Here is a 56,588-nt window from a genome sequence, read left to right as displayed (position 1 = left end):
ACCAGCATCGACATCGCGTCCATGAACATGCCGAGCACGACGTAGAACGCCACCAGCAGAAGCAGCAGCGTGGTCTGCGACAGGCCGAGGCCCGTCACCCAGCGGGTCACCGCCTGTGTGCCGCCAGTCATCGACAGGGTCACGTTCAAGAGCAGCGCGCAGACGATTACAAGGATCACCATTCCGGACGTGCGCGCCGACTGGATGAAGCAGTTCTCAAGAAGGTCCCAGGTCAGCCGTCCGCCCTTCCAGACAAAGTAGAAGGCGGCGATGACGCCGAGGGCCGCGCTTTCGGTGGGCGTCGCCAGCCCGCCGTAGATCGAGCCCATGACGATGCCGAAGATCACCGCCGGCGGGATCAGGTGACGCAAGAGCCGGCGCTTTTCGGTCTTCGAGACCTCCGGCACGTTGGAATTGCGTCCCGCGTCCGGATAGCTGAAGGCGACATAGGCCGAAAACAGAAGCGTCAGCATGACCCCTGGGAGGATGCCGGCGATGAACAGTTGCCCGACCGAGACATTGGCCAGCGAGCCGTAGACCAGCAGGTTGACCGAGGGCGGGATCAGGATGCCCAGCGTGCCGCCCGCGGCAAGCGTGCCGAGCGCCGGGCGCACCGGGTAGTCACGTTCGCCAAGCGCGGGCAGCGCGATGGTGCCCACAGTAGCTGCGGTTGCGACGGAAGAGCCGGAGGTGGCCGAGAACAGCGCACAGGTGCCGATATTAGTGTGGAGCAGCCCCCCGGGCAGACGCCCGAGCCAGACTGCCAGAGTGTCGAACATGCGGTCGGCGATGCCGCCGCGCAGGAGAAGCTCGCCCAGTAACATGAATAGTGGGATCGCGGTCATGACCGGGTTGTTCAGTGTCCCCCAGATGACGCCGCCCATGGTTTCCACCAGCGGCATGCCATAGGCCATGTAGCCGCCAACGCCGCCGACCGTGAGGATCGATACCGCGACCGGCATCGAAAGGAACATCAGCAGCAGCATGAACATGAAGCCGGTGAAAATGACTGTGATGCTCATGCCCGTGCCTCCAGATCGGAAAGTTCCGCTTCCAACTCGTCCTCGACCGTTTCCGGCGCGAAGTCGCGGGTCAGGGCCGACATGTTGCGGCGGATTGCCAGCCTCAGGGCCTGGACCGCCAGCAGCACGCAGGCGATGGTGAAGATGCCCATGCCGACCATCCACGCCAGCTGCGGCCAGATCAGCGGCGTCATCCACGGTGTCTGCGCGACCGATCCGAACATCTGCGTTTCCTTCACCGTGCGCACGGTAAAGACCGCGAGGAAAATCGCCAGCGCGGCGAGGCTGACGGCGGAAACGAGGTTGAGTGCCGCCTGAAACCGTTCCGGCATCCGCATGTGCAGCAGGTTGATCCGGATGTGGCTGCGCTCGACCGCGGTGACGGCAAAGCAGAGGGGCGCACCGATGGCAATGGCATAGCCGGACAGCTCGTCCACCCCCGCGAGCGAGTGGTTGAGCAGCTTGCGCAACACGGTCTCGACCGCGATGACGACGCAGAGCGCCGTCATCATCAGGCCGAAGACGATCGCGCATATTCGCGAATATGTCTTCATCGGTGCATCCCTCCCTTTTGCCTCAGAGGCCCAGCTTCGTGCCGACCGAGGCCATCCAGTCGGCCTCGCAGCTTTCGTTCACCGCGTTGCACTGCTTGGTCCAGGCCGGCAGCGACGATCCGACCAGTGCGTCGGAAACCGCCTTGAGGTCGGCGTCGGAGACCGGGACGCTCTTCAAGGAATACTCGGAGCCGTGTTCGCAGGGCTGCTGGCCGGTGTTGCAGTTCATGGCGTCTTGATAGAGTTCCTCGGAATAGGCCCAGACATCGTCCACCAGCGTCTCGATCGAGGTTTGCAGGGTTTCCTGCTGGCCGGCATCCAGCTTGTTCCAGCTGTCGAGGTTGATGGCATAGCCGTTCACCGCCAGTTGCAGGGCAATCGGCAGCACGGTGGTGGTCACCTCCGGCCAGCCTGCGGAATTGGCCGAGGACGGCCCGGTGATCGCGCAGTCAACCACGCCGCGCGCCAGCGACTGCTGCACTTCGCCAAAGGGCAGCGGGATGCCGGTGGCACCGAACTGGCCGACGAAGGCGGCGGCGGACTGGTCGCCGACGCGGACCTTGAGGCCTTCGAGGTCGGACAGACCACCAATTTCGGGCTTGCAAAAGATCACCTGCGGGCCGGCAGGCCAGACGCCCAGCACCTTGGAATTGAACCGATCCTGCACGGCAGCGTCGACGGTGGGCAGGAAAGCTTCCGTATGGGTCTTGCCGCTCTCGTAGGTCGGGTTCAGACCGACAAGGTCGAGGCCCAGCATGGTGGGCTCGTCCCGGCTGACCTGCGGGCCGCGGAACGAGACGATGTCGAACAGGCCGGTACGAATGACACGCATGCCGTCGTTGTCGGGGATGCCTGCGACGTCGACCGGCAGATATTCGATCCGCGCGTCGAGGCCGGAGCTTTCCGCAAGGTTTTCGAAGAACGGCTGTTCCTTCTGCTGCTGGATCAGGCCGGAACCGACTGGCTGGCCGAGAACCCGCAGCGAAACGGTGTCGGCGGTTGCGGCCTGGGCCAGGCAGATAAGGGCAGTGGTGGCAAAGAGCGAACGCATGGCGGGGGTCCTTTTCGCGTAAGACGGTGACTGCCATATATGAAAACAGATTTTCATGAAGTGGAATAGACATTTTCGCAAGCGAAACGCAACTTTCGTCGCCGCGCTGCGGCAACGCCCGGTTTTTACGCATGGTTTTAAAGGATGTGAGTGGCCCGCGCGGCCGCGTAAGGTCAGAGTTCGCGCAACATGTCGTTGTAGCCCTCGATCCGCTGCAACCTCTGTCGGCCCGAATCATAGGCCAGTTCGATCGTCCGGTTGGCAACCAGGTTGACCAGCCCCATGACCCCGACGTGGCTGAACAGCGGCCCCGAAGAACGGGTGGCACATCGGAAATGCCATTGTACCTCGCGATTGACGGCCAGGCCTTCGTCGCTGATCAGGCAGACCCGCGCGCCGGTCTCTCCTATGGTTTGCAGCAAATCGGAAAAGCCCGCGATACGACGGCGCAGGCCGAACAGCACCACCACATCCGAGGCGGCCATGCGGGCCACGTGTTCGCCCATGGTCTGGCCTCCGCCGGGTACGGGAACCGCGTCCTCGATGGCCTGAAGAAGCTGCCATTGCAGATAGTTGGCCAGCGGATTGGCAGCGCGGTAGCCGACGCACCAGGCTTTACGCGCCCCGAGCAGGGCTTCGGCCAGCCGGTCGATCTCCTCCTGCGAGACATCGTCGAGCGTTTCGCGAAGATTGCGGATGTCGGTGTCCCGGAAGCTTTCGGGCGCAGCGCCCTCGGCCTGTCCGGCGTGCTGGAGATAGAGCCGCGAACCACTGCTGGCCTCGTCCCGCGCATCGCGTCGCGCGTCTTCGTAGGAATCGTAACCCAAGCGCCGCACGAAGCGTGTCACCGTCGCGTTCGAGACGCCAGCCAGGGCGGCCAGTTCCGAGGCCGAGTAGCTGGCCAATTCGCCAGGGAAGTCGCAGACCAGTTCGCCCAGCCGACGCTCGGCCGGGTGCAACTCCGGAAGCTTGCGCCGCACACGGGCGAGAAAGGGCTGGTCCGACATGGCGGCCTCCATGAAAATGCATTTTCATGTTTAGGCTTCGCGACGCCGCTTGCCAAGCATCCCGTTTCCGGAAAGCGATCGACGATCCTGCGACCGCAGAACCTATTGCGCGGCTTCCTGTCCGGTCGTCTCGGCCCAAAGACCGACCAGACGGCAGGCTTCCTGACCGGCACGTTCCAGATGTGTCTGCCAGACCTCGCGCGCGGTGGCAGCGTCGCGGTCGCGGAGGGCCTGCATCAGGCAGTCGTGATCGTTCACCGAAAGGTCACGGTGGTCCGGTGTGGCGACAGAAAGGAACCGCGCACGTTCGACGTGCAGCGCCAGACTGGTCCGCACGCGGGTGAGATCAGGATTCTTCGCCGCCGCGACCACCAGATTATGAATCCGACGATTGAGTTCGAAATAGCTCTGAAGATCGCCGGCCGCGTTGCTTTCGTGCATCTGGGTGTGAAGCGTTTCCAGCTCTTGCAGTTCGTGGTCGGTGATACGCAGGGCGGCCAATTCAGCGGCAAGAGCTTCGAGACGCGAGATCACTTCGAACAAATTGCGCGTGCCGTCGACGGTGATGTCGGAAACCCGCGCCCCGCGGTTGGCCATCAGTTCGACAAGGTTCTCATTGCCGAGGATCTTGAGCGCCTCGCGCATCGGGGTCAGCGAGACATCAAGAACCTCTGCCAATTCGTTCACCTTGATCTTTTCGCCCGGCGCAAGCTCTCCGGTGACGATCATGTGACGGATTTCCTCCGCCACCTGTTCGTGCAGAGGCGTCCGGCTGATCACGACCTTGCCTCGTGTGTCGACCCGTCGGCGCGGATGATCTGATCTGCGTGTCTTCACGTTCACTCTACCTCTGCTCAGGCGCCTTGACCTTACAGCCATGGAAACCGGTCCATCCCCGGCAATCACGCTTGCGACCCATGGCATGCCAATTTAAAATTAAGATGAGTGTATCAAATTGAAAGCCGGAAAAAAATGGAAAGTGTCCTCAGTGGCTCGCAGACCTCCCTTCTTGCAGGAGCATTGATCCAAGCGCGTCAAACCGGTCGTCCGGTGGCCGCTGCCGACCTGACGCATGGCGACCTGTCGATCGCAGATGCCTTTCGTGTCCAGCAGGAGGTCGTCCGCGCGACTGGCTCGGTCGGCGGTTTCAAGGTCGCCAACAAGCCGGGCGCCGACAGGATCATGGCACCGATCCTTGCCGGTGACATCCTGCGATCGCCGGCCACCTTGACCGTCCCTGCGGCCGAGGACATCGGTATCGAGCTCGAGATTGGCTTTCGCGTCGACGAAAACCTGCCCGGGCCGGACGTCGCGGACCGGCGGCAGGCTGTCGCCGACTGTCTGTCGGCGGTTGCGGTGATCGAAATCGTGCGCACGCGGCTGCCGGCAGATGCGTCGGCGATGCTGAAGCTGGCCGACAACCAGATCAATGGCGGTCTGGTGATCGGGTCGCCGGTCAAGGACTGGCAGGCCCTGCCGATGGGGCAGGCACAGGCATCGCTGACTGCCGGAGAGGATGTGCTGCTGTTCGGTGAGGCGCAGGTTCCGGGCGGAAACGCCTTCGAGAACTTCCTGGTTCTGGAGGCGATGGTCGGCGATCATTGCGGCGGGCTTCAGCCGGGGCAGATCGTGATCACCGGATCGCTCAACGGTTTGCCCTATGTACGGGCCGAAACCGCAATCCGGGGTCGGATCGACGGTCTCGGCGAGGTATCACTGGACCTGAAGGCCAAGGTCTGAGACTTCGGCAAGGGCTGGCCAGCGCCAGCCCTCCGCCAACTGCACGGCAAGGCCGATCAGCCGGTCCTCGGCGCCCATGTCTCCGATCAACTGGCAACCGATGGGCAGACCGGCGCGGTCGAAGCCAGCAGGTATCGCCAGTGCGGGGTGTCCGGCAGCATTGACCCATCCGGTATAGACCGCGTGGCCGCGCGGGCCGACAGCTTGGCCATCGATGATCCCGGGGTGGCTCTGGTTGGCGGGCCAAGGCTGGGCGGCGGCGGTGGGCATCAGGATGACGTCGATTTCTGAAAACAGCCGCGCGGTGTCGGCGCGCAGCCGATGCACCGCGGCAATGGCCGCAAATAGATCGCGGGCCAAGACGCCGTCGCCTGCGTCGGCCATCCCATGATAAAGGGGCGAAGACCTGTGCCGCATGTCGGGCACCTCGCTGCGTATATGGCTGAGCCCGATTTGCGCGAAGCGTCCCCAGAATGCGTCGATGGTGTCGAGATCCAGCGGAAGGTGGCCTTCACGGACGTCGTGTCCATGGTCCGCCAGTCGTTCGGCCAGAGAGCGGGTGGCCGTCAGGATCTCCGGATCGCAGGGATTGCTGCCGAGGGTCGGGACGGAAAGGATGCGCAGTTGCGCATCCTTTGGCGGTGCGGCGGGCAAGGCCCGTGATACGGGATCACTGCGGTCGGGGCCGGCGAGCGTGCGGTGCAGCAGGTCCAAATCGCGGATGTCCCTGGCGAAGCTGCCAATAACTTCGAAATCCATCAGGATCTGCGGCAGTCCGCCACCGCGCGGGATGCGCCCGATCGAGGGTTTCAAACCGTAGAGCCCGGTATGCCCGGCCGGGCGGCGGGTCGAGCCGCCGCCGTCGGTGCCGATGGCCAGCGTGGCAAGGCCGGCGGCCACGGCCGCGACCGAGCCGCCGGACGAGCCTCCCGGTGTCAGCGCAGGATCCCACGGGTTGCGGGTCACGCCGAAGCGGGCATTGGCGGTATAGCCCTCGACCGCGAACTCGGGCGTGTTGGTCTTGCCGACGAGGATCGCCCCTGCGGCCCGAAGGCGCGCCACCGGCAGTTCGTCGGCTTCGGCCACCGTGTCGAAGGTGTGTCCGCCCCACGTGGTGCGCAGACCGGCGACATGCAGGTTGTCCTTCACTGCCACCGGCACGCCGTCCAGCGGCGACAGCGGCTGACCGGATTGCCAGCGTTTGCGAGACGCCTCGGCTTGTTTCGGCAGATCCTCCGCCAGGGTGACATAGGCGTTGAGCTGCGGATTGAGTGCGGCGATGCGCGCTTGCAACTCCGCAATCACGGCGCTCGGCTGGGCCCTGCCATCGGCATAGGCGGCCGAAAGCTCGGCCGCCGAAAGTTTCCAGTAATCGCCCATCGCTCAGCGCCCGCTCATGGTTTCGGGCAGCCAGGTCACGATTTGCGGCACGAAGATCAGCAGAATGGTGAAGGCCACCATCATCAGCGCATAGGGGATCGCGCCCAGTACCACGTCGCGGAACGGCCCTCCGTCGGTGCGCACGCCCTGCACCACATAGAGGTTCATGCCCACCGGCGGGGTGATCATGCCCAATTCGCACATCAGCACGATGAAGATGCCGAACCAGATCGGGTCGATGCCGACTGCGGTGACGATGGGCAGTGCGACCGGAATGGTCAGCACCTGCATCGACAGCACGTCCATGAACATGCCAAGGAACAGGTAGAACACGATTAACGCCATCAGCAGCGCCGCCGGCGACAGCCCGAAGCTGGCGACCCACTGGGTCATCGTCTGCGCGATGCCGCCCAGCGCCAGCGTGACGTTCAGCATGAAGGCGGCGGTGATGATCAGCAGGATCATTCCCGTGGTTTTGGCGGTCTGGCGGAAACAGTTGTCGAAGAACTCGAGGCTCAACTTGCCTTCGCGGGCGGCGAAGGCAAGCGCCACCACGACGCCCAGCGCGGCGGATTCTGTGGGCGTTGCGATACCGAAGTAAATCGACCCCATGACCACGGCAAAGATGATAGCCGGGGGGATCAGGTGCTTCAGCGCGGCGATCTTGTCGGCCAGCGGCACGCGGATCTCTTCGCCGCCGCTGGACGCGGGGATGAAATAGGATTCCGCCGCGATGTAGACCATGAACAGCAGCGTCAGCGCGATGCCGGGAATGATGCCGGCGATGAACAGCTGGCCGATCGATTCATTGGCCAGCGAGCCATAGATCAGCAGGTTGACCGAGGGCGGGATCAGAATGCCCAGCGTGCCGCCCGCCGCCAGCGATCCCAGCGCCTGCCGGGAACCGTAGCCGCGCGCCTTGAGGTTGGGCAGCGCCACCGTGCCCACCGTCGCCGCGGTGGCGACCGAGGATCCCGAGGTCGCGGCAAACAGCGAACAGCAGCCGATGTTGGTGTGCAAAAGCCCGCCCGGCAGCCGGTTCAGCCAGATCGCCAGCGCACCATACATCCGGTCGGCGATACCACTGCGCAGCAGCAGTTCGCCCAAGAGGATGAACAGCGGCACGGCGGTGAGGATGTTCTCGTTCTGCACCCCCCAGATCACCGGCCCCATGGAATTGAGCAGCGGCCAGCCGTACAGCATCACCCCGCCGATCACCCCCAGAACCACCATGATGACGGCAATCGGAAGCGACATGAGCAAAAGCCCCATCATTCCGAAAAAGCCCGTGAATACGGCACCAACGCCCATGCTTCCTACTCCCTGTGTCGGGGCCGATGGCCCCTGTTCGATTGCCGGTCCGGGGTGGCCTAGCGCCGCCCCAGATCCTCCATTTCTTCCTGCAGTTCCTCGATCGCGCCTTTCGGTTGAAATTCGGCCGCGACCTGGTCGAGCCGTCCGTTCACCACCTGCACCGTGGCGCGCACCGCCATGTAGATCGCCGCCAGCGCGAACAGGCAGAGCGCGGCGTACCAAGCCCCTTGCGGCCAGATCAGCGGCGTCGCCCAGGGCGTCGGCGCGGTCGAGCCATAGGCCAGCGTGTCGGCGATGACGATGCGGCCGACATAAAGGATGAAAAGCCCCAGCCCGGCGATCGAGACGATGGACAGCCAATCCATGATGGCTTGCAGCCGTTTCGGGAACCGCGCGTGAAGCACATCGATGCGGATATGCGCCCGATCGACCAGCGCCACCACGAAGGCGAGCGACGATCCTACCGCAAGCACGTAACCGCCCAGCTCGTCCGCGCCCTCGAACGAGAAGTTGAAGAGCTTGCGGGCCAAAGTCTCGACCGAGACGAACAGCGACAGCGCGACCAGCGCGATGCCGAAAAGCCGGGCGGCGAAGGCGGCGAAATGCTCCATGGCGCGACCTCCTGACAGGTGTCCGGGCGCGGCGGAGGACGGGGCCGCAGGGGCCCCGTTGGTTGTCTGATCGGTCATTGTCCGACCGCCGCCTTCCAGTCTTCCGAACAGGTCGCGTTCTGCTTGTCACAGACCTCGGCCCAAGTCGGGAAGGAGATCTCGGTCACGGCGTTGCCGATGATGTCCTTGTCCGCGTCGGAGATCGCCACCGGCTTCAGGTCGTACATCTTGCCGGTTTCGCAGGGGGCTTCGCCGATGTTGCAGCGCACCGCGTCGTCGAAAAGCTCTTCGGAGTAGGTCCAGATTTCCTCAACCAGATCGTCAAAGCCGGCTTCGAGCTTGGCCTGATCCTCTTCCGACAGCTTGTTCCACGCGTCGAGGTTGATGCCGTAGCCGTTCAGCGCCAGTTGGAAGGCCACCGGCAGCATGTAACTGGTGACTTCCGGCCAGCCGGCAGAGTTGGCCGAGGACGGTCCGGTAATGGCGCAATCCACCACGCCGCGCGCCAGTGATTGGTGCACGTCGGGAAAGCCGATGGGCACCGGCGTGCCGCCGACGGACGACACGAAATTGGCGAGGTTCTGGTCGTAGACGCGGACCTTCTTGCCTTTCAGGTCGGCAAGCTGGGCGATCTCGGGTTCGCAGAACAGCACTTGGGGCCCGAACGGCCAGACGCCCAGCAGCTTGGTGTTGAACTTCTCCTGCAACTGCGCGTCGACCTTGTCGGAAAACGCTGCCACGGTCTTGCGTCCGGTGTCGTAGTCGGGATTCAGGCCCACCAGGTCCAGGCCGAGGATGGTCGGCTCATCACGCGAGATCTGGCTCATGCGCAGCGACACGATGTCGAACAGCCCGGCCTTGAGGATGCGCAGCTGCTCGGTGTCCTTGATGCCCGTCACATCGAGCGGCTTGTAGTCCACGGTGGCGTCGATGCCGGTTTTCTCAGCAAAGTTCTCGAAGAACGGCTGCTCGACATTCTTCTGGATCAGCCCGGTTGCGACCGGCTGGCCCAGCGCTTTCAGCTGATAGGTCTCCGCCTGCGCCGTCGCCGTGGCGGCAATCAGCGCCGAGGCGGCGAGGGTCATGATTGATCTCATGGATGGTCTCCTTGTTGGGGTGGCTCAAAGGCCGGAGTTACGCCGTGACCGGCGCGGTGCCGCTGTGCTCGGGTAGGGCGCAACGGAATATCTGGCCCCACTCCGCCAGCGCGGCGGTGTCGCGGCCGGCAAGGCGAAGGGCATGCCAAAGGGTGACGGCGATGCTGTCGAGCACCGGGATGCCGGTGTCACGCTCGATGCCGGGCGCGACACGCGGGCCGTCGAAGTTGGTGCAATAGACGGCGATGGCGCCGGGCTTGGCGCTGGCAACCTCGCGGATCAGGCCGGCGATCTCCTCCTCACTGTACTGCGCGAAGCTGAAGTTGCCGGGATCGCCCAAGTGGCGTTCGGCAGCGCAGGTGAAGCCGAGTTCGGCGAAGTTGCGGGTAATCGCCTCCTGCACCTCGTCGAGATAGGGGGTGGCCAGCGCATAGCTGTCGGCACCCAGGGCGCGAAACGCATCAAGAGTGGCCAGCGTCGAGGTGGTCGCAGGAATGCCTGTGCGTTCGGTGATGGCGCGGCACAGTGCCTCGTCATTGGCCGCCCCCAGCCAGCCGCCGGAGGTTCCGCCCCAGGCGATGACATCGCACTTGGCGTCGGCAAGCAGCTCGGCGGCGTCCAGTTGCGGCGTGAAGCTGAACTGGCCCAACGCCTCGTCGCTCATCGCGATCCTGACGACCCGGAAACGGGCGAAATGCGCGGATACGCCGCTCTGGCCGGCAAGGATCTCGCAGGTGCGCGGTTCCATGACGGTGTTGGACGATGGTGTGAGCATGCCGATGCGGCAGGTCGAACTCATGCGGGTCTCTCCCTGAATTTGGTAGCCAGATGGTGTGAGGTGGAGGAGAAAATATCAAATAAAAAATTAAAAACTGTACAACAAACTGATAATACTCATATATTTACATGGTAAACGTTGACAGCCTACGGACTAAGATGCTCGAATCGCCACTGCGGTCAACGCTGCTCGCACGTGTCGGCAGAAGCCGCCCGTCTTGGGTGCAGAGGAACCACTAAGACGGCGCAATGGCCTGAAAGATCACTGTAGTTGGATATAAAAATAAAATAGAACCAATATATTACAGGAAATATGATTATTTATAAAAAATATACTTGTGTTTCGGCCCGCCTCCATGGACCTTTTAAGGCGTCGCAGCCGGACGGGTGTACTGCCTGCCCCCTGTCGATCCGAAACATCGTTCATCCACACGGGAGACACTCCGAATGAAACCGATCCTTGCCTTGGCCACCGCCCTGTCGCTGACAGCCGCGATGCCGGTCTTTGCCGATACCTTGCGCGTGGCCGGGAATTTCCCGGTCGATCACTCCAGTTCTCTCGCCATGGAGCGCTTTGCCGAGGCGGTTGCCCAGAAGACCGACGGCGCGCTGGAGATCGCGAACTTCCCCGCCATGCAATTGGGCGGCGCCAAGGAAAACGTCGATCAGGTGCGCTCGGGCGTTGTCTTCGCGACGTGGATCGGATCGGCCTACCTGTCGCGCACCGTGCCCGAACTGGAGGCCGTATCGCTGCCCTTCGCCTATCCCGACCGCGAGACCGCCTTTCGGGTGATCGACGGTCCCGCCGGCCAACAGATCGAGGCGAAACTGGCCGAGCGCGGCTTCGAGCCGCTGGGCTGGATGGAACTGGGATCGCGCAACGTCACCAACGGCGTGCGTCCGATCACCAAGGTCGAGGATTTCGAAGGCCTGAAGATCCGCCTGCAACCGAACGAGACCCATCTCGCCACCTTCCGCGCGATCGGCGCAAACCCGGTGTCGATGGGCATCTCCGAGGTCTACTCGGCCCTGCAGCAGGGCGTGCTGGACGGTCAGGAAAATCCGTTCTCCATCATTGCCTCGCGCAACTTCAACGAGGTGCAGGGCCACCTGTCCGATAGCGGCCACTTCTTCGACTACATCGTGCTGGTCGCCAACAAGAAGAAGTTCGACCGTCTGCCCGAAGACCAGCAGCAGGCGCTGCGCGATGCCGCGGCCGAAGCAGTGGCCTGGCAACGTGAGACCGCGGCCGCCGAGGACGAAGCCGCCCGCGCGGCGCTGGTCGAGGCCGGCATGACCTTCACCGCGATCGACACCGAGACCCGTGCCAAGCTGCGCGAGATGAGCCAGCCGGTGATCGGCGAACTCAAGGCCCGCATCGGTGACGACCTGATCGACCTCGTGCTGCAAGAAGCCGGCGCAAAATGATGGCTGCGGCGCAGATTGCCGGATCTCTGAAAGGAGGCCCGGCGCTGGTCCGTGCGCGCGACATGCTCGCGCGGCTGGACCGGGTGACGGGCTGGGCGGTGATCGGCGCCATGGCGGTGATGGCGGGGCTGGTGGTGACCCAGGTGGTGTTCCGCTACGCCTTCGCCAGCGCCATCGACTGGTCGGAAGAGGTGGCGCGGCTTGCCTTTGTCTGGGCGATGTTCCTGGCGATCCCGCATGGCGTGCGCCGCGGCGTGCACGTCGGCATCGACGCGCTGGTGGTGAAGCTGCCGGAGCAGGTGCAGGAGCTCCTGTTCCGGGTTTCGGCGGCCCTGGCCGCGGTCCTGATGGTGGTGATCTTCGCCTACGCCTGGCAGGTCGCGGCCTATACCTGGCCCGAGATGATGCCGACCCTGCCGGTCACGGCGGCGGTCTATTACATCGCCGTCCTGCTGGCTGCGGTGCACACGGTGCTGCACCTGCTGCTGCTGGCCTGGGGCGGGCGAGACACCTGGCCGCAGGAGGCGCAGCAATGACCCTTGTTGCCATCCTTGTTTTCTTCACGTTGGCGCTGCTGGGCATGCCGCTGGCCTTCGCCCTCGGCCTTGCCTCGCTGGGCGGTCTTCTGGCGGGGGGGATCGAGCTGAGCGTGATGCCGCAGCGCATGATGCACGCCGTCGACAGCTTTCCGTTGATGGCCATCCCGCTGTTCATGCTGGCGGGCGAATTGATGGTCCGGGCCGGCATCATGGCGCGCATGATCCACTTCGCCAACGCATTGGTCGGCCGGGTGCATGGCGGGCTGGCGCACGTGGCCATTGTGGCCGGTATGATGCTGGCGGCGGTCTCGGGCGCGGCGGTGGCCTCGGCCTCGGCACTGGGCTCGACGCTGGTTCCGGCGATGCGCAAGACCTACGACGACGGCTATTCCAGCGCCGTGGTGGCCTCGGCCGCCAACCTGGGCGCGATCATCCCGCCGTCGAACGCGATGATTGTCTATGCCCTGATGGCGGGGTCCGCCGTGTCGGTGGGCGGGCTGTTCATGGCCGGCGTGGTGCCGGGCATCCTTCTGACCCTGGGCTTCATGGCGGTGGCTTCGCTGCTGTCTGTGCGGCGCGGCTTCAAGCTGACCGGCGACAGGTTCTCGGCGCGCAACGCGGCTGTCGAAGCATGGCGAGCGCTGCCGGTCCTCGCGATGCCGGTGGTGGTGGTCGGCGGCATCGTCGGCGGCGTGTTCACCCCGACCGAAGGCGCCGGGATCGCCGTGGCCTATGCCGTGATCGTGGGCTTTCTCGTGACCCGCGAACTCAAGGTCTCGGACCTCGCGCCTGCGCTGTTTCAGGCGGCAGTGGGGGCCGCCATGGTCGGCGCGCTGATCGCCTTTGCCGCCGGGGTGACCTTCCTGTTCACCATCGACATGGTGCCGGCGGCGATGGCCGATTTCCTGCAGGGGCTGAGCGAGAACCCGAAGGTGTTCCTGCTGCTGGTGATGTCGCTGCTGATCGTGGTGGGCATGTTCATAGAATCGAATGCCGCCTACATCATGCTGGTGCCGCTCTTCGCGCCGGTGGCGGGCAGCTTCGGGATCGACCCGCTGCTCTTCGGCTTCCTCTTCGTGTTCAATCTGGTGATCGGGATGATGACCCCGCCGGTCGGCGTGGTGCTCTTTGTCATGAGCGGTATCACACGGGTGAAGATGGCGGAGCTCATCCGTAACGTCTGGCCCTACGTCGCGGTGCAATACGCCGTTCTGATCCTGTGCCTGATCTTCCCCGACATCGTGACCTGGCTGCCCCGGGCGCTGGGATATTGATCGAAAGACGAGTGACAACAATGAAAATACTGCTGATCAACCCCAACACGACCGAGGCGCTGACCGACCTGCTGACCGGGGCGGCGCGCTCGGTCCTGCCGCCGGACGCCACGCTCGACAGCGTCACCGCGGCCTCCGGCGTGCCCTATATCTCGACCCGGACCGAGGCGATGGTGGGCGGCATGTCGGTGCTGGAGATCCTTGCCGAACGCCATGCTGATTACGATGCCGCCATCGTCGCTGCCTTCGGCGATCCCGGTATCGGCGCTGCGCGCGAACTGTTCGACATCCCCGTCGTCGGACTGGCCGAGGCCGGGATGCTGACAGCCTGCATGCTGGGCGGGCGGTTCTCGATCGTGACCTTCGCACAGGCGCTGGGGCCGTGGTATCGCGAATGCGTCGACTGGCACGGGCTGGGCGGGCGCTGCGCCAGCATCCGGATGCTGAACGGTGCCTTCAAATCGATCTCGGAGGTGCAGAGCGAGAAGGCCGACCTGCTGGTCGATCTTGCCCTCAGCGCCGTTGAGGACGACGGCGCGGACGTCATCGTGCTGGCCGGAGCGCCGCTGTCGGGACTGGCGCCGCTGGTGCGCGACCGTATCCCGGTGCCGGTGGTGGATTGCGCGCAGGCCGCGGTACGGCAGGCGGCTACGCTGGCGGCACTGCGGCCGGTGGGCGCACGTGAGGGCAGCTTCGCGCGTCCCGCCGCCAAGCCTTCGGTCGGACTGTCGCAGGCACTGGCGTCGCGCATCGCACATGAAGACCATGCCTGAAAGGGACGGCGCCATGAACATCGCTGCCAGACCTGCGCTGCGCGGCAAGACCCGGCTCATCCGCGCCCATCTGCACGAGCGCGTGGCCGAGAACCTGCGCGACCGGATCATAACCGGGGCGCTGGCGCCGGGCGAAAAGCTGGCCGTAAACGCGCTGGCCGAGGAAATCGGGGTGTCGCTGACCCCGATCCGCGAAGCGCTCAAGCTCTTGGCGACCGAGGGTCTTGTCGATCTCACGCCCAACCGCGGTGCCACGACAAGCCAGGTGACGGTGCGCCAGACCCGCGCGCTCTTCGAGGTCATTGCCGGAACCGAGGCGCTGGCCGCGGAACTGGCCTGCAAGCGCATGAGCGCCGAGGAACTGTCCGAGCTTCACGCCCTGCACGCCGACATGCAGCGTTTCGCGGATTGCTCGGATCGGGCGCGGTATTTCGACATCAATCGCCGCATCCACGACCGCATCGTCGAATTCGCGCGCAACCCGATCCTGAGCGAGCAGCGCAGCCGGCTGGCGCAGCAGGCCGAGAGGGTGCGCTTCATCGCTCTGCGCAAGGACGCCCGGCGCGATGCGGCGGTACAGGAACATCTCGACCTGATGGCGGCCTTCGATGCCCGCGACGCCGACCATGCGCGGCGCATCTGGCGCGGGCACCTGATCGCCTCTGGCGAACAGACTATCGACTATCTCGAGTGCCGGAAGGCGCCCGACCAACAGACGGAACCGACATGACCACAGAGTACGACCTCGTCATTCGCGGCGGCCGGATCGCCACCGCGTCCGACATCTTCAACTCCGACATCGGCATACGGGACGGCCGCATCGTCACCCTCGGTCAGGCGCTGGCCAAGGGCGCCGAGGAGATAGACGCCAGCGGCAAGCTCGTGCTGCCCGGAGGCGTTGACGCCCATTGCCACTTCGACCAGCCAAGCACCGACGGTTCGGTCATGGCCGACGATTTCGACAGCGGACCGCGCTCGGCGGCCTTTGGCGGCACCACCACGGTGATCCCCTTCGCCTGCCAGCAGAAGGGCCAGAGCCTGCGCGCGGCGGTCGACGACTACCACGCCCGCGCGGACGGCAAATCGGTGATCGACTACGCCTTTCACCTGATCGTCACCGACCCGACACCGCAGGTGGTCGGGCAGGAACTGCCGGCGCTGATCCGCGAGGGCTATACCTCGTTCAAGATCTACACCACCTACGACGACCTCAAGCTGAACGACCGGCAGATCATCGAGGTGCTAGCACTGGCCCGGCGCGAAGGCGCGCTGACCATGATCCATGCCGAGAACGCAGATGCCATCGCCTGGCTGACCGAGGCGCTGGAGCAGGCCGGCCAGACCGCGCCGCGCTTTCACGCCGACGCGCGCCCGGCGATTGCCGAGCGCGAGGCGACGCACCGGGCGATTTCGCTGGCCGAAATCGTCGACGTGCCGATGCTGGTGGTGCATGTCTCGGGCGGCGAGGCGATGGAACAGATCGCCGCTGCCCGCGCCAAGGGGCTGAAGGTTTTCGGCGAAACCTGCCCGCAGTACATCTTGCTGACGGCCGCCGACCTCGATCTCGACGGTTTCGAGGGCGCCAAGCATATCTGCTCGCCCCCGCCGCGCGACATGGCCAGCCAGGACAGCGTCTGGCGCGGGCTGGCCAATGGCACCTTCCAGGTGTTTTCCTCCGACCACGCGCCGTTCAAGTTCGACAGCGCCACCGGCAAGAAGCTGCGGGGCGAGGGCGCGAGCTTCGTGCATGTCCCGAACGGCATCCCCGGCGTCGAGACCCGGCTGCCGCTGCTGTTTTCCGAAGGCGTGGGCAAGGGCCGGATCTCGCTCAACCAGTTCGTTGCGCTGACGGCGACCAACCCGGCGCGGCTCTATGGGCTCTACCCCCGCAAGGGTACCATCGCCGTCGGCGCCGATGCGGATATCGCCATCTGGGATCCGGAGCGCGAAGTCACGATCAGCAACGACCTGCTGCATCACAACGTGGATTACACGCCCTACGAGGGGCGGCAGGTCAAGGGCTGGCCATACATCGTCCTGTCCCGCGGCGATATCGTGGTGAGGAACGGAGCGCTCGCTGTTGCGAAGGGCAGGGGGGCATTCCTGGAATGCGGCGTGCCGGACACGTCGATCTAGAAGCCGGTTCTCATCGGGGCGAAGGGCGAACTCTTGCGGCGGTTGATCTTTCGCTCCGGTTCCGGGAAGGATGCCGGACAGACACCCGAACACTATCGAGAGAAGGAACACCGATGGGCGCACTCTGGATCGCACATGTCACTGTCACCGACGCGGAATCCTATGCGAAATACGCTGAAGGCGCGACCAAGGCGATCGCCGACCACGGCGGTCGCTTCATCGCGCGGGGCGGACGGTTCGTGCAGTTGGAAGGCAAGGAGCGGCCCCGCAATGTCGTGGCGCGCTTTCCCGACGTCGAGACGGCGGAGCGGTGCTATCATTCGGAGGCCTATCAGGAGGCGCTGAGCCATGCCCGCGGCGCGTCGGAGCGGGAGCTCATGATTATCGAAACCGACGAGTAGCGCTGACCCGGCGGTCGGTCAGGCCGGTTCGGCCATCCAGTCGGTGCGGCACTGAAGGTGGCCCCGATCGCCGCCGAGGATCCCCATCGAGACCCGCAGCCAGGCGGTCATCACCGCGCCGAACATCAGGCCTCCGCCCGCGATCACGCCCTCGACGCTGGAGTGCATGACACCCTGGGCGAGCTGCCAGCTTGCGGCGGTGAACAGGGTGAAAATGGCCGTGAGGAGAAGCCAGGATGCTGCAGTTCTTGCTTTGTTGAGGGTCATTCTGATCTCCCGTTCTGAGGCCCTCGGTCAAGGTGGTGCCGAATTGCGGCGAAACATGGGCCGGGATGGGGAAAAGTCGGACCGGGATTTCGGCAGCAAGCATGTGCGAAGGTCAGAGGTCGCTCCGGTCGTGATGCAGCACCTCTAGCCCGAAGTCGAACATGATGTCCCGGGTCAGGCCCGCTTCGGCACCGGTCAGGCGGAAGGGCGTGGCAGACCCGTCAGTCGCTCTTGCGGCGCAGGCGGATTACCACGTCGACCTTGGCAATCTCGGCTCCATCGGGCGCGTCGGGCAGAGCCACGATCTTGAGGTCCTCCGCGGGTGCGTCGGTCAGGTGGCCGTCGTCCTCCCAGAAGAAATGCGGGTGGTCGTGGGTATTGGTGTCGAAATAGCTTTTCGCACCGTCCACCGTGACCTCCTGCATCAGCCCGGCATCGCAGAACGCGCGCAGGGTGTTGTAGACGGTGGCCAGCGACACGCTTTCACCTGCGTCCTGCACCTTGGAAAACAGGCTCTCGGCGGTGACATGGCGGTTCTTGCCATCGCCCACCAGAAGCGAGGCAAGCGTCAGCCGCTGCCGGGTCGGGCGCAGGCCCGCACCTGCAAGCCAGTCGGCGCCGCGCTCATTCGCCTGGGACGTCATTGTCATGCCTCGCTTTCACACCTGCCTTTCCAATATAGAGCCTATCCCTTGTGCATTTCAATGTCCGCCAGAGCGGGAAAATCCAAGCCGTGACAATGCCATGGTGAAAAGGCAGTGCTCTTGCACGGGCGGGCGCGGGGGTGCTAGACGGGTTCAGATATATCTGTCCTACCCGAGGAAGGCGTCCGAATGGCTGATTACCCCACCAGTTTCGACAAGGAAGACCTGCTGAAATGCGCGCGGGGCGAGTTGTTCGGGCCTGGCAATGCGCAGCTTCCGGAACCGCCGATGCTGATGATGGACCGGATCACCGACATCTCGGGCGATGGCGGCGCGCATGGCAAGGGCCACGTGGTGGCCGAATTCGACATTACCCCCGACCTGTGGTTCTTCGACTGCCACTTTCCCGGCAACCCGATCATGCCGGGCTGTCTCGGCCTCGACGGGCTGTGGCAATTGACCGGCTTCAACCTCGGCTGGCGCGGCTGGCAAGGGCGGGGCTATGCGCTGGGCGTGGGTGAAGTGAAGCTCACCGGAATGGTGCGTCCCGACCGCAAGATGCTGACATACAAGGTCGATTTCACCAAAGCGGTGCAGACCCGCCGGCTGACCATGGGCGTGGCCGACGGCATCGTCGAAGCCGACGGCGAAGTTATCTATCAGGTCAAGGACATGAAGGTCGCGCTCAGCGAAAGCTGAGGCTCACTGGCGTGGGAAGATGATCGTCGGTTTCAGTGGTAATCCGGCGATATGTAATCCCCCGAACATGACGCGAAAAATCGAAAACGCCGGGGCCGCCGCTCCGGCGTTTCGTGTTTTCCTCGTACAACGCATGACTTCGATTCATGGTTATGAAGAGGTCGCATAACCGCTGCCGCCGGGGCTTCGGCGCCTGACGACGCGGCATTGCATTCAGGGCACCGCCCAGCCGGCACGATCAGCAAGGGACAGACTGACATGGTGGACAAATCGCTCATCGATATTTCGTGGGACGCCTTCGACGAACATCGCGATCCACGTCCGGCAGTCAGCCAGTTCGATGCGGTCGTGGATCGCGCGATCTCGCGCCGGGGCGTCCTTGGCGGGGCGCTGTCTTTCGGCTCGGGCGCGGCCGTTTTCGGGACCGGCCTGTTGTCCTCCACCACGGCGGCGCGTGCCGGCAGCGGTTTCCCGTTCCAGCCCATCGGCATCGCCACTGACCGCGCGGTGCATGTGCCAGAGGGATACAGCCACAAGGTACTGGTGCGCTGGGGCGATGCGCTCTGGTCCGAAGCCGATGGGGCCTATTCCGCCGAAGGCGGTGTGCCGATTGAAATGTCGGACAAGGTCTTCGGCGAAAACACCGACGGGATGGAGCTGTTCGTCGTCGATGGCCGTGAAGTCATCGTGGTGAACTCGGAATACGCTAATTTGTGGATCAACCTGCCCGCTGCGTCGGAAGGTGTGCCGCAAAGCGCGGACGAGGTGACGCTGCTGAAGAACCTGCAGGGCGTCACCGTGATGGAAGTGGCCAAGGCCCGTTCCGGCTATGAAGTGGTCAAGGACAGCCCACTCAACCGCCGCATCACCCACGAGACCGAGATGACCCTCGCAGGCCCGCTGGCCGGTCACGATCTGGTAAGGACCGGCGCCGACCCCGATGGCCGTACCGTCAAGGGCACCATGAACAATTGCGGGTGCGGGCGCACGCTCTGGGGCACCTATCTAACCTGCGAAGAGAACTTCAACGGCTACTTTGGTGCCACCGGCGACGCACCCGGCGGAAAGGGCTATGCCCGATACGGTATTCGCGGCAGAAGCCGTTATGCCTACGAGAAGTTCGACCCGCGCTTCGATATCTCGACCGAGCCCAACGAACCGCACCGCCATGGCTTCGTCACCGAGATCGACCCGTCGGACCCGAACGCCACCCCCGTGAAGCGTACCGCTCTGGGCCGGTTCAAGCATGAGAACGCGGCGATGGTGCAGACCTCGGACGGCCGCATCGTCGTCTACATGGGCGACGATGAGCGCGGCGAATTCCTTTACAAATATGTGTCGCAAGGCGCCTGGGAAGAGGGCCGGGACGGTGGCGATCTGCTCGACGACGGCACGCTCTATGTGGCGAAGTTCAACGATGACCAGACCGGCGTGTGGCTTGCCCTGACGCCCGAGACCACCGGGATGGATGCGGCAGAAATCCTCGCATTCACCCGCATGGCGGCGTCGGCGGTGGGGGCCACAACGATGGATCGTCCCGAATGGGTCGCCTGCAATCCGCTCAAGCCCGAGGCCTATTGCGCACTGACCAACAACAAGAACCGCGGCGTCGCCTCGGACGCGGGCGACATCAAGTATCCGGTCAACGGGCCGAACCCGCGCGAGGCAAACAGATACGGCCAGATCGTGCGCTGGACGCCGGCAGGCGGCAATCACGCGGACGACGCCTTTGGCTGGGATCTCTACGTGATGGCGGGCAACCCGACGGTTCACGACAATGCCTATGCCGGGTCCGACAACATCAATTCCGGCAACATGTTCAACGCACCCGACGGGATGGCGTTTTCTTCCGACGGACTGCTCTGGATTCAGACCGACGGCAACGACGGCAACGAGGGCGAATTCGCCGGTATGGGCAACAACCAGATGCTGGTGGGCAACCCCGAGACCGGGGAAATCGTCCGCTTCATGACCGTACCCAAGGGGGCAGAGGTGACCGGACTGTGCTGGTCTCTCGACAGGACGGTCGCCTTCGTCGGCGTCCAGCACCCGGGCGGTTCGTGGCCGGACGGTCATGGCAAGCCCCGTTCGTCCATCGTTGCCGTTTGGCGCGATGACGGCGCCACGATCGGCTGAGGCGGCCTGACACACGGATGGCGCCGCGCCGCATCTCGTCTCGGCGGCAATTCCGTTCAGTGCGGGCCGTCCCGCCGCGGGACGTGCCCCAATCTGCTTGCTCCGCAACCCCCGCCTGTCCTAAACAGGGCGCCAACAGGCCAAAGGGAGTGCGTATATGCGCCGCGTCGTCGTTACAGGAATGGGGGTCGTGTCCTCCATCGGGAACAATGTCGAAGAGGTTCTGGCCTCGCTCAAATCCGGCAAGTCCGGCATCACCGCCAGCGAAGAGATGAAAGAGCACGGCTTCCGCAGCCAGGTCGCCGGCACGCTCGATATCGACGTCGCCCAGCACGTCGACAAGCGCACCCTGCGCTTCATGGGGCCGGGCGCGGCCTATGCCCATATCGCGATGGGCCAGGCGATCGCCGATGCCGGGCTGGAAGAAGACGACATCGTCAACCCGCGCACCGGGCTGGTGGCGGGCTCCGGCGGGCCCTCGACCAGTGCCATGCTGGCCGCTCATCAGACCGTGCTGAACAGTGGCGCGACAAAGCGCATCGGACCCTTCGCGGTGCCCAAGACCATGTGCTCGACCGTTTCGGCCAACCTGTCGACCGCCTACAAGATCAAGGGCATAAACTACTCGATCACCTCGGCCTGCTCGACCTCGCTGCACTGTATCGGCAATGCGGCCGAGCAGATCGCCATGGGAAAGCAGGACGTGATGTTCGCTGGCGGCGGAGAAGAACTTGACTGGACACTGTCCTGCCTCTTCGACGCAATGGGCGCGATGTCGTCCAAGTTCAACGACACCCCCGAGAAAGCCTCGCGTGCGTTTGACAAGGACCGCGACGGCTTCGTCATTTCCGGCGGCGGCGGCATCGTCGTTCTGGAAGAGCTTGAGCGGGCCAAGGCACGCGGCGCGAAAATCTATGCCGAGATCACCGGCTATGGCGCCACTTCCGACGGCGCCGACATGGTGGCGCCTTCGGGCGAAGGCGGCGAACGGGCCATGCGCGTGGCGCTTTCGACCCTGCCTGACGACCGCAAGGTCAGCTACATCAACGCGCACGGCACCTCGACCCCCGTGGGCGATGTCGGCGAGATCGAAGCCGTCCGCCGCGTCTTCGGCGAAGGCTCCACGCCGCCGGTCAGCTCCACCAAGTCGATGACCGGCCACAGCCAAGGCGCGACCGGCGCGCAAGAGGCGATCTACTGCCTGCTGATGCTGGAACACGATTTCATCGCGCCGTCGATCAACGTCGACAATCTCGATCCGGCGCTGAAGCCCGAAGAAATCGCGACCGAACTGCAGGAGAATGCGGGTCTCGACTCGGTGATGACCAACTCCTTCGGCTTCGGCGGCACAAACGGGTCGATGATCCTCAGCAAGTACAATGGATAACACCATGTCGCAGTCACTGAAGGGCAAACGTGGTCTGATCATGGGCGTTGCCAACGACCGCTCGATCGCCTGGGGGATTGCCAAGGCCATGCATGAGGCCGGGGCCGAGCTGGCCTTCACCTATCAGGGCGAAGCCTTCGGCAAGCGGGTCGAGCCCCTGGCAGCCTCGGTAGGGTCGGACTTCCTGGTCGATGTGGACGTGACCGACGATGCCTCGCTGGACAGGGCCTTCGAACAGCTGGGCGCACGCTGGCCCACCATCGACTTCCTCGTGCACGCCATCGCCTTTTCCGACAAGACCGAGCTGACCGGCAGGGTATTGAACACCTCGCGCGGCAACTTCAAGAATTCGCTCGAAATCTCGGCCTATTCCTTCATCGATGTCGCCCGCCGCGCGCATCCGCTGATGGTGGACAATGGCGGCACCCTGCTGACGCTCACCTACATGGGCTCGAACCGCGTGACGCCGAACTACAACGTCATGGGCATCGCCAAGGCTGCGCTCGAAGCTTCCGTGCGCTACCTCGCCAACGACCTCGGCCCCGAGGGCATTCGCGTCAACGCCATTTCTCCCGGCCCGATGAAAACTCTGGCCGGCGCGGCGATCGGCGGGGCGCGCAAGACCTACAAGCATACCGACGTGAACGCCCCGCTGCGCGCCAATGCAACGCTTGAGGCGGTCGGCGGCACGGCGGTCTACCTCGCCTCGGACGCCGGCGCCTGCACGACCGGGGAAATCATCCGCGTCGATGGCGGCTTCCACGTTCTGGGAATGCCCCAGGCCGAGAACCTGTGACCTCCGAAAACCGCTGAAGCGCCACATCCCGGACTGTATTGTGCCCCGCTCCCGACACGGAGCGGGGCTAGTCTTTCGCCATGACACCGGATCAGGATCTCAAGGCCGCCCTGCTGGGCGATGCCACACCGAAAAGCACCAAGGCCGCCACCCCCCGTCGCGCACCACGACGTCGCCCATCGCGCGCGTTTCGATGGTCGGTGAAGCTCCTGATGGTGGCCCTGACCCTGATGGTATCACGTGGGCTGATGCGCACGCCCGAGGCGCAGGCGATGTGGGGCGACGTGAAGACCGCGATCATCGCCTTTGTCGAGAATGAGCGCGCCGCCCGCAGGATGGCCGACGCCGGTGCGCAGGTCGACAGTCTGCAAGGTGCCGCGCCGGCGGGATCGAACATGCCGGAGAACCGCGTCACCGTGCGCCGCGTCACGGCAACTCAGGCCCGGGTGCTGAGCGGACCGGTCGAAAGGGTGTATGCCGGGAATGCCATGATGGTCTCGGGCATTCCGGTGGTGATCGACGGCCTGACCTGTGCCGCGCCCGGATCGGAACGCGCCAGCCGCGAAGTGGGCCGCCTGCGAGAACTGACCCGCAGCCGCACCCTGCGCTGCGAGGTGACCGGCAGCGCCGGGACCGAGGCGGTGACCGCCAGTTGCGCCCTGCAAGGTGTCGGAGACCTGGCCAGCGCGATGCTCGCGGGGCAGCACTGCCAGTCGAGCTGACGGTTTCCGGCTGACAGCGCGCCGAAGCTGATCGTCCGTGCGCGCCGAAGCGATGCACACCCTTGATGGACAGTCCCGCGCACCCGATATAGTCAGGTCCAATGGCAAAGAAAAAGTCCCAGACCGACCCGAACTACAAGGTGCTCGCCGACAATCGGCGCGCGCGCTACGATTATGCCATCGAGGACGATATCGAATGCGGCATCATCCTCACCGGGTCCGAGGTTAAATCCCTGCGCGAGAACAACTCCAACATCGCCGAAAGCTACGCGGCGGTTGAGGAGGGAGAACTCTGGCTGGTGAACTCCTACATCGCGCCCTACGACCGTGCCATGTTCGGCCACGAAGAGCGCCGCCGCCGCAAGCTGCTGGTGTCGAAGAAGGAACTGTCGCGCCTGTGGAACGAGACCCAGCGCAAGGGCATGACGCTGGTGCCGCTGGTGCTCTACTTCAACCACAAGGGCCTCGCCAAGGTGAAGATCGGCATCGCCAAGGGCAAGAAGACCCACGACAAACGTGCCACCGAGGCCAAGCGCGACTGGTCCCGCCAGAAGCAGCGCCTGTTGCGCCACGACGCCTGACCCGGACACACACCGCTTCAGGCTTCATCTTGCCCGGTAAACTCCTGCCGGAGGCTCCCGCACATTGGTCAGGCGCGACGCCGGATGCCGCGTCTGCGGTCCGCCACCGGGCCTGCCCGCGTCCCGGCCCCCGCGCCGGGACCTCTCGTGCAACCAGGCCGAGGCCCCACTTGCCACCCCTGCGCCCCTTGATTACAGAGGGCGCAGGCTTGAACAGGGGGCATGTCAATGGCTGAGGACGATCCCAGAACGCTGGTCTCGACCGACTGGCTGGCGCGGCATCTCAAGGATCCGGATCTTCGTATTCTCGACGCAAGCTGGCACATGCCTGACGCCGGGCGTGACGCCAGGGCCGAGTACGAGGCCGAACACATCCCCGGCGCCCGGTTCTTCGACATCGACGAGATCTCGGACGCGCGGTCGGACCTGCCGCACATGGTCCCCCCGGTCGAAAAGTTCATGTCCCGTATGCGGACCATGGGGGTCGGTGACGGCCACCAGGTGGTGGTCTACGATTCGGTCGGCCTGTTCTCGGCCGCCCGCGTCTGGTGGCTGTTCCGTCTGATGGGGCAGGAGAACGTCGCCGTGCTCGACGGCGGCCTGGCCAAGTGGAAGGCCGAGGAGCGCCCGGTCGAGGACATGACGCCGATCGTCCGTGACCGGCACATGACGGTGCGCGTGCAGAACAGCCTCGTGCGCGACGTCACGCAGGTCTCGGCCGCTGCCAAGCTGAAAAGCCATGTCATCGTAGATGCCCGCAGTGCCGCGCGTTTCAGCGGCGACGCGCCCGAGCCGCGCGAGGGGCTGCGCTCCGGCCATATCCCCGGTGCGCGGAACGTGCCCTATGCGAGCCTGCTGAACGGTGACGGCACACTGAAATCCCCCGCCGAGACCCGCGTCATCTTCGAGGACGCCGGCGTCGACCTCACGCAACCCGTGATCACCTCCTGCGGCTCCGGTGTGACCGCCGCGATCCTGTCGCTGGCGCTCGAGCGTATGGGGAAGACCGATCACTCGCTCTATGACGGCTCCTGGGCCGAGTGGGGGCAGTTCCCCACCTTGCCAGTTGCCACAGGAAAGGCCTGACCCTGATGCTTTCGAACCTGAAGAAGCAACCCGAAGACAAGATCCTCAGCCTGATGAAGACCTACCGCGAAGATCCGCGGCAGCAGAAGATCGACCTCGGCGTCGGCGTCTACAAGGATGCCGATGGCAAGACTCCGATCTTCCGCGCCATCAAGGCTGCGGAAAAGCGGCTGTGGGAGCAGGAGGACACCAAGTCCTACGTCGGGCTGATCGGCGATCCGGCCTATCGCGACGCGCTGGCCGGCCTGATCCTCGGCGACGCGGTCCCTGCCCAAAACATCGCCGGCGCGGCCACCCCCGGCGGCACCGGCGCAGTGCGCCAATGTTTCGAGCTGGCGCGGATGGCCAACCCCGACGTGCGGGTCTTCGTCTCGGATCCGACCTGGCCTAATCACCTGTCGATCCTCAAGTTCATGGGCCTGCCCACCGTTTCGTACCGTTATTTCGACAGCGAGACCCGCGCGGTCGACTTTGACGGCATGATGGCGGATCTGGCCGAAGCCAAGGCCGGCGACCTGGTGTTGCTGCACGGCTGCTGCCACAACCCAACCGGCGCCAACCTTAACCTGACGCAATGGCAGCAAGTCGTTGACCTGCTGCTGAAAACCGGCGCCACCCCGATGATCGACATCGCTTACCAAGGCTTCGGTGACGGTCTCGACAAGGACGCCGCCGGCACTCGCCTCGTGGCCAAATCCGTCCCTGAACTGCTGATCGCCGCGTCGTGCTCGAAGAATTTCGGCATCTACCGCGAACGGGCCGGGCTGGCGATGGCGATCTCGCAAGACACCGACCGCCGCGACATCCATGAGGGCGGTCTGGCGCACCTCAACCGCCAGAACTTCTCGTTCCCGCCCGACCACGGCACCCGCCTCGTGACCATGGTGCTGAACGACGAAGACCTCCGCGCCGACTGGCAGTCCGAACTGGAAGACATCCGCGTCGGCATGCTGAAACTGCGCGAACAACTGGCCTCCGAGTTGCAAAAGGCCAGCGGATCGGACCGGTTCGGGTTCATCGCCGATCACCGCGGCATGTTTTCGCGTCTCGGCACCACGCCCGAGAAGGTCGAGCGACTGCGCCAGGATCACGCGATCTACATGGTGGGCGACAGCCGGCTGAACATTGCCGGTCTGAACGAACACACCGTGCCGGTGCTGGCCAAGGCCATCGTCGACGTCGGTATCTGAGCCGCCCGCGATGACACGTATCGACTATGACCAGATCAGCGCCACCCTCGCGGCGCTGACCGAGGGCGAGACCGACGAGGTCGCGCTGATGGCCACCATGGCCTGCGAACTGCACCATGCCGACGATCGTTTCGACTGGACCGGCTTCTATCGCGTCACCGCGCCCGAACTGCTGAAGATCGGTCCGTATCAGGGCGGCCATGGCTGCCTGCAAATCCCGTTTTCGCGCGGGGTCTGCGGTGCGGCGGCCCGGACCGGCGAGGTGCAACTGGTCGAGGACGTCGATGCCTTCCCCGGCCATATCGCCTGCGCCAGTTCCACTCGGTCCGAAATCGTCCTGCCCGTGCATCGCGGTGACGGCACCCTGATCGGCGTGCTGGACATCGACAGCGATCAGCCCGCGGCGTTTGACGCCGAAGATGCCCGGCGGCTGGCAGAGCTGCTTGAGCAGACCTTTTCCAAAATCCAGACGGCTGACAAAAACAACGACCAAATGCCGACACCGTAGGCCGGGCTTCAGCCCGGCATCGCGGGTGCCGGGCTGAAGCCCGGCCTACGCCTGGAAACAGACCTACCCAATTTTCACTTGCAAGAATCCCCATCACGCGCCACCGTGAAAAAACCAAGAATAATTTCACGGACCGCCCGTCGTGCAGCACCAGCCCCACAGCCAGAGCCTTGGCGCCGATCTCCGCGCCCTGCGCCGTGCGCGCGGACTGACGCTGGCCGGGCTGGCCAGACGGCTCGGGCGTTCCGTCGGCTGGATGAGCCAGGTCGAACGCGACCTCTCAGAACCCTCCATCGCCGACCTGCGCCAGATCGGCGCCGCGCTTGATGTGCCGATGTCGATGCTCTTCGGCCAGGCCGCCGCGCCCGCCGAGGAAGCCGGTCACATCGTCCGCAAGAAGGCGCGCCGCCCGCTGGGTTCCAGCGCGGCCGGGCTGGTCGAGGAATTGCTCTCGCCTGACCTGACCGACGATTTCGAGATGGTGCATTCCACCTTTCAGCCGCACAGCGCACTCGCCGAGCCGGTCACCCGCCCGACGCAAGAGGTCGGCTACCTGATCTCCGGCCAGCTCGACCTGCATATCGGTGAGCGCCATTTCACCCTTCATCCCGGCGACAGCTTCCGCATTCGCGGTGAGCCGTTCCGCTGGGCCAATCCCAACGACACACCGGCCATCGCGATCTGGGTGATCGCCCCGCCGGTCTACTGACGGTAACAGGAGTCCCGCAGATGGCAGATTTCCCCACTAAGACCCGCGTCGTCATCATCGGCGGCGGTGCCGTCGGCGCGTCCTGCGCCTATCACATCGCCAAGGCGGGCTGGGATGTTGTGCTGCTGGAAAAGAACGAACTGACCGCCGGCTCTACATGGCACGCCGCCGGCAACTGCCCGTCGTTCTCGACCTCATGGGCGGTGATGAACATGCAGCGCTATTCGCTGGACCTCTACCGCCGGCTGTCGGACGAGGTCGACTACCCCATGAACTACCACGTAACGGGCTCGATCCGCCTTGGCCACAGCAAAGAGCGTATGATGGAGTTCGAACGCGCCATGGGGATGGCCAACTACCAGGGCTTGTCGCTCGAAATGTTGCAGGTCTCCGACCTCAAGGACCGCTATCCCTTCCTCGAAACCCACGATCTCGCCGGTGCGCTCTATGATCCAGACGATGGCGATATCGACCCGGCGCAGTTGACGCAGGCGCTGGCAAGGGGCGCGCGTATGGCCGGCGCGCGCATCGAACGCTTCTGCCCCGCGACCGGCGTCACCCGCAAGGACGATCGCTGGATCGTGCACACCGAAAAGGGCGATATCGAATGTGAAAAGGTGGTGAACGCCGCCGGCTACTATGCCCAACGCGTCGGCGAATGGTTCAAGCCCTACGGCGGCCGTACCGTGCCGATGACGGTGATGAGCCACCAGTATTTCCTGACCGAGCCGGTGGCCGAGTTGGAGGAATGGAGCAAAGAGAACGGCAAGCTGCCGCTCCTGCGCGACGTCGACAGCTCCTACTACCTGCGGCAAGAGAAATTCGGCCTCAACCTCGGCCCCTATGAGCGCAACTGCAAGGCGCATTGGGTCACGCCTGACGATCCCATGCCCGAGGACTTCTCGTTCCAGCTTTATCCCGACGACCTTGAACGGCTGGAATGGTACATCGAGGACGCCATGGCGCGCGTGCCGCTGCTGGGCCAATCCGGCGTCGGCCGCGTTATCAACGGCCCGATCCCCTATGCCCCCGATGGGCTGCCCCTCTTGGGGCCCATGCCCGGCGTGCCGGATGCCTACGAGGCCTGCGTCTTCACCTTCGGTATCACCCAGGCCGGCGGGGCGGGCAAGGTGCTGGCGGAATGGGTCACCGAAGGCCAGACCGAATGGGACATGTGGGCCGTCGATCCGCGCCGCTACACCGACTACGTCGATCAGGACTATGCGGATGCCAAGGCGGTGGAAACCTACGGGCACGAATATGCAATGCACTTCCCGCATCACACCTGGCCCGCCGGTCGCGGCAAGCGGCTTTCGACGCTGCATTCGCGGCTCGAAGCGGCGGGCGCACAGTTCGGCGCCTACAACGGTTGGGAGCGCGCGAATTGGTTCGCGAAGACCGGCGACGATACGTCGGAGGAAGCCACCCAGACCTGGCGGCGCAACGGCCCCTGGGCGGCCCGAGTGAAAGAGGAATGCGAAGCCGTCCGCGACCATTGCGGTATCCTCGCCATCTCCGGCTTCACCCGCCTCAAGGTCGAAGGTCCCGGCGCGCGGGATTTCGTCGACGGCCTCACCGCGTCGCGCCTGCCGAGTGAGGGCCGCATCGGGCTGGCGTACTTCCCCGATGACCGCGGCCGCATTGTCACCGAGATGTCGGCCATGGTGCATGGGGACGACGAGGTCGGCCTGATTACCGCCGCCACGGCCCAATGGCACGACGCCGAGCACCTGTCGCGTCAGGCCCCGGACGGCATCACCGTCACCGACCATACCGATGAAGCCGAATGCCTGCTAGTCACCGGCCCCAAGGCGCGCGACATCCTCGCACCGCTGACCGACGGCCATGACCTGTCGAAACCCTGGCTTTCGGTCAGCTTCGAGGGGACGGTGTCAGGCAAACCCTGCGCCCTGATCCGTGTCTCATTCGCCGGCGAACTCGGCTGGGAAATCCACTGCGCTCCGGACGATGCCCCCGCGATCTGGGATGCCGTCACCGACGCCGGAGCAAGACCCTTCGGCATGTACGCCCTCAATGCGCTGCGCCTCGAAAAGGGCTACCGGGCATGGAAAGGCGACCTCTCCACCGACTATTCCTTGCTCGAAGGCAGTCTCGACCGCTTCATCGACTGGTCCAAGGACTTTCCCGGCAAGGCCGCGCTGGAGGCCGAGAAGCAACAAGGCTCCGCCAAGCGCTGCGTGCCGCTGAAGATCGACGCGGGCGACTGCGACGCGCCCTACATGGCCACCGTCTGGAGCGGAGACGAAATCGTCGGCGAGGTTACCTCCGGCGACTGGGGCTACCGTGTCGGCGGCTCCATCGCCCTGGCCATGCTGCGGACCGATCGCACCGATCCCGGCACCCCGCTCGAGGTCGACATCTACGGCCAGCGCTGCAAGGCAAAGGTGCAATCCGACGCGCCGCTTTGGGACCCCGGCAACGAACGGCTCCGCGCATGACCGATCCAGTCCTCCTTCTGTTCGCAACGACGCCCGGGGGCAGCCGAAGCCCCCACTCTACGGGAGCCATGAGATGACCGAGATCACACTGCTTGACGGTGGCATGGGGCAGGAACTCGTCCGCCGCGCTGGTGACAAGCCGACCGCGCTGTGGTCCACCCAGATCATGCTCGACCACGCCGGTCTGGTGGCGGAGGTCCATACAGATTTCTTCAACGCCGGCGCGACCATCGCCACCGCCAACACCTACGCGATCCTCCGCGACCGCCTGCGCCACGCAGGTATCGAGGAAAAGTTCGCCGAGCTTCACGACAAGGCCCTTTCCGAAGCCGAAGCCGCCCGCAAGGCCCATGGCTCCGGCCGGATTGCCGGCGCCATCGGTCCCATCGGCGCGTCTTACCGCCCCGATCTGCACCCGGACAAGGACACGGCGCAGGCCATCTACATCGAAATCGGCCAGATCCTCGCACCCCGTGCGGACCTCATCCTTTGTGAAACCGTGGCTTCGCTGGCCCACGCCCGCGACATCCTCACGGCAACCGTGCCAATGGGCAAACCGGTCTGGCTCGCCTGTACGGTCGATGACGAGGAGGGCACGATCCTGCGCTCCGGCGAACCCCTGTCCGAGGCTGCGGGCATCGCCGCCGACCTCGGCGCCTCTGCCGTCCTCGCCAACTGCTCCGCGCCCGAAGCCATTGCCGCCGCGCTCGACCCTCTTGCCGGTGCAGGTCTGCCCTATGGCGCCTATGCCAACGGTTTCACCCAGATCACCAAGGACTTCCTCAAGGCCAACCCCACCGTCGATGCGCTCTCTGCCCGCCGAGACATGGGCCCGGAAAGCTACGCCGACCACGCCATGCAATGGGTCGCACACGGCGCCACCATCGTCGGTGGCTGCTGCGAGGTCGGCCCCGCCCATATTGCCAAGATCGCCAACCGTCTGACCGCCGACGGCCATACCATCACCTGATCCTAAGGTTGCTTAATAACCATCCGGAAACCGGCGACAGTGCCACGCAGGTGCCGGCCTTGGCTGGCGGCGCCGGCATGGCTTAATCAGGGCCCGAAAATTTCCGGCGCGGGGGTCATGCAATGCTGCGTAATCAAGACCCACGACCATCCGGTTATTTTCGCAGTATTTATTAATATCGAATCGGAGAAGAATCGGCGCTAACTCAAAATCGTGGAAAATACCTCGATCGTGTTCCTGCATTCGTAGGGGATATTTTCTCATCCCACTGTATAGATTATGAAATCTCCGCTCGATCGCCGCACGTCTTAAAGGCGTATGGTGGGATTGCCGGATACAACATCAAACTCGTAAAATCAAATGCTTGCGCGAATCAGCGTTGCGCTGACCCTGCAATCTCATTCCCGGATATCCAGCAATCCGCAATGCTGATGTATGGGCTCGTTCACCTGCCGTCAATAAGGGTCGGCACTGAATTGCGTGATTTAGAACGCCAATTAACGCAAGTTTCACACTGAATAAGAAGTGTCGATTTTTTTTATCCGCGGCAGTCGTTTTTGGTTAATGCGCAAGGCCCTGACCCTGCGGTCGCCCACCCCATGCGAAACGGGCATTCTTGCAATCCGCAGGCCTGCATGAAACCCTTTGCCCATCATGGTGACACTCGCGCATATCCTTGCGGCACAGGCAAAAATCAGGGGCCTTGCGGACGCCACGCCGCTGGTGCCGTCGCCCGTCATGACGCGCGTCACCGGACAGGATTTCCTGCTCAAGCTCGAGATCACGCAACCCATCGGGGCCTTCAAGCTTCGTGGCGCGCTCAACGCCATGCTTTCCTTGCCCGACGGCGTCGCCGGCGTCACCTGCTGCTCGACCGGCAATCACGGGCGCGGCGTCGCTTGGGCCGCGGCACGGCAGGGACTGCGTGCGGTGATCTGCATGTCGGCGCTGGTACCCGAATCCAAGGTGGGCGGCATCCGCGCGCTGGGCGCCGAGGTGCGCATTTACGGCCGGTCACAGGATGACGCCCAAGCCGAAAGCCTGCGGCTCGAAACCGAAGAAGGCCTCGTCGGCATCTCGCCCTTCGACGACGCTGCGGTGATTGCCGGGCAGGGGACCATCGGGCTCGAGATGCTCGCCGCGCGGCCCGATCTGGAAACGCTCCTGATCCCGCTCTCGGGCGGCGGTCTGGCGGCGGGAATCGCGGTGGCTGCACGCGCCATCAAGCCGGACATCCGGCTGGTTGGCGTCAGCATGGACCGGGGCGCCGCTATGCAGGCCTCGATCCGCGCAGGGCAACCGGTCGAAGTCACAGAGGTCGCCAGCCTCGCCGACAGCCTCGGCGGTGGCATTGGCCTGGACAACCGCCTGTCCTTTTCGCTCTGCCGCGACCTGCTGGACGAGGTCGTGCTTGTCACCGAGCCAGAGATCTATCAAGCCATGCAGACGCTTTACCACGAGGACCGTCTGGTGGCCGAGGGCGCCGCCGTCGTGGGCCTCGCGGCCTGCCTGTCCGGCAAGGTCTCGCCCAAGGGGCCAACCGCGACGGTTCTGACCGGGCGCAATGTCGATATGGCGCAGTTCACCGCCGTCGTGACCGGGCAGGACGTGCGCTTGGGTGACCTGCTGGTGAAGGGACGAAGATATGAGCCGTGACATCCGCATCGTGACAGAACCCGAGTTGCGCGAAGTGGTACGGCTGGACCTCGCGACCATCGACGTGGTCGAATGCGCCTTCCGCGCCTTGGCGCAGGGTGGGGTCATCATGCCGCCGGTGCTTTCGATGGAGTTGACGGAGGCCCACGGCGAGGTTGACGTCAAGACCGCCTATATCCCCGGCTTCGACGGTTTCGCCATCAAGGTCAGCCCGGGCTTCTTCGACAACCCCAAGCTGGGCCTGCCATCGCTGAACGGGTTGATGATCCTGTTCTCCGCAAGGACCGGGCTGGTCGAGGCCGTCTTTCTCGACAATGGCTATCTCACCGATATCCGCACCGCTGCCGCAGGTGCAGTCGCCGCCCGCCACCTCGCGCCGGCAGAGGTCGGGACTGCCGGCGTGATCGGCACCGGCGTGCAGGCGCGTTTGCAGATGCAGGCGGCGTATCTGGTGCGGCCCTTCAAGAGGGTGCTGATCTGGGGCAGGGATGCTGCAAAGGCGGAGATCTGCGCCGCAGACCTCCGCAAGGCGTTGGATGTCGAGGCGTCAGTGGCCGAAACACCCGAAGCCGTCGTCCGAGAAAGCCAGCTTGTCGTCACCACGACACCTTCGCGCGAGCCGCTGGTTCAGGCGGATTGGCTCCACGATAACCTGCACATCACCGCCATGGGGTCGGACCAGGCCGGCAAATGCGAAATCGCGCCCGGGGCGCTGGCCGCGGTCGGTCTCTACGTCTGCGACCGGGTCAACCAATGCGCGGCGCTGGGCGAACTTCGCGCCGCCCACGCCGCAGGTCTCTGGATCAAGGGCGACCCGCCCGAACTGGGCGAAATCATTGCCAAGCCCCTTGCGACGCGCCCCGCGACGACCATCTGCGACCTGACGGGCACCGGCGCCCAGGACACAGCCATCGCCACCCACGCTTTCGCCCACCTCGGCGCGGCCGGCACCATCGTGCGGGCCTGACCGATGGCGCTGGACCCCCGCGACATCGACATCCTCAAGGTGCTTCTGCGCGAAGGCCGCATCTCCAAGGCGGCATTGGCCGATCGGGTGAACCTGTCACCGACGCCGTGCTGGAACCGCCTGCGCAGGCTGGAAGGCAGCGGCGTGATCGAAGGCTACACAGCCCGGCTCGACCTGCGCCGCATCGCGCCCTATGCGCGCGTCTTCGTGGTGGCCGAGCTTAAGGATCACACCGCTGCCAGCTTCCAGCGCTTCGAGGCCGCTATACGTGACGTGGACGAAATCACCGGCTGCTGGGCGCTGGGCGGCGGCTACGATTATCTGCTTCAGATCACCAGCCGCGACGTGGACGGTTTCCAGCGGCTGATGGACGATCTGCTGGAGCGCGAGATCGGGCTGGCGCGGTACTATTCCTACATCGTGACCAAGGCGGTGAAGGGCGATGCGCCGCCACCGCTGGATGTGCTACTGGGCAAGGAATAGGTCGTCACGGCTGTCCGCCTCGGCGCGACTGGGCGTCCGGGCGCGAAATCCTTAGAACCACTGCCCCGGTTCCATCAGCCCCAAGTCCAGCAACTGCCGTGAATGCCACTCGAACGGCACCGAGTTGTGCCATGTGAACGTCGGGATGTCGTAGGTCGACCCGGGGTTCAGCTTCAGCGCCTTCGCCGTCCGGAACGAGGCCACCGCCGCCGTCAGGTTGTGGTGCCACGGGCAGGAGTAGGTATTATATTCCTCGTCGGAAAAGGTGTAATCGGCGCGCATCTTCAGCCCCGGCCGCGCCCGGAACAGCGAGATCCGGTCGATCTTGCGGCGTGCCGGGGGAACATGCTCCTCGTAGCGCCAGCGCAGCCCGCCGTGAAAATCAAGCTGCCGCTCCTTGGGGTGGTTGTGGTTCGCTGGGTCCGGCCGCGCCAAGGCATAATACCCGGTCCGGTCGATATGCGCCTGATCCAGCGACACGGCATTGCCGAAGCGGCCAAGGTCCCGCGCATAAAGGTCGATCACGAAGCTCAGCATCGCGTCGCGCCGTTCCTCGGTGTGAAAGGCCAGCATCTCGCCGATCGTGCGCGTTTCGCAGAACGGATAGAACAGGTACTCGGCGTTGTAGCAATAATACAGCCAGATCGGCCCCGACGCCGGGATCACCGCGTTGACGATGGTGTCGATGCCGCCGTCACGCACGTGTGAATGATCGACGCGGTGGACCATGTCGAGGTCGTCAGGCAGGGTGAACCGCTCGGGCATGAAGGCCACCACCGCCTTGAACCCCTGGTAGGCATGGTGGCGCAGGGTCGAGGCGACCTCGGCCTCGTCCTCGCACAGGATCAGTGCCACGGGCCCCTTGACCAGCGCCTCCTTGCCGCGGGCGAGGAAATCGGAAAGCGACGAATACTGCATCTCTGCCCCTGTTTTGCGCCAGACTCGGTGAATTTTGTGTGCATTGCAAGACGCACCCGTTTTGATGTACCCAGCGCCCTCGAACCCGCCTGAGGAATCCCTGCCATGTCCGAGCCCAAGAAGCTTTTCATCAAGACCTACGGTTGTCAGATGAACGTCTACGACAGCGAACGCATGGCCGAGGCGCTGGGCGGACAGGGCTATGTCGAAACCCAGACACCCGACGACGCCGACATGATCCTGCTCAACACCTGCCACATCCGCGAAAAGGCCGCCGAGAAGGTCTATTCCGAACTCGGACGTTACAAGGGCCTCAAGGCGGACAAGCCCGACCTCAAGATCGGTGTCGCCGGTTGCGTCGCCCAGGCCGAGGGCGAAGAGATCATGCGCCGCCAGCCGCTGGTCGATCTGGTGGTCGGCCCGCAAAGCTATCACCGCCTGCCCGAAATGGAGGCCAGGACCCGTGAGGGCGTCAAGGCGCTCGACACCGACTTCCCCGAAGAGGACAAGTTCGAACAGCTGAAACCGCGGCCCAAGGCCAAGCGCGGCCCCACCGCCTTTCTCACCGTGCAGGAAGGCTGCGACAAGTTCTGCGCTTTCTGCGTGGTGCCCTACACCCGAGGGGCCGAGGTCTCGCGGCCGGTCAGCCAAGTGCTGACCGAGGCGCGCGACCTTGTTGAACGCGGGGTGCGCGAAGTCACCTTGCTGGGCCAGAACGTCAACGCCTACCATGGCGCGGGGTCGGACGGCGACTGGTCGCTGGCACGGCTGATCGAGGGGCTCTCCGGCATCGACGGGCTGGAACGCATCCGCTACACCACCAGCCACCCCAACGACATGTCCGATGACCTGATCGCCGCACATGCGGACTGCGCCAAGCTGATGCCCTACCTGCACCTGCCCGTGCAGGCCGGGTCCGACAAGATCCTCAAGCGCATGAACCGGCAGCACACCGCCGAAAGCTATCTGCGCCTGATCGAGCGTCTGCGCGCCGCACGTCCCGATCTGCACCTGTCCGGTGACTTCATCGTCGGCTTCCCGGAAGAAACCGAAGAGGACTTTCAGGCCACGCTCGACATCGTGCGCGCCGCGCAATACGGCACCGCGTTCTCGTTCAAGTACTCCACCCGCCCCGGCACCCCGGCCGCCGAGCGCGATCAGGTAGCGGAAGACGTCAAGGCCGACCGGCTCCAGCGCTTGCAGGCGCTGATCACCGAGCAGCAGCGCAGCCTGCAGGACGCGATGGTCGGCCGCGAGGTCTCGGTCCTGTTCGAAAAAGAGGGCCGCCATCCCGGACAGATGGTGGGCAAGTCCGAATATCTCCACGCGGTGCATGTGGCCGACGCCGACAAAGCGCGCGGCGACATTGCGAAAGTGCGGATCATCGACAGCGGCACCAACTCGCTCGCGGGCGTGCTGGTCTGACTCGGCAATGAAAAAGGCGGGCCGAAGCCCGCCTTTTCAGTTCTGACCCGACGACCGGCTTAGCGGTTGTGACGCCGGTGCGACGCGCGGTCGTTGTAGATCTGGCGCATGGTGGCCTTGAGGGCCTCGGAATCGCCGACAAGCGCCTTGTCGCGGCAAACTCGCTCGCCGATCGCATGCGCGGTCGAAAAGTCATAACCAACCGACACCAGGCTGTCGATGAATACGGCGTTCGGACGGTCCCAGATCACCTCGGTCCAGGGGCCGCGGAAGCAGCTCACCACGATCTTGTTGCCAGTCGCACCATAGGCGCCGTGGTCCCGGTGCTTGTGTTTGCCGCCAGCAAAGGCCGGGGCCGCGAGAGCCGCGCAGAGCGCAGCGAGTACAATCGTTTTTTTCATGTCATTACCCTAACCCAGGATCCTGGCCAATTCTTCGGCCCGCACGCGCCAAATGCCGCCAGGCGCAGACACGCGGTGGCACGACATTGGCGAGACTCCAGTCAGAATAGGCCGAAGCCGATGCTTTCCAAAGAAGATTCGTCTACTGTCGCTGATCTTGCGCCAATCCGGCCGGGTTTCCGAAATTGTCCCTGCGCGATAGGCAATATTGCCCTTTTCGGTTGCGCGAATGCATCCCGGTGATGTTTCGCGCCCCGGATAACCGCCTGAAAATTTGTGAACTCTTCAGGCCGGTCCTGTCGCAAAATGGGGCGGATATAGCGTGGGACCCGCCAAGTGCCCGCAATATCTGGTTTTCCTCCTTCACAGGTCGCGAATGTTTGCTAGAGTGCCGAAAGTAACAAGAGTTGAACTCGACCGTTCCGATTCTTTCGGTCGGGGGGACGGGGACCAATTGGAACAAGGGACAGAGTTGTGGGGACATTGAAGACCAAGGCTTTGCGCACCGCTGCCACCGGTTGCGCCTTCGCGGTGATCGCAGCGCTGGTATCCGCCGGCGCCGCCGACGCGCAGACCTTTTCACGCGATACGCCGTCGCAGCAGGGGCGTGACCGGGGCCAATACGTGCCCGAGATCGTGCTGACGCCGGACGGTTGTGAAGTCTGGGCCGCCGATGACGGCGCCGAGGGCTATGCCTCGAATCGGCTGACGCGCAAGGGCACACCTATTTGTCACGACGTGACCCCCTGCGGCCTGGTCAACACCGATCAGTTCTTCGCCACCGACAGCTATCGTATCCATGCCAACGGCAAGGCCCGCCTGCGCGAGTTCTTCCAAAGCTCGACCGCCTTCGCCTATACCATCGTCGGCCACACCGACAGCCGCGCCAGCCACGAATACAACATGCGCCTGAGCCACAACCGCGCCAATGCGGTGGCCCGGGTCGCGCAGTCGGCCGGCGCCAAGATCGTCGATGTGCGCGGCATGGGCGAAACCGCCCCGGTCGCGTCGAACCGCACGCGCGAGGGCATGGCCCGCAACCGCCGTGTCGAAATCCTGTGCTTCCAGTGAAGGGACAAGCAGACATGAAGATCGTCAAACTCGCTGCCGCCCTGTCGCTGGGCTTCGTAGTCTCGGCCTGTGACGAGGGCCTGCGCGGCTATGGCCCCAACAAGTCGATCGATCGCGGCATCAACGAACACTCGCTGAAGACCCTCAAATGGGGCGTCTACGTCGATCCCGATGGCTGCGATCACTGGATTTCGGACGACGGGGTCGAAGGCTATCAGGTCAACCGTCTCGACCGATACGGCAAGCCGGTATGCTCGGGCGTCGCGCCGCCCACCTATACCGCCGGTGACTTCAAGGGCGGCTCGCCGATCCGCGACCCCAACTGACCGCCCGAAACCGTGCAGGACGCAGCCGCGGTGCAAGCCGCGGCTGTTTTTCGTGACACGGGCCCGAGAAACCGCAAGGTGCCCCTTGCCAAGCCACGCCGTCTGCGTTTTGCTGGGCTCAATATATAAGAGGGAGACCTCCTTGGCCGCACCGCATCTTGATGACCCGATCGCGCCTGACACGCTTCAGGAAACGGTGCTCGAATTTCCGGACAACAGGCTTCTTATCGACCTCTGCGGAGAGTTCGACCGCAACCTCGCCGCCATCGAATCACGGGTGTCGGTTCAGATCCTGCGCCGCGGCAACCAACTGGCCGTTCTCGGCGAACCCGAGGCCCGCGCCGAAGCCGCCGAGGTGCTGACCGCGCTTTACGAACGGCTGGAAGCGGGGCGCCCGGTGGAAACCGCCGATATCGACCGCGAACTTCGCATGGGCTCCGAAGAGGAAGGCGCCCGCGACGGCGACCAACTCGACATGTTCCCGAAGGGCCAGGTCGAGATCAAGACCCGCAAGAAACTGGTCGAGCCGCGCACCGACGCGCAGAAGGCGTATGTCCGCGCGCTTTTCGAAAACGAAATGGCCTTCGGCATCGGCCCTGCCGGCACCGGCAAGACCTATCTCGCGGTCGCGGTGGGCGTGAACATGTTCATCAACGGTCACGTCGACAAGATCATCCTCAGCCGCCCCGCCGTGGAAGCCGGCGAAAAGCTCGGCTACCTGCCCGGCGACATGAAGGACAAGGTCGATCCCTACATGCAGCCGCTCTACGACGCGCTGAACGATTTCCTGCCCGCCAAGCAGCTGGGCAAGCTGATCGAGGAAAAGAAGATCGAGATCGCGCCGCTGGCCTTCATGCGCGGCCGCACGCTGGCCAATGCCTTCGTGGTCCTTGACGAAGCGCAGAACGCCACCTCGATGCAGATGAAGATGTTCCTGACGCGGCTGGGCGAAGGCTCGCGCATGGTGATCACCGGCGACCGCACGCAGGTCGACCTGCCGCGCGGCGTGCAGTCGGGCCTCAAGGACGCCGAGCGTCTGCTGAACCGCATCCCCAACATCGCCTTCAACTACTTCACCGCCAAGGATGTGGTGCGCCACCCGCTGGTCGCCGCCATCATTGAAGCCTACGACAAGGACGCCGAGACACCCTAGCGGCTTCTTCTGGCCGAAAATATCCCGGGGTCCGGGGCAGAGCCCCGGCGATCAGCCACATGCTCACAGACATCATCTTCGAAGACTCCCGCTGGCAGCAGGCCGGTCTCGACACACTGGCCGAGACCGCCGCCCAAGCCACGCTCGCCCACCTCGGTCTCGCGCCGAGCCACTACGAAATCGCCGTCCTGGCCTGCGACGATGCCCGCATCGCCGCGCTCAACGCCAACTTCCGCGGCAAGCCCCGGCCCACCAACGTGCTGTCCTGGCCCGAAGAGGACCTGTCGCCCGAGACCGGGGGCGACACGCCCGACCTGCCGTGCGAAGGCGACGAAGCGGACCCGCACCCTCTCGGCGACATCGCCATCGCCTTCGAAACCTGCACCCGCGAGGCCGAAGCGCAGAACAAGCGAATTGACGCCCATGTGACGCATCTGATCGTCCACGGGGTGTTGCACTTGCTCGGCTATGACCATATCCGCGACAAGGATGCCACTGTCATGGAGGCGCATGAGCGTGCCATACTTGGCAAAATGGGTATTCCCGACCCATATTGGGAAGATTAGGGCACACCCCGCCCGCGACGGACAGGACAATGGACGACACAGACCCCGGCTCTAACGCAGCGCAGAGCGCGCAGGACGGATCAGAACCTTCGAGTACATCCGGTTTCTTCGGCCGCATCCTCGCGGCCTTCGCCCCCTCCGAGGACACCACCGACAGGCCCAACGGCAGCAGCCCCCCGGCGCCGCCCCCGCAGACCCACGGCATGATCAACCTGCGCCGCCTGACGGTCGAGGACGTGGCGATCCCGAAGGCCGACATCATCGCGGTGCCGATCACCATCACGCGCGACGATCTGGTGGATGTGTTCCGCGAAAGCGGGCTGTCGCGCCTGCCGGTCTACAACGGCACGCTCGACACGCCGATCGGCATGGTCCACCTCAAGGACTTCGCGCTCAAGCACGGCTTCAACGGCCGCGGCGGACGGTTTTCGCTCAAGGCGATGCTACGGCCGCTGGTCTACGTGCCGCCGTCGATGACCATCGGCGTGCTGCTCACCAAGATGCAGGCCGAACGCCGCCACATGGCGCTGGTGATCGACGAATACGGCGGTGTCGACGGGCTGGTGACCATCGAGGACCTGATCGAACAGGTCATCGGCGAGATCGAGGACGAACACGACACCGAGGACGACAAGTTCTGGACGCTCGAGAAGGGCGGCACCTACCTGGCGCTGGCCAAGACCCCGCTCGACGAGTTCCAGTCCGAAATCGGCATGGACCTGACCGCCACCGAGGATGTGGATGCCGAGGAAATCGATACCCTCGGCGGGCTGGTCTTCGTGCTTGCCGGTCATGTGCCGGCGCGTGGCGAAATGGTGCCGCATCCCGACGGGCCCGAGTTCGAGGTCGTCGACGCCGACCCCCGCCGCATCAAGCGCCTGAGGGTGCGGTTGCAGGGCACGCCGAAACCCGCGGGCCATATCGCGGCAGACGCCAAGGCCGGTTAGGCCGGGGATGTTGCAGCGGTCCCTCGACCGGCTCCGGCAACGGGCCTGGCCGTCGCTGGTCGCCTGCGTGCTCTGTGGTGCGGTGCTGGCTGCCGGGCAGGCGCCGCTGGGCTGGTACGTCCCGGCGTTCGCGGCATTGATCGGACTTTTCGCGCTGTTCAGCCAGCCCCTGACACCGCGGCGGGCTGGCTGGATGGGCTGGCTCGCCGGGACCGGCTATTTCGCCGCCGCGCTCAACTGGATCGTCGAGCCCTTCTTTATCGAGCCCGAACTCTACGGATGGCTCGCCCCCTTCGGGCTTGTGGGTCTCGCCGGAGGACTCGCCTTGTTCTGGGCGCTGGCCTTCTGGGCCGCCGCACGCGTCCGCGGCGGGCCGCTCGGGCTGGCCCTGACGCTCGGCCTTGCTGAATTGGCGCGGGGATACGTGCTGACCGGATTTCCCTGGGCGCTGGTAGGCTATGTCTGGACCGACACCGTATTGGCCCATCTCGCCGCCTGGGTCGGCCCATACGGGCTGACCGCGCTGACGCTGGGCACGGCGGCGCTGCCGGTCTGGCTCTGGCGCGGGTCCGATCCCTCGGCGCCCCTGCGCAGGGCGGGCCGCGTGGCGGGGGCAACCGTCGTAATCGGGACACTGCTCTGGAGTGCCGCGATCCTGCAAAAGGCGGACGGAGACGGGGCGGCGACCCCGCCGGCGGATGCGCCAATGCTGCGTCTGGTGCAGCCCAACGCTCCGCAAGATCAGAAGTGGGATCCGGAGATGATCCCGGTGTTCTTCAACCGCATGGTCGCCTATTCTGCCGAAGGCCCGCGCCCCGACCTGATCCTCTGGCCGGAAAGCGCGGTGCCGGTGCTGCTGGAAAACGCCGGGCCGACACTGGCCTATATCTCCGAAGAAGCGCGCGGCGTGCCCTTGCTGCTGGGCATCCAGCGCTCCGAGGGCCGCAGCTATTTCAACTCCGCCGCCTATGTCGATGCCGCCGGCCGGGTGGGCCAGGTCTACGACAAGTTCCACCTCGTGCCATTTGGCGAATACATGCCGTTTCCCGGCTTCTGGCAACGGCTCGGCATCTCCGGGCTCGCCGCGCGGGTCGACACCGGCTACAGCGCCGGGCCGGGTCCGGAGGCGATCGACCTCGGCATTGCCCGCGCCCTGCCGCTGATCTGCTACGAAGCGGTGTTTCCCGCCTACGCCCGTCACCCGGACCGCCCCGACATGCTGGTGCAGCTTACCAACGACGCATGGTTCGGGGCGCTGACCGGCCCCTACCAGCACCTCGCGCAGGCCCGGATGCGGGCCATCGAAACCGGCCTACCTATGGTGCGGGTGGCCAACACCGGCGTCTCGGCGGTGATCGACGCCAAGGGCCGCGTCACCGCTTCGCTGCCCTTGAACGCGGCGGGCTATCTGGATGCCGCGCTGCCACCAGCGCTGCCGCCAACCCTTTACGCCCGCATCGGGGACCTGCCGGTTTCGGTGTTGCTGATAGCGCTCTGGCTGGGCGCATTCTGGCGCCGTCGCCGCGTATCCGGTTGACCTCGGTCCGGGTGAAGCGTAGCGCCAAGCCATTCGGGCGTCACAACGGCTTCCTGGCGTGACGCCTTCAATTCAACGGAGCACTTCCCACATGTCACGCGATAATTACGTCTTCACCTCCGAGTCGGTTTCCGAAGGCCACCCGGACAAGGTCTGCGACCGCATTTCGGACGCTGTCCTCGACGCGCTTCTGGCCGAAGAGGCCAATGCCCGCGTCGCCTGCGAAACCTTCGCCACCTCCTCGATGGTGGTGATCGGTGGCGAAGTCGGCCTCAGCAGCCAGGAACGGCTGAAGGACTACATGGGCCGCATCGGCCAAATCGCCCGCGACTGTATCCAGGACATCGGCTACGAGCAGGAGAAGTTCCACTGGAACACCTGCCACGTTCTGAACTTCCTGCACGAGCAATCCGCCCACATCGCCCAGGGCGTCGACCGCGACGGGGCCGGCGATCAGGGCATCATGTTCGGCTACGCCGTCAGGGAAACGCCCGAGTTGATGCCGGCGCCGATCCAGTATGCCCACAAGATCCTGCGCCGGTTGGCCGAAGTGCGCAAATCCGGGCAGGAGCCGACACTGCGCCCCGACGCCAAGTCCCAGCTGTCGGTACTCTATGAAGACGGCAAGCCTGTCGAAGTGACCTCGATTGTGCTCTCCACCCAGCACGAAAGCGAATACCAGTCCTCCGACGACATCCGCGCCATCGTCGAGCCCCACATCCGCGACGTGCTGCCGTCGGGCTGGATCACCGACAAGACCGAATGGTGGGTCAACCCGACCGGCACCTTCGTGATCGGCGGACCGGACGGCGACGCCGGCCTCACCGGGCGCAAGATCATCGTCGACACCTACGGCGGCGCGGCCCCCCACGGCGGCGGGGCGTTCTCCGGGAAAGACCCGACCAAGGTGGACCGCTCGGCGGCCTATGCGGCCCGCTATTTGGCCAAGAACGTCGTGGCAGCAGGCATGGCCGAGCGCTGCACGCTGCAGCTGTCCTACGCCATCGGCGTCGCCAAGCCGCTGTCGATCTACGTCGACACCCATGGCACCGGCGAGGTCTCGGAAGCCGAGATCGAGAAGGCGGTATCGAAGAGCATGGACCTGACCCCGCGCGGCATCCGCGAGCACCTGGATCTCTGCAAGCCGATCTACCAGCGCACCGCGGCCTACGGGCACTTTGGGCGCGAACCGGAGGCGGATGGCGGCTTCAGCTGGGAAAAGACCGATCTGGCCGAGACGCTGAAGAAGTCGGTGTAACCAAAGCGATTTCGTCACGCCTGCGCGTGCCGACAGGTTGGGGGGGCGCTGCCCCCCAGACCCCCCGGGATATTTCCGGCCTTATGTATCAAACGCACCAAGATCAGAGCTGCATATCCCGCCCATGTGAATTATCTAGCCACTGATGCGGTCTGGCTTCAACCTCTGGAGTTGAAACATTAAACAGCACGCTGCCAATACCCCGTCCACTGGCGGCTGACCGGCGCGGCCATTGAGTTCGACACCATGATCTGCGCCAGCGTGCCGTTGTCGGTGCGTCGGTTATCTTCCAGCCATGCGGCGTGGTTGGCGTACTAGTAGAGGTACTGCGGCGAAACGTGGTGGTGCTGACCAACCACCATGCGGCGCAGGCGGGAGAAGTAGCTTTCCACCATGTTGGTGTGCTTGCCGTGGTCGCTGTAGACCTCGGAGTGGTTGACGCGATCCACCGCCCAACCGGCGAGCAGCAAGACCCAATGCGAGGCTTCGTCTGCCGACATGGTTGCCATGCGGTCAACGTTCTCGTTTGCCAGCGCCACGCCTTCGGCTTCGCTTGTGCCGACAAACGGCAGGGTGCGTCCATATATGAGGTTTGCCATGGGCGCACGAAAGGATGATCCGGTAACGCAAGAGTACGAGACCAAGGCAAAGAACCTGTTGAAGGGTGAGCTGAAGCGCAGGGGGATAACCTACGCACAGTTGGCGGAAAAACTGGCCGAAATCGGCGTTCAGGAGAACGAGCGAAACCTGAACAACAAGATCAGCAGGGGCGGGTTCTCAGCGGCCTTCTTTCTTCAGTGCTTGGTTGCCATCGGTGATAGGGAACTTTTCATAAAATTCTGAGGTCAGTAATATTGATGCTGCCTTAGCCTCTTTAAGTTGGCCGTTGACGCTGTGCTGAAACAGAAAGTCGCATATCCCCTTTGCCGCCGCGACGCGCAACTCGATATCCTGTCGTATGGTTACGTCACTCAAGCTAGGGACAAAGACACCCAATTTTGATAGGTCTGCCTCTAACGCCGCGTATGCGCCCGCGGTATCAGCGGGCCACTGTCCAATTTGGTGGCGCGGCGCATAACTCCATTCACTAACCAATGTCGTCAATTTTCTCGCCACCAATGCAAGTCGTCGGTCCAGCGAATGGAAAATTTCTGCTTTCGTGGGGGTGCGTCGATCTTTTGCTAGTGCCAAATAGTGCAACCAGACGCCGACACCAACCCCCAATACGGCGGCAGCGACCCATGGGAACGCTGCTTCACCAACGATGCGCGCCAGCCAATTCACGACGGCGCCCGCAATGCGTTCAGGGTTGTCGTGCCACCCCCATCTCTCGAACACTGCAATGACCGCCGGCTCGAAAATTGCTGTGAGCACGAGCAAGACAAAAAAACTTGAAAGATATCGCAAGATTCGCGCCATAAATTAATGCTGCGCGGATACACTTACCAAGTGGAGTCATTTCTTAACCCCGCTCGCTACCGGCTTGATGCGTTTGATACATAAGGCCGGATATTTCCGGCCAGAAGAAGCGCAGGCTGTGGCGGCCTTGCGCGCGGGCTCAGCGTCCGCCGAAGAGGTCGCGCAGGACCTGTTCCACCAGGGTTTCCACCACCGGGCCGACCTTCTGGCCCTGTCGCTGCTTCTGGCGGGGTTGCTGCTGGCTGACCTGCGGCGCGGGCTCCGGCTCGGGGCGGACGGGTGCCACCATCGGCAGGTCGCGGACCGGCAGACCTTCGTGGATGCGGATCATCGCCTCGCGCCAGATCTCGGCTGGCAGGCCACCGCCGGTGACGCCGGTCAGCGGCGTGTTGTCGTCATAGCCCATCCAGACCCCGGCCACGTAATCGGCGGTGAAGCCGATGAACCAGGCATCGCGCGCCGCCTGGGTGGTGCCGGTCTTGCCGGCGGCCTGCCGGTCGGGCAGGGCGGCGCGGCGGCCCGAGCCTTCCGAGACCACCTTCTCCATCATGTAGATCAGCTGACCGGCCGCCTGTTCCTGGATCACCCGTTCGCCGATGCCCCCGGTGGCGTCCATCATCGGGGCGTCGTCGCCCAGAAGCTTGAGGTCGACCAGCCCGTAGGGCGTGACCGAGGAGCCGCCGTTGAGGATGCCGGCATAGGCGCCGACCATCTCGATCAGCGTGGATTCCGACGCGCCGAGCGCCATCGCCGGCGTATCGGCCAGCGCGCTGTCGATCCCAAAGTCATAGGCCACCTTCTGCACCAGGTCGCGGCCCAGCGCTTCGGAGATCTTCACCGCCGGGATGTTCAGCGAATGCTTCAGCGCGTCGGTCAGCGTCACCGTGCCCTTGAAGTCGTTGGTGTAATTCTTCGGACACCATTCGCCCGACCCGGGGATGTTCATGCAGAAGGGCTCGTCCCGGACCGCGTCGAGCGGCGAATAGCCCATCTCCATCGCCGTGGCGTAGACGAAGGGTTTGAACGACGACCCCGTCTGGCGTTGCGCCTGCGTCGCGCGGTTGAACACACCTGAAACCTTCGTCTTGCGCCCGCCCACCATGGCGCGCACCGCGCCGTCGGCCGACATCACCACGATCGCCGCCTGCGCCTTCGAGGTGTCCTTGACCTTTTCCTCGAAGATCACCTTCAACGCATCTTCCGCGGCCTTCTGGATGCGCTGGTCCAGCGTGGTGGAAATGATCACGTCTTCGGTGGTGTTGCGGGTAAAGAACTCCGGTCCCGAGGCCATGACCCAATCGGCGAAATAGCCGCCGGCCTCGGCCTCCGCGGCCTCGGACAGCACCGCCGGGTTGGCCTGGGCAAAGTCAGCTTCTCGGTCGGTCAGGTAGCCTTGTTCGCGCATCAGCCGGATCACCGTGGCCGCGCGCCGCTGCGACCGTTCCAGGTTGTTGGTCGGCGCATAGCGCGTAGGCGCCACCAGCAGCCCTGCCAGCATCGCCGCTTCTGCCGGTTCCACTTCGTTCGCGGACTTTCCGAAATAGCGCTGGCTGGCCGCTTCGAAGCCACGCGCTCCTTCACCCAAAAAGGCACGATTGAGGTAGATCGTCAGGATTTCGTCCTTGGAATATTTGACCTCAAGGGCCAGCGCATAGGTGGCCTCCTTGATCTTGCGCCAAAGCGATCCCTCGCGGCATTCGGATTCATAGGCGCGTTCGGTCTTCCAGATGTCTTCGTCGTAGGGCTGGCCGAGGCACAGCAGCTTGGCGGTCTGCTGCGTGATGGTCGAGCCGCCGTGGCCCGAAAGCGGACCGCGGCCCTCGCTGAGGTTGATCTTGATGGCGCTGGCCACGCCGCGCGGCGAGATGCCGAAATGGCTGTCGAAGCGCCGGTCTTCGGTGGCCACCACCGCGTTGCGCAGATGGGGCGAGACCGTGGCCGCGTCGATCGCGCCGCCGAACTGCTCGCCGCGCCAAGCGAAGACCTCACCGCCGGTGTCCAGCATGGTGACCGATCCGCGCGCGCGCCCGTCAAGCATTTCCTGCACCGGGGGCAGGGTGGTGTAGTAATAGGCGACCCCCGCGCCGACCAACAGCGCGATCACCGCCGCCACCGTCAGCCCGGTCCGCCAGATCAGCCGCAACACCCAGCGCACCAAAGCCGCTAGATAGCCGAGCGGACCGCCGGGCTTGCGCGCGGCAGGCTTCTTCCTTCGGCGGGGCGGAGCCTTCTTTGGCGGCTGCGCGCCGGTTTTGCTGGAGTACCGCTTATCGGCCACAAGGCGGGATTTCCGACCTTTGGAATCACTCATGTCACGAACCTGCTCGGGCGTTTGACTTTTGCCATACCTAGCCCTTTCGACAGGAAATGTAGAGTGCGACCGGTTGGCGCTCCGGTTTATTTGATGACTGATTATTAGGCAGGGACCGTATTTCGCCCAAAAATTAGGCGAATGCTCGGCTTTGCCCGGTGGTTTCCGCGGCGAAATCTTCACGCACGGCCCTTCCCGGCGTTTTTCTGCGGGTGCGAAATCAGCGCGCCTCGGGGGTGCGCCTACCGAAAGGGAAGACAGTGAAGCTCATCATAGCGACGATCAAGCCGTTCAAGCTTGAAGAGGTGCGCGAGGCGCTGACCGGCATCGGTGTCCGCGGCATGATGGTGACCGAGATCAAGGGCTTCGGCTCGCAGTCCGGCCACACCGAGATTTACCGCGGCGCCGAATACGCCGTGAACTTCGTGCCGAAGATCAAGCTCGAGATCGTGGTCAGCGCGGCCATGGCCGACCAGGTCGTCGACACCATCACCACCACCGCCCAGACCGGCAAGATCGGCGACGGCAAGATTTTCGTGCTCGACGTGGCACAGGCCGTGCGGGTGCGCACCGGCGAAACCAACGACGACGCGCTGTGACGCGACCGGACAAGGGGACAGACCAATGAAAACACTTACCAAACTTGGCCTTGCAGCTGCGCTGATCGCGCTGCCGAGCCTCGGGCTGGCGCAGGACGAAGGCCCCGTCGCGGGCGTCAACGCATCGACCGACAGCGTCTTCATCTTTAACTCGCTGCTGTTCCTGATCGGCGGCTTTCTGGTGTTCTGGATGGCGGCCGGGTTCGCCATGCTCGAGGCCGGGTTGGTGCGCTCGAAGAACGTCACCATGCAGCTGACCAAGAACGTGGCGCTGTTTTCCTTCGCCGCGATCTTCTACTACCTGATCGGCTACAACCTGATGTATCCGCTGGGCACATGGATGGTCGACGGCGTGCTGTCGGGCGTCTGGGGGCCGGGCGTGCTCGAGGCCGTGGGCGTGACCGCCGATGCGGCCGACGATTACAGCTATGCCTCGACCGGGTCGGACTTCTTCTTCCAGCTGATGTTCTGCGCCGCCACTGCCTCGATCGTGTCGGGCGCGCTGGCCGAGCGTATCCGGCTCTGGCCCTTCCTGATCTTCACCGTGATCCTGACCTCGGTCATCTATCCGCTGCAGGCTTCGTGGAAATGGGGCGGCGGCTTCCTCGACGAGATGGGTTTCCTCGATTTCGCGGGGTCCACCGTGGTGCACTCGGTCGGCGGCTGGGCCGCTCTGGCGGGCGCGCTGATCCTCGGGCCGCGCATCGGCAAGTACACCAAGGATGGCCGCACCGTGCCGATCCCGGGTCACAACCTTGCGCTGGCCACCCTCGGCACCTTCATCCTGTGGCTGGGTTGGTTCGGCTTCAACGGCGGCTCGCAGCTGGCGATGGGCACCGTGGGTGACGTCGCCGACATCAGCCGCATCTTCGCCAACACCAATGCCGCCGCAGCCGGTGGCGCCGTCGCCGCGCTGATCCTGACGCAGCTGATGTACAAGAAGCCGGACCTCACGATGATCCTCAATGGTGCGCTGGCCGGTCTGGTGTCGATCACCGCAGAGCCGCTGACGCCGACGCTGGGTGTCGCCACGCTGATCGGCATGGTCGGCGGCGTGATCGTCGTCTTCGCGGTGCCTTTCCTCGACAAGCTGAAGATCGACGACGTGGTCGGCGCCATCCCGGTGCATCTCCTTGCCGGCATCTGGGGCACCATCGCGGTGGTCTTCACAAACGGTGACGCCTCGCTCGGCACCCAGCTCTACGCGATCCTCGTCGTCGGCATCTTCGTCTTCGTGGTCTCGGGCGCGATCTGGTTCATCCTCAAGGCCGTGACCGGCATCCGCGTCGGCGAAGAAGAAGAGATCAACGGTCTCGACATGGCCGAGCTTGGCATGGAGGCCTACCCGGAGTTTTCCAAGGGGTGATCCTGACCTGAAACGAACCAAGGAGGCCCGGGCTGTCACGTCCGGGCCTTCCGCGTCTGCGGACTGCCTGTCACGAGATCAGAACAGACGCGCTTCATCGCCTGACCGCACACCCGGCGCGCATGCGCCCTGCCCGACCTCCCCCCCGGGAGGGCAGACTTCCACAGAGGTCTTGGTCGGTGCGGTCGGAGCGGCCAGGCAACAGAAGCCCTACGAAACTGAAAGGCCCTCCCGAGGTCGGGCAGAGCGCATGCGCACCTTCCGGGCTGGGGTTGCGCCTCAATAGGACAGGCGCAGGCGAACCCCGCTCGGCCATCCGAAAAGCCAAGCCCTGATCCCATTCTTTCCCCCTCGCAGAATCAAACACCCCCATGCTAGGTTTTGCGTCATGAAGGACGATCACCCCAATATCCGCGACCGCGAGGCGCCCGAGATCCGGCAACTCGATGAGTCCGCCGTCAACCGCATTGCAGCGGGAGAGGTGGTCGAACGGCCAGCGTCGGCGGTCAAGGAACTGGTCGAAAACGCCCTCGACGCCGGTGCCACGCGGATCGAGATCGACGTCGCCGCCGGCGGCAAATCCCTGATCCGGGTGCGCGACAACGGCTGCGGCATGTCCGCCGCGCAACTGCCTTTGGCGCTGTCGCGTCACGCCACCTCCAAGATCGACGGCTCCGACCTGCTGAACATCCATTCCTTCGGTTTCCGGGGCGAGGCGCTGCCCAGCCTCGGCGCGGTCGGCCGCCTGACGATCACCTCGCGCGCAACCAACGCCGAGGCCGCCACCATCCATGTCGAGGGCGGCGATCATGCCCCCGTCAAACCCGCCGCCTGCAACCGTGGCACCACCGTCGAATTGCGCGACCTGTTCTTCGCCACCCCGGCACGGCTCAAGTTCCTGCGCTCGGACCGGGCCGAGATGCAGGCGATTTCCGATGTCGTCAAACGCCTCGCCATGGCCGAGCCCTTCGTCGGCTTCACCCTGCGCGACGTCACCGGCGACAGCGAGCGCACCAGCTTCCGCGCCGAGCCGCAATCGGGCGAGCTGTTCGATGCACTGAACGGCCGCCTTTCGCAAATCCTCGGCCGCGAGTTCGCGGACAACGCGGTGCCGCTCGATGCCGAACGCGAGGGGCTGCACCTGACCGGCTTCGCGGCGCTGCCCACCTATTCGCGCGGCTCCGCCGTGGCGCAATACATGTTCGTCAACGGCCGTCCGGTCCGCGACAAGCTGTTCTACGGTGCGCTGCGCGGGGCCTATGCCGATTTCCTGTCTCGCGACCGGCACCCTGCCGTGGCGCTGTTTCTCGACTGCGATCCGCATCTTGTCGACGTCAACGTCCACCCGGCGAAGTCCGAAGTCCGCTTCCGCGACCCCGGCCTCGCCCGTGGCCTGATCGTCTCGGGCTTGCGTCACGCGCTGGCCGGGGCCGGGCACCGCGCCTCGACCACTGTCGCCGGGGCCACCCTCGGCGCGATGCAACCGGAACAGACCCAGCCCCGCGTCTACCAGATGGACCGTCCCGGCCCGCAGGCCCGCGCCGCCGCCTATGCCGCGCAGGCGCCGGGGTTTGCCGAGATGACCGAGGCCTACAGCGCCCGCGTCGAACCCACCACCGAACCGGACACGTCGCAGCCCGAGGATCAGCCCGTCCACCGTCCCCTCGGTGCCGCACGGGCGCAGGTTCATGAAAACTACATTATCGCCCAGACCGAGACCGGCATCGTGCTGGTCGACCAGCACGCCGCGCACGAACGGCTGGTCTACGAAAAGCTCAAGCGGCAGGCGGCGGAGAACGGCATCGCGGCTCAGGCGCTGCTGATCCCCGAAGTGGTCGATCTGTCCGACACCGACCGCGCCCTGCTGATGGAGCATGCCAGCGAGCTGCACGCCCTCGGCCTGACCATCGAAGCTTTCGGCGGCGGTGCCGTGGCGGTCCGCGAGACCCCCGCCATCCTCGGCGCGGTCAACGCCGAGGCGCTGCTGCGCGACATCCTCGACGAGTTGCACGACATGGGCCAGAGCGCCCGGCTCAAGGACCGCATCGACGCCATCCTGTCCCGCGTCGCCTGTCACGGCTCGATCCGCTCGGGCCGCCGGATGCAGGCAGACGAGATGAACGCGCTGCTGCGCGAGATGGAGGCGACGCCGCATTCCGGTCAGTGCAATCATGGTCGCCCGACCTACGTGGAACTGAAGCTGAGCGATATCGAACGTCTCTTCGGACGCACATGATCCAGCTGGGCAAGACCACCCTGGACCTCACCGATCCGCAAGCCCTCGCCATGCTCGGCGGGTGCCTCTTGCTGGTGATGGTCCTCTGGCTGCTCATCGCGACGGCTCGCGCCGCCGGCCGCTCGGCCCGGCTGGCCGAACCTCTGGCGCTGCAGATCGGCGCCCTCAGCCAGCGCGTTCAGGCGCTGGGCGACGGGCAGGAGCGGCTCTCGGGCGGTCTGCACCATGTCAGCGAGGCGCAGGCGCAGAGCCAGATCAAGATGCTGCACTTGATGGAGGAGCGCCTCGCGCAGGTCCAGCAACAGATGCAGGAGAACCTGCACGGCTCGGCCCGGCGCACCGCCCACAGCCTTGGCGAACTGCAGGAGCGGCTGACCGCCATCGACAAGGCGCAGGACAATATCACAAGGCTGTCCGGCGACGTGCTGTCGCTTCAGGACATCCTGTCGAACAAGCAGACCCGCGGTGCCTTTGGCGAGATCCAGCTCAACGACATCGTCACCAAGGCGCTACCGTCGGACAGCTACACACTTCAGGCCACGCTGTCGAACGGCCGCCGTGTCGATTGCCTGATCCACCTGCCCAACCCGCCGGGGCCGATCGCGGTGGATTCCAAGTTCCCGCTCGAAGCCTACGAGTCGCTCCGCCGCGCCGACAGCCCCGAGCGTATCCAGCGCGCCGCGCAAGCGCTGCGCCAGTCGCTGCGCAAGCATATCAAGGACATCGCCGAGCGCTACATCCTCGACGGCGAGACGGCAGAGGGCGCGCTGATGTTCCTGCCCTCCGAGGCGGTTTATGCCGAGCTTCACGCCAACTTTCCCGAGGTGGTGCGCGAGGGTTTCGACCGGCGCGTCTGGATCGTTTCGCCGACCACCTGCATGGCGACGCTCAACACCATGCGCGCAATTCTCAAGGACGCCCGGATGCGCGAACAGGCCGGCGCCATCCGCCGCGAACTGGGGCTGCTGTTCGCCGATGTGGAACGGCTCGGCACGCGGGTGGAAAACCTCGACCGGCACTTCGGGCAAGCGGCCAAGGACATCTCGGACATCAAGATCAGCGCCGACAAGGCCGGGCGGCGGGCGCGGCGGCTGGACAACTTCGATTTCGAGGAACTGGCCCCCGAGCCCGGCGAGACTGTGGTGCCGCTGACTCATCGCTAGCCAGAAGCGAAAAGTGGAGACCCACGGGTGGCTTGGCTTAGAGCGGACCTTGGGGTTGCCGCTGGACGCAAAGCCGCGCATCGCCGGGCCTAGGTGCGGCGAGCCGACGCTTGTGAATGCCACTTATGCCGGCAGCATCCTTGGACCCTCAATCCGTTATGCGTCGGGCAGCCATATCGCCGTGCCGGAGGGCGGCCCGGCGATGCGCGGCGGCCTGCGGCCGCTGTTAACGCACTTGGTGTGCACCCCGGACGTCCGCTTCAGGTCCGTAGCACCCAAACGCTGCCAAACTGCGATACCAGACGATCCTTCTCGCCAAGTCCTCAAATAAGGAGACTTCCTCTCCCCACACCGCACAAACAAGGCCGATCCGCCTGCCTGTCGCTGCCATCCTGACCGCGAACCAGCAGGAGGCCGCCATGTCCCATCACCCCGTCCGCATCACCGCCGATCTCGAAGACGTCCGGCTGATCCGCAGCTTTGCCTATGTGAACGGCAAATGGGTCTCGGGCGACCAAGGCGCCATGATCGACGTCACCGACCCCGCCAGCGGCCAGACCGTCGGCGCGGTCGCCAGCCTCTCCGCCAGCCAGTCCCGTTCTGCCGTCGACGCCGCGCAAGAGGCCTTCTCCACATGGTCCCTGACCCTGCCGCAGGACAAGGCGCGCCTGCTGCGCCGCTGGTACGAGCTGATGCTCGAACACCGCGAGGATCTGGCCCGTCTCATGGTCCTCGAACAGGGCAAGCCCATCTCAGAGGCACGGGGCGAGATCGAATATGCGGCGTCGTTCGTGGAGTTCTACGCCGAGGAGACCCGCCGTCCCAACATCGAGGGCGTCACCAGCCATTTGCCCGACGCCGAGGTCGAGCTCTGGCGCGAGCCGGTCGGCGTAGCTGCCCTGATCACTCCGTGGAACTTCCCCTCGGCCATGCTCACCCGCAAGGCCGCCGCCGCGCTCGCCGCCGGCTGCACCGTGGTGGCGCACCCCTCGGCCGAGACACCATTCTCGGCGCTGGCGCTGGCGGAACTGGCCGAGCGCGCGGGCTTCCCACCGGGCGTGTTCAACGTGGTGACGGGCGACGCAGCCACCATCGTGGCGCCCTGGACCGAAGACCCACGCGTCCGGGTGCTTTCCTTCACCGGCTCGACCGAGGTCGGGCGGCTGCTCTATCGCCAGTCGTCCGCCACGGTGAAGAAACTGGTGCTAGAACTGGGCGGTCACGCGCCGGTGATCGTGTTCGACGACGCCGATCTCGATCAGGCCGTCGCAGAAACCATCAAGGCCAAGTTCGCCACCTCCGGGCAGGACTGTCTCGGCGCCAACCGGATCTTCGTGGAACGCGCGGTCTATGACGCTTTCTGCACGAAATTTACCGCCGCGACCGAAGCCCTGACCGTCGGGCGCGGCATGGCGGACCCCGATATCGGCCCGCTGATGAACGAGAAGGCAATTGCCAAGCAGGAGGCGCATGTCTCCGACGCCGTCGCCAAGGGCGCCAGGGTGCTGACCGGCGGCAAGCGCCACACACTGGGACCGCTGTTCTATGAACCCACGGTTCTGGCCGACGTGCCCGTGGATGCGGCGATCCTGCGCGAAGAGACCTTCGGCCCGGTCGCGGCGATCCTGCCGTTCGATGACGAGGACGAAGTCGTGGCCCGCGCCAACGACACCGAATTCGGGCTGGTGGCCTATGTCCATTCGCTGGACCCGCGCCGCATCTACCGGGTCAGCCGGGCGATGCAATTCGGCATGGTCGCGGTCAACCGCACCAAGGTCACCGGTGCGCCCATTCCCTTTGGCGGCATGAAGCAGTCCGGGCTGGGGCGCGAAGGGGCGCGGCAGGGGATGGAAGCCTTCACCGAGATCAAATACGTCTGCCGCGACTGGGCCTGAGGCCCGGGTTGCGCGAAAGCGCCGGCGGCACCGTGGTGCAAGACTGCGGGAGCCTCCGGCGGGAGTTTGTCGGGCAAGATGAAGGAGCGGGACGCGCTTCGGGCCCTGAAGGAAAGGACTGGACGAGATGCTGAGAAACGACATGCTGGAGCAATGGGACCGGGAGAACTTCTTCCACCCCTCGACCCACCTGGCCGAGTTCGCCCGCGGCGACGCGGCGCACCGCGTCATCAAGACCGGCAGCGGCTGCCACATCGAGGATCGTGACGGGACCAAGCTTCTGGATGCCTTCGCCGGTCTCTACTGCGTCAACGTGGGCTACGGCCGGCAGGAGATCGCCGAGGCGATTGCCGAACAGGCGCGCGAACTGGCCTATTACCATGCCTACGTCGGGCATGGCACCGAGGTCTCGATCACGCTGGCCAAGATGATCCTCGACCGTGCACCCGCGCACATGTCGAAGGTCTATTTCGGCCTGTCCGGGTCGGATGCCAACGAGACCAACGTCAAGCTGATCTGGTATTACAACAACATCCTCGGCCGGCCCGAGAAAAAGAAGATCATCTCGCGCTGGCGGGGCTATCACGGCTCGGGGCTGGTGACCGGGTCGCTGACCGGGCTGGAGCTGTTCCACAAGAAGTTCGACCTGCCGCTGGCGCAGGTGGTCCACACCGAGGCGCCGTATTACTTCCGCCGCGCGGATCAGGGCCAGAGCGAAGAGCAGTTCGTGGCGCATTGCGTGTCGGAACTGGAGGCGTTGATCGCACGCGAGGGCGCGGACACCATCGCCGCCTTCATCGGTGAGCCGGTGCTGGGCACCGGGGGCATCGTGCCGCCGCCGGCGGGTTACTGGGCGGCGATTCAGGAGGTGCTGCAAAAGCATGACATCCTGCTGGTGGCCGACGAGGTGGTCACCGGCTTCGGGCGTCTGGGCACCATGTTCGGGTCGGAACACTACGGGCTGAAGCCTGACCTGATCACCATCGCCAAGGGGCTGACCTCGGCTTATGCGCCGCTGTCGGGCTCCATCGTGTCGGACAAGATGTGGAAGGTGCTGGAGCAGGGCACCGACGAGAACGGCCCCATCGGCCACGGCTGGACCTATTCGGCGCATCCCATCGGGGCGGCGGCGGGGGTGGCCAACCTCAAGCTGATCGACGAGCTGGATCTGGTGACCAACGCGGGCGAGACCGGGGCTTATTTCAACAAGGTCATGGGCGAGGCGCTGGGCGCACACGCGCATATCGGCGAGGTGCGCGGCGAGGGCATGCTCTGCGCGGTGGAATTCGTCAGGGACCGCGAGGCCCGTACCTTCTTCGACGCCTCGGACAAGGTCGGTCCGCAGGTCGCGGCGGCGCTGCTCGGGCAGGGGGTGATCGCGCGGGCCATGCCACAGGGCGATATCCTCGGCTTCGCGCCGCCGTTCTGCCTGACCCGCGATGAAGCGGACGAGGTGGCCGGCAAGACCGCCAAGGCCGTGGCGCAGGTGCTGGGGTAGGCGCTGCTCCGGCTATGGAGCTTCGTCGCGCCGGCCTTGAGCCGGGGCCTCATGGCCAGCCCGGCACTTGGACGATCCCCGGAGGCGAGACATGGAAAAAGCCCGGCAGAGGGATACTCTGCCGGGCTTCACTTT

The 56,588-nt window shown here is 64.8% G+C and carries 54 protein-coding genes, 1 pseudogene and 1 riboswitch (1 of these 56 running past the window's edge); of the genes and pseudogenes, 38 read left to right on the top strand and 17 right to left on the bottom strand.

Annotation, left to right across the window (positions count from 1 at the left end; genetic code table 11):
• The 5 genes from AC04PT_RS17560 to AC04PT_RS17540 form a co-directional block, all read right to left on the bottom strand.
• Positions 1-1,022, bottom strand: the 5' portion of a protein-coding gene (locus AC04PT_RS17560) for a TRAP transporter large permease (protein ID WP_482875059.1). Its footprint begins 280 nt before the window's first position; only the first 1,022 of its 1,302 coding nucleotides appear in the window; the start codon lies at positions 1,020-1,022; the stop codon falls past the left edge of the window.
• Positions 1,019-1,576 (bottom strand): TRAP transporter small permease subunit, encoded by a 558-nt coding sequence (locus tag AC04PT_RS17555; protein ID WP_482875057.1) that lies wholly within the window; start codon positions 1,574-1,576, stop codon positions 1,019-1,021. Before AC04PT_RS17555 ends, AC04PT_RS17560 begins: the two co-directional genes overlap by 4 nt.
• Positions 1,577-1,598: 22 nt before the next feature.
• On the bottom strand, positions 1,599-2,627 hold the full coding sequence (locus tag AC04PT_RS17550; protein ID WP_482875055.1) for a TRAP transporter substrate-binding protein: 1,029 nt from the start codon (positions 2,625-2,627) through the stop codon (positions 1,599-1,601).
• Positions 2,628-2,800: 173 nt separating this feature from the next.
• On the bottom strand, positions 2,801-3,634 hold the full coding sequence (locus AC04PT_RS17545; RefSeq protein WP_482875053.1) for a MurR/RpiR family transcriptional regulator: 834 nt from the start codon (positions 3,632-3,634) through the stop codon (positions 2,801-2,803).
• A 102-nt stretch (positions 3,635-3,736) separates the two neighbouring features.
• Positions 3,737-4,471 carry a GntR family transcriptional regulator gene (locus AC04PT_RS17540; RefSeq protein WP_482875051.1) on the bottom strand — a complete coding sequence of 245 codons (735 nt, stop codon included), beginning with the start codon at positions 4,469-4,471 and terminating at the stop codon, positions 3,737-3,739.
• A 213-nt stretch (positions 4,472-4,684) separates the two neighbouring features.
• On the opposite strand from AC04PT_RS17540, the gene AC04PT_RS17535 reads away from it, so the two are divergent.
• Complete coding sequence (locus tag AC04PT_RS17535; protein ID WP_482875049.1) at positions 4,685-5,374, top strand: 2-keto-4-pentenoate hydratase; 690 nt, start codon at positions 4,685-4,687, stop codon at positions 5,372-5,374.
• On the opposite strand, the gene AC04PT_RS17530 is transcribed toward AC04PT_RS17535, so the two are convergent.
• From AC04PT_RS17530 to AC04PT_RS17510, 5 genes are all read right to left on the bottom strand, one after another.
• Positions 5,348-6,754, bottom strand: coding sequence for an amidase (locus AC04PT_RS17530; RefSeq protein WP_482875047.1), 1,407 nt, complete (start codon positions 6,752-6,754; stop codon positions 5,348-5,350). The genes AC04PT_RS17535 and AC04PT_RS17530 overlap by 27 nt on opposite strands.
• Before the next feature lie 3 nt (positions 6,755-6,757).
• Positions 6,758-8,065: a TRAP transporter large permease gene (locus tag AC04PT_RS17525; protein WP_482875045.1), complete on the bottom strand. Its 1,308-nt coding sequence runs from the start codon at positions 8,063-8,065 to the stop codon at positions 6,758-6,760.
• 59 nt (positions 8,066-8,124) lie between these two features.
• On the bottom strand, positions 8,125-8,679 hold the full coding sequence (locus tag AC04PT_RS17520; protein ID WP_482875043.1) for a TRAP transporter small permease subunit: 555 nt from the start codon (positions 8,677-8,679) through the stop codon (positions 8,125-8,127).
• A 74-nt stretch (positions 8,680-8,753) separates the two neighbouring features.
• Positions 8,754-9,776, bottom strand: a complete 1,023-nt coding sequence (locus tag AC04PT_RS17515) for a TRAP transporter substrate-binding protein (protein ID WP_482875042.1) — start codon at positions 9,774-9,776, stop codon at positions 8,754-8,756.
• A gap of 37 nt (positions 9,777-9,813) precedes the next feature.
• Positions 9,814-10,575: a maleate cis-trans isomerase family protein gene (locus AC04PT_RS17510; RefSeq protein ID WP_482875040.1), complete on the bottom strand. Its 762-nt coding sequence runs from the start codon at positions 10,573-10,575 to the stop codon at positions 9,814-9,816.
• Between the two features lie 425 nt (positions 10,576-11,000).
• On the opposite strand from AC04PT_RS17510, the gene AC04PT_RS17505 reads away from it, so the two are divergent.
• The 7 genes from AC04PT_RS17505 (at position 11,001) to AC04PT_RS17475 (ending at position 17,104) form a co-directional block, all read left to right on the top strand.
• Positions 11,001-11,981, top strand: a complete 981-nt coding sequence (locus AC04PT_RS17505; RefSeq protein ID WP_482875038.1) for a TRAP transporter substrate-binding protein — start codon at positions 11,001-11,003, stop codon at positions 11,979-11,981.
• On the top strand, positions 11,978-12,517 hold the full coding sequence (locus tag AC04PT_RS17500) for a TRAP transporter small permease (protein WP_482875036.1): 540 nt from the start codon (positions 11,978-11,980) through the stop codon (positions 12,515-12,517). Before AC04PT_RS17505 ends, AC04PT_RS17500 begins: the two co-directional genes overlap by 4 nt.
• Positions 12,514-13,794, top strand: a complete 1,281-nt coding sequence (locus AC04PT_RS17495) for a TRAP transporter large permease (RefSeq protein ID WP_482875034.1) — start codon at positions 12,514-12,516, stop codon at positions 13,792-13,794. The genes AC04PT_RS17500 and AC04PT_RS17495 overlap by 4 nt, the downstream gene beginning before the upstream one ends.
• Positions 13,795-13,814: 20 nt before the next feature.
• The gene (locus AC04PT_RS17490) at positions 13,815-14,567 is read left to right on the top strand and encodes an aspartate/glutamate racemase family protein (protein WP_482875033.1); all 753 of its coding nucleotides are present in this window, start codon (positions 13,815-13,817) and stop codon (positions 14,565-14,567) included.
• A gap of 13 nt (positions 14,568-14,580) precedes the next feature.
• On the top strand, positions 14,581-15,297 hold the full coding sequence (locus AC04PT_RS17485; RefSeq protein WP_482875032.1) for a GntR family transcriptional regulator: 717 nt from the start codon (positions 14,581-14,583) through the stop codon (positions 15,295-15,297).
• The gene (hydA, locus tag AC04PT_RS17480; RefSeq protein WP_482875031.1) at positions 15,294-16,703 is read left to right on the top strand and encodes a dihydropyrimidinase; all 1,410 of its coding nucleotides are present in this window, start codon (positions 15,294-15,296) and stop codon (positions 16,701-16,703) included. The genes AC04PT_RS17485 and hydA overlap by 4 nt, the downstream gene beginning before the upstream one ends.
• A gap of 113 nt (positions 16,704-16,816) precedes the next feature.
• Complete coding sequence (locus tag AC04PT_RS17475) at positions 16,817-17,104, top strand: DUF1330 domain-containing protein (protein WP_482875029.1); 288 nt, start codon at positions 16,817-16,819, stop codon at positions 17,102-17,104.
• Positions 17,105-17,122: 18 nt separating this feature from the next.
• Here AC04PT_RS17475 and AC04PT_RS17470 read toward each other — a convergent pair whose 3' ends face one another.
• Both AC04PT_RS17470 and irrA read right to left on the bottom strand, forming a co-directional pair.
• Positions 17,123-17,371 carry a hypothetical protein gene (locus tag AC04PT_RS17470; RefSeq protein WP_482875028.1) on the bottom strand — a complete coding sequence of 83 codons (249 nt, stop codon included), beginning with the start codon at positions 17,369-17,371 and terminating at the stop codon, positions 17,123-17,125.
• Positions 17,372-17,592: 221 nt separating this feature from the next.
• Positions 17,593-18,015 (bottom strand): iron response transcriptional regulator IrrA, encoded by a 423-nt coding sequence (gene irrA, locus AC04PT_RS17465; protein ID WP_482875122.1) that lies wholly within the window; start codon positions 18,013-18,015, stop codon positions 17,593-17,595.
• A 189-nt stretch (positions 18,016-18,204) separates the two neighbouring features.
• Between irrA and fabA the strand changes: the two genes are divergently transcribed.
• The 15 genes from fabA to AC04PT_RS17390 all read left to right on the top strand — a co-directional run bounded on the left by fabA (position 18,205) and on the right by AC04PT_RS17390 (position 34,364).
• Entirely contained in the window at positions 18,205-18,714 is a 510-nt protein-coding gene (gene fabA, locus AC04PT_RS17460; protein ID WP_482875027.1) for a bifunctional 3-hydroxydecanoyl-ACP dehydratase/trans-2-decenoyl-ACP isomerase, read from the top strand.
• Positions 18,715-18,972: 258 nt separating this feature from the next.
• Complete coding sequence (locus tag AC04PT_RS17455) at positions 18,973-20,850, top strand: PhoX family protein (protein ID WP_482875026.1); 1,878 nt, start codon at positions 18,973-18,975, stop codon at positions 20,848-20,850.
• Between the two features lie 157 nt (positions 20,851-21,007).
• Positions 21,008-22,237, top strand: coding sequence for a beta-ketoacyl-ACP synthase I (fabB, locus tag AC04PT_RS17450; protein ID WP_482875024.1), 1,230 nt, complete (start codon positions 21,008-21,010; stop codon positions 22,235-22,237).
• A 4-nt stretch (positions 22,238-22,241) separates the two neighbouring features.
• On the top strand, positions 22,242-23,033 hold the full coding sequence (locus AC04PT_RS17445; RefSeq protein WP_482875023.1) for an enoyl-ACP reductase FabI: 792 nt from the start codon (positions 22,242-22,244) through the stop codon (positions 23,031-23,033).
• A gap of 80 nt (positions 23,034-23,113) precedes the next feature.
• Positions 23,114-23,755 carry a hypothetical protein gene (locus AC04PT_RS17440; protein ID WP_482875022.1) on the top strand — a complete coding sequence of 214 codons (642 nt, stop codon included), beginning with the start codon at positions 23,114-23,116 and terminating at the stop codon, positions 23,753-23,755.
• A 101-nt stretch (positions 23,756-23,856) separates the two neighbouring features.
• Positions 23,857-24,336 (top strand): SsrA-binding protein SmpB, encoded by a 480-nt coding sequence (gene smpB, locus AC04PT_RS17435; protein WP_482875020.1) that lies wholly within the window; start codon positions 23,857-23,859, stop codon positions 24,334-24,336.
• Positions 24,337-24,564: 228 nt separating this feature from the next.
• A complete protein-coding gene (sseA, locus tag AC04PT_RS17430; protein WP_482875019.1) occupies positions 24,565-25,422 on the top strand; it encodes a 3-mercaptopyruvate sulfurtransferase in 858 nt (285 codons plus the stop codon).
• A 5-nt stretch (positions 25,423-25,427) separates the two neighbouring features.
• Positions 25,428-26,612 (top strand): amino acid aminotransferase, encoded by a 1,185-nt coding sequence (locus AC04PT_RS17425; protein WP_482875018.1) that lies wholly within the window; start codon positions 25,428-25,430, stop codon positions 26,610-26,612.
• A 10-nt stretch (positions 26,613-26,622) separates the two neighbouring features.
• Positions 26,623-27,120: a GAF domain-containing protein gene (locus tag AC04PT_RS17420; RefSeq protein ID WP_482875017.1), complete on the top strand. Its 498-nt coding sequence runs from the start codon at positions 26,623-26,625 to the stop codon at positions 27,118-27,120.
• 142 nt (positions 27,121-27,262) lie between these two features.
• Positions 27,263-27,829, top strand: coding sequence for a helix-turn-helix domain-containing protein (locus AC04PT_RS17415; protein WP_482875016.1), 567 nt, complete (start codon positions 27,263-27,265; stop codon positions 27,827-27,829).
• A 20-nt stretch (positions 27,830-27,849) separates the two neighbouring features.
• A complete protein-coding gene (locus tag AC04PT_RS17410) occupies positions 27,850-30,288 on the top strand; it encodes a GcvT family protein (RefSeq protein ID WP_482875015.1) in 2,439 nt (812 codons plus the stop codon).
• Positions 30,289-30,361: 73 nt separating this feature from the next.
• Positions 30,362-31,258 (top strand): homocysteine S-methyltransferase family protein, encoded by an 897-nt coding sequence (locus AC04PT_RS17405; RefSeq protein ID WP_482875014.1) that lies wholly within the window; start codon positions 30,362-30,364, stop codon positions 31,256-31,258.
• Between the two features lie 654 nt (positions 31,259-31,912).
• Complete coding sequence (gene eutB / locus AC04PT_RS17400; protein WP_482875012.1) at positions 31,913-32,914, top strand: hydroxyectoine utilization dehydratase EutB; 1,002 nt, start codon at positions 31,913-31,915, stop codon at positions 32,912-32,914.
• On the top strand, positions 32,904-33,881 hold the full coding sequence (locus AC04PT_RS17395) for a cyclodeaminase (RefSeq protein WP_482875011.1): 978 nt from the start codon (positions 32,904-32,906) through the stop codon (positions 33,879-33,881). Before eutB ends, AC04PT_RS17395 begins: the two co-directional genes overlap by 11 nt.
• Before the next feature lie 3 nt (positions 33,882-33,884).
• Positions 33,885-34,364: an Lrp/AsnC family transcriptional regulator gene (locus AC04PT_RS17390; protein WP_482875010.1), complete on the top strand. Its 480-nt coding sequence runs from the start codon at positions 33,885-33,887 to the stop codon at positions 34,362-34,364.
• A 51-nt stretch (positions 34,365-34,415) separates the two neighbouring features.
• On the opposite strand, the gene AC04PT_RS17385 is transcribed toward AC04PT_RS17390, so the two are convergent.
• Positions 34,416-35,282: a hypothetical protein gene (locus AC04PT_RS17385; protein WP_482875009.1), complete on the bottom strand. Its 867-nt coding sequence runs from the start codon at positions 35,280-35,282 to the stop codon at positions 34,416-34,418.
• A gap of 105 nt (positions 35,283-35,387) precedes the next feature.
• On the opposite strand from AC04PT_RS17385, the gene miaB reads away from it, so the two are divergent.
• Positions 35,388-36,707: a tRNA (N6-isopentenyl adenosine(37)-C2)-methylthiotransferase MiaB gene (gene miaB, locus AC04PT_RS17380; RefSeq protein ID WP_482875008.1), complete on the top strand. Its 1,320-nt coding sequence runs from the start codon at positions 35,388-35,390 to the stop codon at positions 36,705-36,707.
• Positions 36,708-36,766: 59 nt separating this feature from the next.
• Here the strand turns inward: miaB and AC04PT_RS17375 are convergent, their stop codons facing one another.
• Positions 36,767-37,108 (bottom strand): hypothetical protein, encoded by a 342-nt coding sequence (locus AC04PT_RS17375; protein WP_482875007.1) that lies wholly within the window; start codon positions 37,106-37,108, stop codon positions 36,767-36,769.
• Between the two features lie 474 nt (positions 37,109-37,582).
• Here AC04PT_RS17375 and AC04PT_RS17370 point away from each other — a divergent pair, with 474 nt between their 5' ends.
• The 7 genes from AC04PT_RS17370 to metK all read left to right on the top strand — a co-directional run bounded on the left by AC04PT_RS17370 (position 37,583) and on the right by metK (position 43,966).
• Positions 37,583-38,179, top strand: coding sequence for an OmpA family protein (locus AC04PT_RS17370; RefSeq protein WP_482875006.1), 597 nt, complete (start codon positions 37,583-37,585; stop codon positions 38,177-38,179).
• Between the two features lie 14 nt (positions 38,180-38,193).
• Positions 38,194-38,505, top strand: coding sequence for a hypothetical protein (locus tag AC04PT_RS17365; protein WP_482875005.1), 312 nt, complete (start codon positions 38,194-38,196; stop codon positions 38,503-38,505).
• Between the two features lie 142 nt (positions 38,506-38,647).
• Positions 38,648-39,658 (top strand): PhoH family protein, encoded by a 1,011-nt coding sequence (locus AC04PT_RS17360; RefSeq protein WP_482875004.1) that lies wholly within the window; start codon positions 38,648-38,650, stop codon positions 39,656-39,658.
• Positions 39,659-39,717: 59 nt separating this feature from the next.
• On the top strand, positions 39,718-40,224 hold the full coding sequence (gene ybeY, locus AC04PT_RS17355; RefSeq protein ID WP_482875003.1) for an rRNA maturation RNase YbeY: 507 nt from the start codon (positions 39,718-39,720) through the stop codon (positions 40,222-40,224).
• 29 nt (positions 40,225-40,253) lie between these two features.
• Entirely contained in the window at positions 40,254-41,171 is a 918-nt protein-coding gene (locus AC04PT_RS17350) for a hemolysin family protein (protein WP_482875002.1), read from the top strand.
• A gap of 7 nt (positions 41,172-41,178) precedes the next feature.
• On the top strand, positions 41,179-42,708 hold the full coding sequence (gene lnt / locus AC04PT_RS17345) for an apolipoprotein N-acyltransferase (RefSeq protein ID WP_482875001.1): 1,530 nt from the start codon (positions 41,179-41,181) through the stop codon (positions 42,706-42,708).
• 34 nt (positions 42,709-42,742) lie between these two features.
• Positions 42,743-42,791, top strand: a riboswitch (SAM-SAH riboswitch).
• 8 nt (positions 42,792-42,799) lie between these two features.
• A complete protein-coding gene (gene metK, locus AC04PT_RS17340) occupies positions 42,800-43,966 on the top strand; it encodes a methionine adenosyltransferase (RefSeq protein ID WP_482875000.1) in 1,167 nt (388 codons plus the stop codon).
• Between the two features lie 179 nt (positions 43,967-44,145).
• Here the strand turns inward: metK and AC04PT_RS17335 are convergent.
• Positions 44,146-44,547: pseudogene (locus AC04PT_RS17335) on the bottom strand (transposase); the annotation flags it as partial.
• Here AC04PT_RS17335 and AC04PT_RS17330 point away from each other — a divergent pair.
• Positions 44,465-44,809 carry a DUF6471 domain-containing protein gene (locus AC04PT_RS17330; RefSeq protein WP_482874999.1) on the top strand — a complete coding sequence of 115 codons (345 nt, stop codon included), beginning with the start codon at positions 44,465-44,467 and terminating at the stop codon, positions 44,807-44,809. The pseudogene AC04PT_RS17335 and the gene AC04PT_RS17330 overlap by 83 nt on opposite strands.
• Here the strand turns inward: AC04PT_RS17330 and AC04PT_RS17325 are convergent.
• Both AC04PT_RS17325 and AC04PT_RS17320 read right to left on the bottom strand, forming a co-directional pair.
• Complete coding sequence (locus AC04PT_RS17325; protein WP_482874998.1) at positions 44,744-45,373, bottom strand: hypothetical protein; 630 nt, start codon at positions 45,371-45,373, stop codon at positions 44,744-44,746. The two genes, AC04PT_RS17330 and AC04PT_RS17325, sit on opposite strands and share 66 nt — an antisense overlap.
• A gap of 151 nt (positions 45,374-45,524) precedes the next feature.
• On the bottom strand, positions 45,525-47,696 hold the full coding sequence (locus AC04PT_RS17320) for a transglycosylase domain-containing protein (protein WP_482874997.1): 2,172 nt from the start codon (positions 47,694-47,696) through the stop codon (positions 45,525-45,527).
• 260 nt (positions 47,697-47,956) lie between these two features.
• Between AC04PT_RS17320 and AC04PT_RS17315 the strand changes: the two genes are divergently transcribed.
• The 6 genes from AC04PT_RS17315 to AC04PT_RS17290 all read left to right on the top strand — a co-directional run bounded on the left by AC04PT_RS17315 (position 47,957) and on the right by AC04PT_RS17290 (position 56,453).
• Positions 47,957-48,295, top strand: a complete 339-nt coding sequence (locus tag AC04PT_RS17315; RefSeq protein ID WP_482874995.1) for a P-II family nitrogen regulator — start codon at positions 47,957-47,959, stop codon at positions 48,293-48,295.
• 25 nt (positions 48,296-48,320) lie between these two features.
• Positions 48,321-49,661, top strand: a complete 1,341-nt coding sequence (locus AC04PT_RS17310) for an ammonium transporter (protein ID WP_482874994.1) — start codon at positions 48,321-48,323, stop codon at positions 49,659-49,661.
• Between the two features lie 388 nt (positions 49,662-50,049).
• On the top strand, positions 50,050-51,897 hold the full coding sequence (gene mutL, locus AC04PT_RS17305; RefSeq protein WP_482874993.1) for a DNA mismatch repair endonuclease MutL: 1,848 nt from the start codon (positions 50,050-50,052) through the stop codon (positions 51,895-51,897).
• Positions 51,894-53,060, top strand: coding sequence for a DNA recombination protein RmuC (locus AC04PT_RS17300; protein WP_482874992.1), 1,167 nt, complete (start codon positions 51,894-51,896; stop codon positions 53,058-53,060). The genes mutL and AC04PT_RS17300 overlap by 4 nt, the downstream gene beginning before the upstream one ends.
• A gap of 419 nt (positions 53,061-53,479) precedes the next feature.
• A complete protein-coding gene (locus AC04PT_RS17295) occupies positions 53,480-54,955 on the top strand; it encodes an NAD-dependent succinate-semialdehyde dehydrogenase (RefSeq protein ID WP_482874991.1) in 1,476 nt (491 codons plus the stop codon).
• A gap of 127 nt (positions 54,956-55,082) precedes the next feature.
• A complete protein-coding gene (locus AC04PT_RS17290) occupies positions 55,083-56,453 on the top strand; it encodes an aminotransferase (RefSeq protein ID WP_482874990.1) in 1,371 nt (456 codons plus the stop codon).
• Positions 56,454-56,588 lie beyond the last annotated feature (135 nt).

It is taken from the genome of Litorisediminivivens sp. KMU-197 (genome assembly GCF_056858395.1).
The sequence above is the reverse complement of the archived record's forward strand: the minus strand, read 5'-3'. Positions and strand labels throughout refer to the sequence as shown.

What these genes read in the sequence shown, in the direction of transcription:
- AC04PT_RS17525 (WP_482875045.1), bottom strand. Translation starts at nt 8,065, where the DNA reads ATGGGCGTTGGTGCCGTATTCACGGGCTTTTTCGGAATGATGGGGCTT.
- AC04PT_RS17530 (WP_482875047.1), bottom strand. Translation starts at nt 6,754, where the DNA reads ATGGGCGATTACTGGAAACTTTCGGCGGCCGAGCTTTCGGCCGCCTAT.
- AC04PT_RS17330 (WP_482874999.1), top strand. Translation starts at nt 44,465, where the DNA reads ATGGTTGCCATGCGGTCAACGTTCTCGTTTGCCAGCGCCACGCCTTCG.
- mutL (WP_482874993.1), top strand. Translation starts at nt 50,050, where the DNA reads ATGAAGGACGATCACCCCAATATCCGCGACCGCGAGGCGCCCGAGATC.
- AC04PT_RS17485 (WP_482875032.1), top strand. Translation starts at nt 14,581, where the DNA reads ATGAACATCGCTGCCAGACCTGCGCTGCGCGGCAAGACCCGGCTCATC.
- AC04PT_RS17500 (WP_482875036.1), top strand. Translation starts at nt 11,978, where the DNA reads ATGATGGCTGCGGCGCAGATTGCCGGATCTCTGAAAGGAGGCCCGGCG.
- AC04PT_RS17520 (WP_482875043.1), bottom strand. Translation starts at nt 8,679, where the DNA reads ATGGAGCATTTCGCCGCCTTCGCCGCCCGGCTTTTCGGCATCGCGCTG.
- fabA (WP_482875027.1), top strand. Translation starts at nt 18,205, where the DNA reads ATGGCTGATTACCCCACCAGTTTCGACAAGGAAGACCTGCTGAAATGC.
- ybeY (WP_482875003.1), top strand. Translation starts at nt 39,718, where the DNA reads ATGCTCACAGACATCATCTTCGAAGACTCCCGCTGGCAGCAGGCCGGT.
- AC04PT_RS17385 (WP_482875009.1), bottom strand. Translation starts at nt 35,282, where the DNA reads ATGCAGTATTCGTCGCTTTCCGATTTCCTCGCCCGCGGCAAGGAGGCG.
- AC04PT_RS17455 (WP_482875026.1), top strand. Translation starts at nt 18,973, where the DNA reads ATGGTGGACAAATCGCTCATCGATATTTCGTGGGACGCCTTCGACGAA.
- AC04PT_RS17545 (WP_482875053.1), bottom strand. Translation starts at nt 3,634, where the DNA reads ATGTCGGACCAGCCCTTTCTCGCCCGTGTGCGGCGCAAGCTTCCGGAG.
- sseA (WP_482875019.1), top strand. Translation starts at nt 24,565, where the DNA reads ATGGCTGAGGACGATCCCAGAACGCTGGTCTCGACCGACTGGCTGGCG.
- AC04PT_RS17555 (WP_482875057.1), bottom strand. Translation starts at nt 1,576, where the DNA reads ATGAAGACATATTCGCGAATATGCGCGATCGTCTTCGGCCTGATGATG.
- smpB (WP_482875020.1), top strand. Translation starts at nt 23,857, where the DNA reads ATGGCAAAGAAAAAGTCCCAGACCGACCCGAACTACAAGGTGCTCGCC.
- AC04PT_RS17320 (WP_482874997.1), bottom strand. Translation starts at nt 47,696, where the DNA reads ATGAGTGATTCCAAAGGTCGGAAATCCCGCCTTGTGGCCGATAAGCGG.
- AC04PT_RS17440 (WP_482875022.1), top strand. Translation starts at nt 23,114, where the DNA reads ATGACACCGGATCAGGATCTCAAGGCCGCCCTGCTGGGCGATGCCACA.
- AC04PT_RS17470 (WP_482875028.1), bottom strand. Translation starts at nt 17,371, where the DNA reads ATGACCCTCAACAAAGCAAGAACTGCAGCATCCTGGCTTCTCCTCACG.
- AC04PT_RS17300 (WP_482874992.1), top strand. Translation starts at nt 51,894, where the DNA reads ATGATCCAGCTGGGCAAGACCACCCTGGACCTCACCGATCCGCAAGCC.
- AC04PT_RS17290 (WP_482874990.1), top strand. Translation starts at nt 55,083, where the DNA reads ATGCTGAGAAACGACATGCTGGAGCAATGGGACCGGGAGAACTTCTTC.
- eutB (WP_482875012.1), top strand. Translation starts at nt 31,913, where the DNA reads ATGGTGACACTCGCGCATATCCTTGCGGCACAGGCAAAAATCAGGGGC.
- AC04PT_RS17505 (WP_482875038.1), top strand. Translation starts at nt 11,001, where the DNA reads ATGAAACCGATCCTTGCCTTGGCCACCGCCCTGTCGCTGACAGCCGCG.
- AC04PT_RS17475 (WP_482875029.1), top strand. Translation starts at nt 16,817, where the DNA reads ATGGGCGCACTCTGGATCGCACATGTCACTGTCACCGACGCGGAATCC.
- AC04PT_RS17515 (WP_482875042.1), bottom strand. Translation starts at nt 9,776, where the DNA reads ATGAGATCAATCATGACCCTCGCCGCCTCGGCGCTGATTGCCGCCACG.
- AC04PT_RS17295 (WP_482874991.1), top strand. Translation starts at nt 53,480, where the DNA reads ATGTCCCATCACCCCGTCCGCATCACCGCCGATCTCGAAGACGTCCGG.
- AC04PT_RS17405 (WP_482875014.1), top strand. Translation starts at nt 30,362, where the DNA reads ATGACCGAGATCACACTGCTTGACGGTGGCATGGGGCAGGAACTCGTC.
- AC04PT_RS17410 (WP_482875015.1), top strand. Translation starts at nt 27,850, where the DNA reads ATGGCAGATTTCCCCACTAAGACCCGCGTCGTCATCATCGGCGGCGGT.
- AC04PT_RS17510 (WP_482875040.1), bottom strand. Translation starts at nt 10,575, where the DNA reads ATGAGTTCGACCTGCCGCATCGGCATGCTCACACCATCGTCCAACACC.
- lnt (WP_482875001.1), top strand. Translation starts at nt 41,179, where the DNA reads ATGTTGCAGCGGTCCCTCGACCGGCTCCGGCAACGGGCCTGGCCGTCG.
- AC04PT_RS17495 (WP_482875034.1), top strand. Translation starts at nt 12,514, where the DNA reads ATGACCCTTGTTGCCATCCTTGTTTTCTTCACGTTGGCGCTGCTGGGC.
- miaB (WP_482875008.1), top strand. Translation starts at nt 35,388, where the DNA reads ATGTCCGAGCCCAAGAAGCTTTTCATCAAGACCTACGGTTGTCAGATG.
- AC04PT_RS17350 (WP_482875002.1), top strand. Translation starts at nt 40,254, where the DNA reads ATGGACGACACAGACCCCGGCTCTAACGCAGCGCAGAGCGCGCAGGAC.
- AC04PT_RS17425 (WP_482875018.1), top strand. Translation starts at nt 25,428, where the DNA reads ATGCTTTCGAACCTGAAGAAGCAACCCGAAGACAAGATCCTCAGCCTG.
- fabB (WP_482875024.1), top strand. Translation starts at nt 21,008, where the DNA reads ATGCGCCGCGTCGTCGTTACAGGAATGGGGGTCGTGTCCTCCATCGGG.
- AC04PT_RS17420 (WP_482875017.1), top strand. Translation starts at nt 26,623, where the DNA reads ATGACACGTATCGACTATGACCAGATCAGCGCCACCCTCGCGGCGCTG.
- AC04PT_RS17445 (WP_482875023.1), top strand. Translation starts at nt 22,242, where the DNA reads ATGTCGCAGTCACTGAAGGGCAAACGTGGTCTGATCATGGGCGTTGCC.
- metK (WP_482875000.1), top strand. Translation starts at nt 42,800, where the DNA reads ATGTCACGCGATAATTACGTCTTCACCTCCGAGTCGGTTTCCGAAGGC.
- AC04PT_RS17395 (WP_482875011.1), top strand. Translation starts at nt 32,904, where the DNA reads ATGAGCCGTGACATCCGCATCGTGACAGAACCCGAGTTGCGCGAAGTG.
- AC04PT_RS17390 (WP_482875010.1), top strand. Translation starts at nt 33,885, where the DNA reads ATGGCGCTGGACCCCCGCGACATCGACATCCTCAAGGTGCTTCTGCGC.
- AC04PT_RS17550 (WP_482875055.1), bottom strand. Translation starts at nt 2,627, where the DNA reads ATGCGTTCGCTCTTTGCCACCACTGCCCTTATCTGCCTGGCCCAGGCC.
- AC04PT_RS17375 (WP_482875007.1), bottom strand. Translation starts at nt 37,108, where the DNA reads ATGAAAAAAACGATTGTACTCGCTGCGCTCTGCGCGGCTCTCGCGGCC.
- irrA (WP_482875122.1), bottom strand. Translation starts at nt 18,015, where the DNA reads ATGACGTCCCAGGCGAATGAGCGCGGCGCCGACTGGCTTGCAGGTGCG.
- AC04PT_RS17310 (WP_482874994.1), top strand. Translation starts at nt 48,321, where the DNA reads ATGAAAACACTTACCAAACTTGGCCTTGCAGCTGCGCTGATCGCGCTG.
- AC04PT_RS17490 (WP_482875033.1), top strand. Translation starts at nt 13,815, where the DNA reads ATGAAAATACTGCTGATCAACCCCAACACGACCGAGGCGCTGACCGAC.
- hydA (WP_482875031.1), top strand. Translation starts at nt 15,294, where the DNA reads ATGACCACAGAGTACGACCTCGTCATTCGCGGCGGCCGGATCGCCACC.
- AC04PT_RS17365 (WP_482875005.1), top strand. Translation starts at nt 38,194, where the DNA reads ATGAAGATCGTCAAACTCGCTGCCGCCCTGTCGCTGGGCTTCGTAGTC.